The organism is Pantoea endophytica (assembly GCF_002858935.1).
Classification (GTDB): Bacteria; Pseudomonadota; Gammaproteobacteria; order Enterobacterales; family Enterobacteriaceae; genus Pantoea; species Pantoea leporis.
Window position 1 is genome coordinate 171,307 of sequence record NZ_PJRT01000005.1, and the last position, 57,671, is coordinate 228,977.

At 52.1% G+C, this 57,671-nt stretch carries 52 protein-coding genes (2 of these 52 only partly in view); 34 read left to right on the forward strand and 18 right to left on the reverse strand.

What is annotated here, in order from left to right; genetic code table 11:
• Both PZBJ_RS03280 and PZBJ_RS03285 read left to right on the forward strand, forming a co-directional pair.
• Window positions 1-456: the 3' portion of an MFS transporter gene (locus tag PZBJ_RS03280; RefSeq protein WP_101761173.1), read on the forward strand. The gene continues 984 nt to the left of window position 1, outside the view; the window shows 456 of its 1,440 coding nt (coding positions 985-1,440); its start codon lies off the left edge, out of view; its stop codon occupies window positions 454-456.
• Window positions 453-1,667 carry an acyl-CoA dehydrogenase family protein gene (locus PZBJ_RS03285; RefSeq protein WP_101761174.1) on the forward strand — a complete coding sequence of 405 codons (1,215 nt, stop codon included), beginning with the start codon at window positions 453-455 and terminating at the stop codon, window positions 1,665-1,667. The genes PZBJ_RS03280 and PZBJ_RS03285 overlap by 4 nt, the downstream gene beginning before the upstream one ends.
• A 75-nt stretch (window positions 1,668-1,742) precedes the next feature.
• On the opposite strand, the gene PZBJ_RS03290 is transcribed toward PZBJ_RS03285, so the two are convergent.
• The gene (locus tag PZBJ_RS03290; RefSeq protein WP_101761175.1) at window positions 1,743-2,690 is read right to left on the reverse strand and encodes a sulfonate ABC transporter substrate-binding protein; all 948 of its coding nucleotides are present in this window, start codon (window positions 2,688-2,690) and stop codon (window positions 1,743-1,745) included.
• A gap of 254 nt (window positions 2,691-2,944) precedes the next feature.
• Here PZBJ_RS03290 and PZBJ_RS03295 point away from each other — a divergent pair, with 254 nt between their 5' ends.
• Window positions 2,945-4,987 carry an FUSC family protein gene (locus PZBJ_RS03295; RefSeq protein ID WP_101761176.1) on the forward strand — a complete coding sequence of 681 codons (2,043 nt, stop codon included), beginning with the start codon at window positions 2,945-2,947 and terminating at the stop codon, window positions 4,985-4,987.
• A 110-nt stretch (window positions 4,988-5,097) separates the two neighbouring features.
• Window positions 5,098-5,787: an aspartate/glutamate racemase family protein gene (locus tag PZBJ_RS03300; protein ID WP_101761177.1), complete on the forward strand. Its 690-nt coding sequence runs from the start codon at window positions 5,098-5,100 to the stop codon at window positions 5,785-5,787.
• A gap of 38 nt (window positions 5,788-5,825) precedes the next feature.
• Here PZBJ_RS03300 and PZBJ_RS03305 read toward each other — a convergent pair whose 3' ends face one another.
• Complete coding sequence (locus PZBJ_RS03305; RefSeq protein WP_101761178.1) at window positions 5,826-6,893, reverse strand: LacI family DNA-binding transcriptional regulator; 1,068 nt, start codon at window positions 6,891-6,893, stop codon at window positions 5,826-5,828.
• Window positions 6,894-6,992: 99 nt separating this feature from the next.
• Here PZBJ_RS03305 and PZBJ_RS03310 point away from each other — a divergent pair, with 99 nt between their 5' ends.
• Window positions 6,993-7,760 (forward strand): YdcF family protein, encoded by a 768-nt coding sequence (locus PZBJ_RS03310; protein ID WP_101761179.1) that lies wholly within the window; start codon window positions 6,993-6,995, stop codon window positions 7,758-7,760.
• 30 nt (window positions 7,761-7,790) lie between these two features.
• Here PZBJ_RS03310 and PZBJ_RS03315 read toward each other — a convergent pair whose 3' ends face one another.
• A complete protein-coding gene (locus PZBJ_RS03315) occupies window positions 7,791-8,702 on the reverse strand; it encodes a ketopantoate reductase family protein (RefSeq protein ID WP_101761180.1) in 912 nt (303 codons plus the stop codon).
• 368 nt (window positions 8,703-9,070) lie between these two features.
• Between PZBJ_RS03315 and PZBJ_RS03320 the strand changes: the two genes are divergently transcribed.
• From PZBJ_RS03320 to PZBJ_RS03345, 6 genes are all read left to right on the forward strand, one after another.
• A complete protein-coding gene (locus tag PZBJ_RS03320) occupies window positions 9,071-10,069 on the forward strand; it encodes a ComEC/Rec2 family competence protein (RefSeq protein WP_101761181.1) in 999 nt (332 codons plus the stop codon).
• The gene (locus PZBJ_RS03325) at window positions 10,066-11,190 is read left to right on the forward strand and encodes a hypothetical protein (RefSeq protein WP_101761182.1); all 1,125 of its coding nucleotides are present in this window, start codon (window positions 10,066-10,068) and stop codon (window positions 11,188-11,190) included. Before PZBJ_RS03320 ends, PZBJ_RS03325 begins: the two co-directional genes overlap by 4 nt.
• Before the next feature lie 8 nt (window positions 11,191-11,198).
• Window positions 11,199-11,630: a hypothetical protein gene (locus tag PZBJ_RS03330; protein ID WP_101761183.1), complete on the forward strand. Its 432-nt coding sequence runs from the start codon at window positions 11,199-11,201 to the stop codon at window positions 11,628-11,630.
• A gap of 6 nt (window positions 11,631-11,636) precedes the next feature.
• Window positions 11,637-13,694 carry a hypothetical protein gene (locus PZBJ_RS03335; protein WP_101761184.1) on the forward strand — a complete coding sequence of 686 codons (2,058 nt, stop codon included), beginning with the start codon at window positions 11,637-11,639 and terminating at the stop codon, window positions 13,692-13,694.
• 116 nt (window positions 13,695-13,810) lie between these two features.
• Window positions 13,811-15,907, forward strand: a complete 2,097-nt coding sequence (fusA, locus tag PZBJ_RS03340) for an elongation factor G (protein WP_101761185.1) — start codon at window positions 13,811-13,813, stop codon at window positions 15,905-15,907.
• Window positions 15,908-16,075: 168 nt separating this feature from the next.
• Window positions 16,076-16,669 carry a LuxR C-terminal-related transcriptional regulator gene (locus tag PZBJ_RS03345; RefSeq protein WP_101761186.1) on the forward strand — a complete coding sequence of 198 codons (594 nt, stop codon included), beginning with the start codon at window positions 16,076-16,078 and terminating at the stop codon, window positions 16,667-16,669.
• A gap of 151 nt (window positions 16,670-16,820) precedes the next feature.
• Here the strand turns inward: PZBJ_RS03345 and PZBJ_RS03350 are convergent, their stop codons facing one another.
• From PZBJ_RS03350 to PZBJ_RS03365, 4 genes are all read right to left on the reverse strand, one after another.
• Window positions 16,821-17,987 carry a CblD like pilus biogenesis initiator family protein gene (locus PZBJ_RS03350; RefSeq protein ID WP_101761187.1) on the reverse strand — a complete coding sequence of 389 codons (1,167 nt, stop codon included), beginning with the start codon at window positions 17,985-17,987 and terminating at the stop codon, window positions 16,821-16,823.
• Between the two features lie 9 nt (window positions 17,988-17,996).
• Window positions 17,997-20,735, reverse strand: coding sequence for a TcfC E-set like domain-containing protein (locus tag PZBJ_RS03355; RefSeq protein WP_101761188.1), 2,739 nt, complete (start codon window positions 20,733-20,735; stop codon window positions 17,997-17,999).
• Between the two features lie 76 nt (window positions 20,736-20,811).
• The gene (locus PZBJ_RS03360; RefSeq protein WP_101761189.1) at window positions 20,812-21,315 is read right to left on the reverse strand and encodes a CS1 type fimbrial major subunit; all 504 of its coding nucleotides are present in this window, start codon (window positions 21,313-21,315) and stop codon (window positions 20,812-20,814) included.
• Between the two features lie 102 nt (window positions 21,316-21,417).
• Window positions 21,418-22,215 carry a fimbrial protein gene (locus tag PZBJ_RS03365; RefSeq protein ID WP_101761190.1) on the reverse strand — a complete coding sequence of 266 codons (798 nt, stop codon included), beginning with the start codon at window positions 22,213-22,215 and terminating at the stop codon, window positions 21,418-21,420.
• Window positions 22,216-22,703: 488 nt separating this feature from the next.
• On the opposite strand from PZBJ_RS03365, the gene PZBJ_RS03370 reads away from it, so the two are divergent.
• From PZBJ_RS03370 to PZBJ_RS03405, 8 genes are all read left to right on the forward strand, one after another.
• Entirely contained in the window at window positions 22,704-23,576 is an 873-nt protein-coding gene (locus tag PZBJ_RS03370; RefSeq protein ID WP_101761191.1) for a hypothetical protein, read from the forward strand.
• A gap of 159 nt (window positions 23,577-23,735) precedes the next feature.
• Window positions 23,736-25,349 (forward strand): ABC transporter substrate-binding protein, encoded by a 1,614-nt coding sequence (locus tag PZBJ_RS03375; RefSeq protein ID WP_101761192.1) that lies wholly within the window; start codon window positions 23,736-23,738, stop codon window positions 25,347-25,349.
• 231 nt (window positions 25,350-25,580) lie between these two features.
• On the forward strand, window positions 25,581-26,105 hold the full coding sequence (locus PZBJ_RS03380) for a GNAT family N-acetyltransferase (RefSeq protein WP_101761768.1): 525 nt from the start codon (window positions 25,581-25,583) through the stop codon (window positions 26,103-26,105).
• A 36-nt stretch (window positions 26,106-26,141) separates the two neighbouring features.
• Complete coding sequence (locus tag PZBJ_RS03385) at window positions 26,142-27,755, forward strand: ABC transporter substrate-binding protein (protein ID WP_101761193.1); 1,614 nt, start codon at window positions 26,142-26,144, stop codon at window positions 27,753-27,755.
• A gap of 13 nt (window positions 27,756-27,768) precedes the next feature.
• Window positions 27,769-28,761 carry an ABC transporter permease gene (locus PZBJ_RS03390; RefSeq protein WP_061717675.1) on the forward strand — a complete coding sequence of 331 codons (993 nt, stop codon included), beginning with the start codon at window positions 27,769-27,771 and terminating at the stop codon, window positions 28,759-28,761.
• Window positions 28,758-29,591, forward strand: coding sequence for an ABC transporter permease (locus PZBJ_RS03395; RefSeq protein WP_101761194.1), 834 nt, complete (start codon window positions 28,758-28,760; stop codon window positions 29,589-29,591). Before PZBJ_RS03390 ends, PZBJ_RS03395 begins: the two co-directional genes overlap by 4 nt.
• Window positions 29,588-31,195 (forward strand): dipeptide ABC transporter ATP-binding protein, encoded by a 1,608-nt coding sequence (locus PZBJ_RS03400; protein WP_101761195.1) that lies wholly within the window; start codon window positions 29,588-29,590, stop codon window positions 31,193-31,195. Before PZBJ_RS03395 ends, PZBJ_RS03400 begins: the two co-directional genes overlap by 4 nt.
• 10 nt (window positions 31,196-31,205) lie before the next feature.
• The gene (locus tag PZBJ_RS03405) at window positions 31,206-32,546 is read left to right on the forward strand and encodes an LLM class flavin-dependent oxidoreductase (protein WP_101761196.1); all 1,341 of its coding nucleotides are present in this window, start codon (window positions 31,206-31,208) and stop codon (window positions 32,544-32,546) included.
• Between the two features lie 112 nt (window positions 32,547-32,658).
• Here PZBJ_RS03405 and PZBJ_RS03410 read toward each other — a convergent pair whose 3' ends face one another.
• Complete coding sequence (locus tag PZBJ_RS03410; protein WP_420818493.1) at window positions 32,659-33,444, reverse strand: phosphate/phosphite/phosphonate ABC transporter substrate-binding protein; 786 nt, start codon at window positions 33,442-33,444, stop codon at window positions 32,659-32,661.
• Window positions 33,341-34,408: a fatty acid desaturase gene (locus tag PZBJ_RS03415; RefSeq protein ID WP_101761198.1), complete on the reverse strand. Its 1,068-nt coding sequence runs from the start codon at window positions 34,406-34,408 to the stop codon at window positions 33,341-33,343. The genes PZBJ_RS03410 and PZBJ_RS03415 overlap by 104 nt, the downstream gene beginning before the upstream one ends.
• Window positions 34,409-34,612: 204 nt before the next feature.
• Between PZBJ_RS03415 and PZBJ_RS03420 the strand changes: the two genes are divergently transcribed.
• On the forward strand, window positions 34,613-35,635 hold the full coding sequence (locus tag PZBJ_RS03420; RefSeq protein WP_101761199.1) for an LLM class flavin-dependent oxidoreductase: 1,023 nt from the start codon (window positions 34,613-34,615) through the stop codon (window positions 35,633-35,635).
• Between the two features lie 98 nt (window positions 35,636-35,733).
• On the opposite strand, the gene PZBJ_RS03425 is transcribed toward PZBJ_RS03420, so the two are convergent.
• The 6 genes from PZBJ_RS03425 to PZBJ_RS03450 all read right to left on the reverse strand — a co-directional run bounded on the left by PZBJ_RS03425 (window position 35,734) and on the right by PZBJ_RS03450 (window position 40,551).
• Window positions 35,734-37,005 carry an alanine racemase gene (locus tag PZBJ_RS03425; protein WP_101761200.1) on the reverse strand — a complete coding sequence of 424 codons (1,272 nt, stop codon included), beginning with the start codon at window positions 37,003-37,005 and terminating at the stop codon, window positions 35,734-35,736.
• 11 nt (window positions 37,006-37,016) lie between these two features.
• Complete coding sequence (locus PZBJ_RS03430) at window positions 37,017-37,754, reverse strand: amino acid ABC transporter ATP-binding protein (protein WP_008109157.1); 738 nt, start codon at window positions 37,752-37,754, stop codon at window positions 37,017-37,019.
• Window positions 37,751-38,395: an amino acid ABC transporter permease gene (locus PZBJ_RS03435; RefSeq protein ID WP_101761201.1), complete on the reverse strand. Its 645-nt coding sequence runs from the start codon at window positions 38,393-38,395 to the stop codon at window positions 37,751-37,753. Before PZBJ_RS03435 ends, PZBJ_RS03430 begins: the two co-directional genes overlap by 4 nt.
• Window positions 38,392-39,129, reverse strand: a complete 738-nt coding sequence (locus tag PZBJ_RS03440) for an amino acid ABC transporter permease (protein ID WP_101761202.1) — start codon at window positions 39,127-39,129, stop codon at window positions 38,392-38,394. Before PZBJ_RS03440 ends, PZBJ_RS03435 begins: the two co-directional genes overlap by 4 nt.
• Window positions 39,130-39,179: 50 nt before the next feature.
• On the reverse strand, window positions 39,180-40,016 hold the full coding sequence (locus tag PZBJ_RS03445; RefSeq protein ID WP_008109152.1) for an ABC transporter substrate-binding protein: 837 nt from the start codon (window positions 40,014-40,016) through the stop codon (window positions 39,180-39,182).
• A 142-nt stretch (window positions 40,017-40,158) separates the two neighbouring features.
• Entirely contained in the window at window positions 40,159-40,551 is a 393-nt protein-coding gene (locus PZBJ_RS03450) for a RidA family protein (protein ID WP_008109150.1), read from the reverse strand.
• 390 nt (window positions 40,552-40,941) lie between these two features.
• Between PZBJ_RS03450 and PZBJ_RS03455 the strand changes: the two genes are divergently transcribed.
• The 3 genes from PZBJ_RS03455 to zigA all read left to right on the forward strand — a co-directional run bounded on the left by PZBJ_RS03455 (window position 40,942) and on the right by zigA (window position 44,303).
• On the forward strand, window positions 40,942-41,694 hold the full coding sequence (locus PZBJ_RS03455) for an IclR family transcriptional regulator (protein WP_101761203.1): 753 nt from the start codon (window positions 40,942-40,944) through the stop codon (window positions 41,692-41,694).
• Window positions 41,695-41,810: 116 nt separating this feature from the next.
• The gene (locus PZBJ_RS03460; RefSeq protein WP_101761204.1) at window positions 41,811-42,917 is read left to right on the forward strand and encodes an ABC transporter substrate-binding protein; all 1,107 of its coding nucleotides are present in this window, start codon (window positions 41,811-41,813) and stop codon (window positions 42,915-42,917) included.
• Window positions 42,918-43,082: 165 nt separating this feature from the next.
• On the forward strand, window positions 43,083-44,303 hold the full coding sequence (gene zigA / locus PZBJ_RS03465) for a zinc metallochaperone GTPase ZigA (RefSeq protein WP_101761205.1): 1,221 nt from the start codon (window positions 43,083-43,085) through the stop codon (window positions 44,301-44,303).
• Window positions 44,304-44,337: 34 nt separating this feature from the next.
• On the opposite strand, the gene PZBJ_RS03470 is transcribed toward zigA, so the two are convergent.
• Window positions 44,338-45,006, reverse strand: coding sequence for an O-methyltransferase (locus PZBJ_RS03470; protein ID WP_101761206.1), 669 nt, complete (start codon window positions 45,004-45,006; stop codon window positions 44,338-44,340).
• A gap of 90 nt (window positions 45,007-45,096) precedes the next feature.
• Between PZBJ_RS03470 and PZBJ_RS03475 the strand changes: the two genes are divergently transcribed.
• The 7 genes from PZBJ_RS03475 (at window position 45,097) to PZBJ_RS23985 (ending at window position 51,193) form a co-directional block, all read left to right on the forward strand.
• The gene (locus PZBJ_RS03475) at window positions 45,097-45,735 is read left to right on the forward strand and encodes a TetR/AcrR family transcriptional regulator (RefSeq protein WP_206098191.1); all 639 of its coding nucleotides are present in this window, start codon (window positions 45,097-45,099) and stop codon (window positions 45,733-45,735) included.
• A gap of 122 nt (window positions 45,736-45,857) precedes the next feature.
• The gene (locus PZBJ_RS03480) at window positions 45,858-46,679 is read left to right on the forward strand and encodes a Cof-type HAD-IIB family hydrolase (protein ID WP_101761208.1); all 822 of its coding nucleotides are present in this window, start codon (window positions 45,858-45,860) and stop codon (window positions 46,677-46,679) included.
• 590 nt (window positions 46,680-47,269) lie between these two features.
• Window positions 47,270-48,217 carry a DMT family transporter gene (locus tag PZBJ_RS03485; RefSeq protein ID WP_101761209.1) on the forward strand — a complete coding sequence of 316 codons (948 nt, stop codon included), beginning with the start codon at window positions 47,270-47,272 and terminating at the stop codon, window positions 48,215-48,217.
• Window positions 48,174-49,424, forward strand: coding sequence for an ATP-grasp domain-containing protein (locus PZBJ_RS03490; protein ID WP_101761210.1), 1,251 nt, complete (start codon window positions 48,174-48,176; stop codon window positions 49,422-49,424). Before PZBJ_RS03485 ends, PZBJ_RS03490 begins: the two co-directional genes overlap by 44 nt.
• Window positions 49,425-49,447: 23 nt before the next feature.
• Window positions 49,448-49,975, forward strand: coding sequence for a type 2 periplasmic-binding domain-containing protein (locus PZBJ_RS03495; protein ID WP_101761211.1), 528 nt, complete (start codon window positions 49,448-49,450; stop codon window positions 49,973-49,975).
• 11 nt (window positions 49,976-49,986) lie between these two features.
• A complete protein-coding gene (locus PZBJ_RS03500; protein ID WP_101761212.1) occupies window positions 49,987-50,502 on the forward strand; it encodes a hypothetical protein in 516 nt (171 codons plus the stop codon).
• 22 nt (window positions 50,503-50,524) lie between these two features.
• On the forward strand, window positions 50,525-51,193 hold the full coding sequence (locus PZBJ_RS23985; protein WP_146001282.1) for a DUF6421 family protein: 669 nt from the start codon (window positions 50,525-50,527) through the stop codon (window positions 51,191-51,193).
• An 82-nt stretch (window positions 51,194-51,275) separates the two neighbouring features.
• Here PZBJ_RS23985 and PZBJ_RS03510 read toward each other — a convergent pair whose 3' ends face one another.
• Window positions 51,276-52,163, reverse strand: coding sequence for an SDR family oxidoreductase (locus PZBJ_RS03510; protein WP_101761214.1), 888 nt, complete (start codon window positions 52,161-52,163; stop codon window positions 51,276-51,278).
• Window positions 52,164-52,266: 103 nt separating this feature from the next.
• Between PZBJ_RS03510 and PZBJ_RS03515 the strand changes: the two genes are divergently transcribed.
• Complete coding sequence (locus PZBJ_RS03515) at window positions 52,267-53,091, forward strand: helix-turn-helix transcriptional regulator (RefSeq protein WP_101761215.1); 825 nt, start codon at window positions 52,267-52,269, stop codon at window positions 53,089-53,091.
• Here PZBJ_RS03515 and PZBJ_RS03520 read toward each other — a convergent pair.
• A complete protein-coding gene (locus tag PZBJ_RS03520) occupies window positions 53,033-53,464 on the reverse strand; it encodes a winged helix-turn-helix transcriptional regulator (RefSeq protein WP_101761216.1) in 432 nt (143 codons plus the stop codon). The two genes, PZBJ_RS03515 and PZBJ_RS03520, sit on opposite strands and share 59 nt — an antisense overlap.
• Before the next feature lie 111 nt (window positions 53,465-53,575).
• Between PZBJ_RS03520 and PZBJ_RS03525 the strand changes: the two genes are divergently transcribed.
• The 3 genes from PZBJ_RS03525 to PZBJ_RS03535 form a co-directional block, all read left to right on the forward strand.
• Window positions 53,576-54,625, forward strand: a complete 1,050-nt coding sequence (locus PZBJ_RS03525; RefSeq protein ID WP_101761217.1) for an NAD(P)-dependent alcohol dehydrogenase — start codon at window positions 53,576-53,578, stop codon at window positions 54,623-54,625.
• 430 nt (window positions 54,626-55,055) lie between these two features.
• On the forward strand, window positions 55,056-56,891 hold the full coding sequence (locus tag PZBJ_RS03530) for a methyl-accepting chemotaxis protein (RefSeq protein WP_101761218.1): 1,836 nt from the start codon (window positions 55,056-55,058) through the stop codon (window positions 56,889-56,891).
• 172 nt (window positions 56,892-57,063) lie between these two features.
• On the forward strand, window positions 57,064-57,671 hold the 5' portion of the coding sequence (locus PZBJ_RS03535; RefSeq protein WP_101761219.1) for a diguanylate cyclase. 469 nt of this gene lie beyond the right edge of the window; 608 of the gene's 1,077 nt are visible here — the first part of the coding sequence; it begins with the start codon at window positions 57,064-57,066; its stop codon lies beyond the right edge, outside the window.

A 57,671-nucleotide genomic window follows, 5' to 3' on the forward strand; every position in this document is an offset into this window, starting at 1 on the left:
GCCTTTACCGGCGGCCTGCTTGGCATGCGTCTGGCGTGGAAATATCCGTCGCGCCACGTCGCGATTGCTGGCTTTGCCCTGCAATTCTTTACGCTGATCGCGCTGGCGTTAATTGGTCATCCGCAAGCCATCGCCGGAATCGTCTTTGCAGTTTTGATGCTCGGCTTGTGGCTGTTTGCCGAGGGCTTCGGGCCGGGCGCGCAGCTGATGGTCTATCCAGCGCTTTCCTATCCAACCTCAATTCGCGCCACCGGCGTGGGCTTCAGCCGCGCGCTTTCCGGCATCGGTAGCGCGTTAGCGCTGTTCATCCTGCCGCTTCTGCAAGCCGTGCTCGGCACCAATATGTTTTGGGTGGTATCGCTGGCAGCGATCATCCCGATCTTCTTCCTGCTGGCGGTGCGCCACGAGCCCACGCTGCATGACATCGACGATCTTTCACCTCAGGAGTCACCATGAGCTTACTGGCAACAGGCACCGATTATGAGGCGCTGACGGCGCACTTCCGGCCGATTTTCGCGCGCATCGCTGAAGGAACGGTAGCACGCGAGCGGGAACGTACTTTGCCGCATCAACCGATTAGCTGGCTGAAAGAGGCGGGATTCGGCACGGTGCGCATTCCGCAAGAGAAGGGCGGTTGGGGCGCATCGCTGCCGCAGCTGTTCCAGCTGTTAACCGAGCTGGCAGAAGCCGACTCGAATCTGCCGCAGGCGCTGCGCGCGCATTTCGCTTTTGTCGAAGATCGATTGAATCAGCCGGATAGCGCGGAACGCGATCGCTGGTTTGGCCGTTTTATTGATGGCGAGCTGGTGGGCAGCGGCTGGACGGAAATTGGCACGGTAAAACTTGGCGATGTCATCACGCGCGTCACGCCAGGCGAAAGCGGCTGGACGCTGAGCGGCGAGAAGTTTTACAGCACCGGCACGCTGTTCGCCGACTGGATTGATGTCTATGCGCGCCGCAATGACAATCAGGGCGACGTTATCGCTCTGGTGAACACTCACCAACCCGGGGTGATGCGTGAGGACGACTGGGACGGCTTTGGCCAGCGCTTAACCGGCAGCGGCACCACGCGTTTCGCTAACGCCCATGTCGAGCAGGAACACGTCTACGATTTCGCCACCCGCTTCCGTTATCAAACCGCCTTTTATCAGCATGTCTTGCTGGCAACGCTGGCGGGAATTGGCCGTGCGGTGGCGCGCGACGGTGCGCAGGCGGTGGCGGCGCGAAATCGGGTTTACAGTCACGGCAACGGCGGTGTTGCGCGTCAGGATGCGCAGATTCTGCAGGTGATCGGGCAAATCACCAGCCTGGCGTTTGCGGTGGAAGCCACGGTGATCCGCGCGACACATTCACTGCAATCAGCATATGTTGCCCACGTCAGCAACGATGAAGCGCAAATTGCCGCCGCGAATGTGCTGGCCGAAGCCGAAGCGGGGCAGGCGCAGGTGATTGCCAGCGAATGGGTGACGCGCGCCGCCACCGAGCTGTTTAACGCACTGGGCGCATCGGATACGCGCGTCAGCAAAGCGCTGGATCGTCACTGGCGCAACGCGCGAACTCTGTCATCACATAATCCGGTGGTGTACAAAGCGCGTGATATCGGCGACTGGAAAGTGAATGGCACCGCACCGACGGGGATTTGGCAGATTGGCAGGGGCGAGGGCTGATAAAACCCGGTGCGCGTAAATGCGCACCGGGCATGTAAGGTCGCTATTCATGACGACCTGGTTGTTGGTAATGACTTACTTCTTATCCAGCGACCAGGTCGCGCTGCGCACATCCACTTTCACCGGCAACAGTCCCACGCGCGTAAAGGTATCCGCTAACGCCTGCTGCTCATCAAACACCTGCGGCGACATGCGTGACGCGCCGTAAGGCAGGCGCTTAATGGTGGTTTGCCAGATGGCTTTATCCAGGCCGGTTGATTTCGACAGAATCGCTGCCGCGTCATCCGGGTTCTTGTTGGCCCAATCGCTGAGTTTGCTCAACTCATCGACAACCTGTTTCGCAGTATCAGGATGACCTTCCGCGAAAGGACGGCTGGCGAGATAGAAAGTGTAATGTGGCACTAATCCTTCCGCATTGCGGATTTCACGCGCACCGGCATTGGCTTCCACTTCGGCAAGGTACGGATCCCAAATCACCCATGCATCAATCGCGCCTTTCTGGAAAGCCGCGCGTGCATCGGCGGGCGGCAGATACACCGGCGTCACGTCTTTGTAGTTAAGCCCCGCATCTTCCAGCGCTTTCACCAGCAGATAGTTAACGTCAGAGCCTTTGTTCAGACCGACACGTTTACCTTTCAAATCCGCCACGCTCTTAATGGCAGAATCTTTTGGCACCACGATGGCTTCGGTTTTTGGGTTAGCCGGTGAATGCCCAAGATAGATCAAATCGGCTTTCGCTGCCTGGGCGAAGGCCGGTGGCGCATCGCCGGTTGCCGCCAAATCAATGCTGCCAACGTTTAAGCCTTCCAGCATCTGCGGGCCCGCCGGGAACTCCACCCAGCGGATAGCGATACCTTCCTTCTTGAAGGTTTCATCCAGCGTGCCGCGATATTTCAGCAGGGCAAAGATGTTGGCTTTTTGATAGCCGATGGTGACGGTTTCTGGGTTAGCGGCAAAAGCGTGCGTGGAGAGCAGGCCAAAGCTGAGAGCTAAAGCGCTCAGGACAGGAAGTTTTGCTTTCATGATGATTCTCGAGTGGTTTTTTTGCCACCTTAGCAAAGCCCTTATATAACCAATAAATAACTAATTTCGATCGCTTATAACTATTATCTATGTGATCTGGATCATTCACTGTAATCAGCAAACGCGTCCGCCATTTCCATAGATGCCCATATAATTAGCACGTTAATAATTTGTATAACAAATCAAAATGCCATTGCCAAATGCTTCTGTCAGGATAAGCCATTCCGCTGCCTGCATAAGGTTTTACCCGTTCTATGAAGTGGTTTTCACGAAGCGCAATGCTGTTCTCTGCCAAAACCTGTCTTGCTGCCTTTCTGGCTTTTTACATTGCTCTGGAACTCAATCTCGATAAACCGGCCTGGTCACTGACTACAGTGTACGTTGCCTCGCAGCTCTATTCGGGATCGACGGTATCGAAATCGGTTTTCCGTTTCTTCGGCACCCTGCTGGGCGGCTTGTTTACGCTACTGATCTACCCCGCCACGGTGCAAGATCCGCTGCTGTTCAGCCTGTGCATTTCGCTTTGGGTGGCGGTTTGCCTCTATCTTTCGCTGCATGACCGCACGCCGAAGAGCTATGTGTTTATGCTGGCGGGCTACAGCGCGGCGATCATGGGTTTTCCCGATGTGGTGTCGCCATCGGCCATCACCTACACGGTGATCTCGCGTGTTGAGGAGATCACCGTCGCCATCGTCTGCAGCAGCCTGGTGCATCGCGTGCTGTGGCCGGTCTCGATGCGCAATCTGTTAGAGCAGAGCGTGAACCTGTGGTATCAGAACGCGCGCAAGCTGTGCAGCGAACTGGTCACGGCGATGCCCGCTGAGAAGTCGGTGGAGCGCGAAGATATCCTGATTCAGATGGCCAACTATCCGCTTAACGTCGAAACGCTCATCACGCACTGCGTGTATGAAGGCGATGACGCGCGGCGTCTGGTGCGCTTAGTCAGCGTGCAGTATCAGCATCTCTCCTATTTCATCCCCACGCTGACGGCAATTGAATCGCGCCTCAATTTGCTGGCGCAGCAGCAAATCCGTTTTCCCGACTTTATCGCCGAGGTGTTTCACCAATTTTTGCTGTGGCTAAATGGTGAAGATCAGCTGCCGGTGCGCGACCAGCTCAGCCACGCGCAAGATCAGCTGAAACGGGCGTGGCAACAGGGCAGGCTCAACAGTGAAGAGAGCATTTTGCTGAGCGGATTGCTGGAGCGCCTACTCAACTTTGTGCGCATCGTTGATGCCTACCTAAGCGTGAGCGAGCGCGTCAGTGAATGGACGCCCGCGGTTAAAGCCGGAAAAATGGCGCGCGCGCACAAACACGTCGATAAGGGTTTGTTGCTGCTGTCGTCGTTTACCGCATTTATTGCCACCTTCGTTACCTGCGTATTTTGGATCGGCAGCGGCTGGGTAGATGGTGCCACCGCACCGATGATGGCGGCGGTGCTGTGCTCCTTCTTTGCTGGCATGGACAGCCCGATTGCGCCGATGAAACTGTTCCTGAAAGGGGTGCTGATTTCTGTGGTGATCAGCCTGCTATATATCACTTTGCTGATTCCGCAGGCGGTGACCTTCGAAGCGCTGGTGATTTGCCTTGCGCCGGGCTTGCTGGCGCTGGGATTGGTTATCGCCAATCCGTCAACCAACCTGATTGGTCTGATTGTCGCCACGCAGATTCCCGGGCTGATTGGCATGAGCCACAACTTCAAGCCCGATCTACAGCTTATAGTGAACGCTATTCTTTCGACGCTGGTGGGCATTACCTTCGCGGTGGTAATCAAGGCGCTGATCCGCAACAAGCGCCCGTCGTGGACCGCCAAACGCGCGGTGCGCAAAGGTATCCGCGAGCTGCTGCAGTTTATCGCCACGGTGCGGCTCAACAGCGTCACGCTGACCGCGCGTCAGCAGTTTGTTTCGCGCACGCTGGATAAGGTCAACATTATTCTGCCGCGTAAGCGTGTCGATCCGGTGCCAGAGTTGGTCTCCGGCGGCAATCTGATTGCCGAAGCCTGGCTGGGCGCAAACTGCTACGACTATTACACGCGTCATCGTGAACTGCTGCTGGCGCATCACATCGAAAGCGCGGCGATGTTCCATGAGCTGAGCCAGTTTCTTAAGCGTCGGTTAAAATCGCTGCAAACCACGCCGCAGCCGGAATTGTTAGCGGAATTGAATACGTTGTTGCTGCGGCTGGAAGCGGCAGCGTTGCAGGAGAACACGCTGTTTGCGCCAATGTTCCACCTGTTCAATATTCGCTTATCGTTGTTTCCTGCAGCGCGCTGGCCGGAAAAGTTTGCGCAATAAATTGCGCCGCTACACGAACATTGCGCGTTTCGGTAGCGGCGCGATTTATCGCGCAGTTTGTCTTTTTCGCTTACAGTGCTGAGCAGCATGTTTAAAACGGAGTTAAGCAGATGAAAATGATCGGTTTGATTGGCGGGATGAGCTGGGAATCCACCGCGCTCTATTACCGTATTATCAATGAGCAGGTGAAGCAGCAGCTGGGCGGTTTGCACTCCGCGCGCAGCCTGATGTACAGCGTCGATTTCCATGAAATCGAAAAGCTACAGGCCGCTGGCGAGTGGCAAAAAGCGGGCGAGATCCTGGCAGAAGCGGCGCTCAGTCTGGAAAAGGGCGGCGCGGATTTTATTGTGCTCTGCACCAACACCATGCACAAAGTCGCGCAGCAGATCACTGATGCGGTCCGCATTCCGCTGCTGCATATTGCCGATGCCACCGCACAACGCATTCGTCAGGCGGGCGTAAAAAAAATCGGCTTGCTAGCAACGGCGTTCACCATGGAACAGGAATTCTACAAAGGCCGACTTAATCAGTCGGAGATCGACGTTTTGGTTCCCGATGCAGCCGGTCGTAAAGTGGTGCACGACATCATTTATCAGGAACTCTGTCTTGGCGTGATCCGCGATGAATCTCGCGCGCAATACCGCAAGATTATTGCTGAGCTGGTGGAGCAGGGCGCAGAGGCGATCATTCTCGGCTGCACCGAAATCACCTTGCTGGTAAAAGCGGAAGATGCCAGCGTGCCGCTGTTCGATACCACCTTGATTCACGCAGAAGACGCCGTAAAACTCGCACTCGGGTAATTACGACCAGGTGCGCAAATTCGCGCACCTAAACTTATTTATGAGGTGCGCTTTAACTTGCGCGCCAACACCTGCAACTGCTGCGCAATCTCCGCCACATCCACCTCATCTTGCTGCGGCGTCGCGGTGGTTTCCCGCAACACTAACTCGGTTTCCAGCGTCTCCTCTGCCATATCGCCACCTTCCAGCTGCGCCAGCAAGCGATCCACGCTTACCGCGCCCAACTGCTGCAAATCCTGACGCACGGTGGTTAATGGCGGCTGATACCACGCGCTTTCCGCGGTATCGTCGTAGCCAATCAGCGAAATCTCCGCCGGGATCTTCACGCCGTGCTGATGCAGCGCGCGCATCGCGCCGAGCGCCATTTGATCGTTAGCCACCAGCAGCGCTTGCGGCAGAGTGTTGGGCAACCGCGCCAGCAGCGCCTGATAACCCGATGCCGCGCTCCAGTCACCGCTCAGCACGCAGAATGGCTTGAGCTGATGCGCCGCCAGCGCCTGTTGCCACGCGGCGAAACGCGCGCGCGCCGAGGCAGAACTTTCCGGTCCATTTAACACGCCAATCTGGCGATGGCCGAGCGCCACCAGATGATCGACCGCCTGCTGCGCACCGGATTCGCTCTGATACTGGCATTGCGCCACTTCAGCGCTGCGCTCCACATCGAGAAACAGCACCGGCTTGTTGTCGCACTGTTGCTGAATCTGCGCAGCCTGCGCCGCATCGAGCGGCAGGTTAATGAGCAGCGCATCCACGCGCTGCGCCAGCAGTTCATTCACTGTATCCTGCGGCGCATTATCGGGATTCGCCATGGCGATAACCAGATGATAACCCTGCGCCGCCGCCCGTTGCTGAATCGCCGAAGCGATCTGCGCGGGCGCCATCAAGGCTAAATCGCTGGTGGCGAGACCCAGCGTGCGGGTGTTTTTGCCCGCCAGCTGCTGCGCCACGCGATTCGGCACATAGTTGAGCTGCTGCATCGCGGCTACTACTTTGGCGCGGGTGCGCGGCGAAACCTGCTCGGAATGGTTGAGGACGCGGGAAACGGTTTGATAAGAAACCCCAGCCAGATGAGCAACATCATCGAGGGTTACGGAGCGCGCAGTCATGAATCTCTCCTGAAGATTAAGCTGCGAGTGTAGCAAATTTTTCCCTGCCGACACGCACTTAAGCCGCTACACTGCCAAAGGTAAAAAGAGGAGAACCGGATGCAGCTCAATAACCATCAGATTCAGGATATCAACACCCTGGCGGCCTGGCTGGCGCTGGATCAGATGCCACAAGATGGCACGCTCGACATCGATTTAGCCATTCTCGCTGGTCACGCGGTCCTGCCGAACGTGGAAGCGGTGATTGCCGTGGCGAAAAAGTATCAGCTACCGTTATTGATCAGCGGCGGCACCGGTCACTCAACCTCGCTGCTGGTGGAGATGCTCGCCGCACATCCGCTGTATCGCCAAATCGACAGCAAAGGCAAAAGCGAAGCCGAGTTGCTGGGCGATGTCGCCCGCGTATTTGCCGCGCTGCCGGACGATTTGCTGCTGCTGGAAACCGCCTCACGCAACTGCGGGGAAAACGCCGCCTTCAGCCAAAAGCTGCTGGATGAGCACAGCTGGCAGCCGCAGCGTGTGCTGCTGGTGCAGGATCCGCTGATGCAGCGTCGCACCTGGGAAACCTTCCGCTATCAATGGCGCGATCGTGCGGATGCACCGGAATTTATCAGCTGGCCGGTATTTATGCCGCAGGTGATGATGGACGCGGGCATGCTGCGCATCATCGGCGCGCCGCCGCAAGGATTGTGGTCGATGGAGCGTTTTCTGTCGCTGCTGATGGGTGAAATCCAGCGCCTGCGCGACGATGAAAACGGCTACGGGCCGCGCGGAAAAGGTTTTCTTGGCCACGTCGAGGTGCCAGAAGCGGTGGAAGCCGGTTGGCAACGCCTGAAGCAGTTGCCCGGCGTGCAGTCACGGTTGTGATGTTTCGGTCGCCATGAATGGCGACCAACGTTATCGGTTCTGCACATACACCTGCAAATTGACATACACCGCGTTCAGCAACGGCGTCACTACGCCGCTGCGTGCCCCGCGCACCAGCAGATCGCCAATCACCTGATCGGATTCAATCTCAAAGCCCTGGGTTAAATCGCGGTACATCGACGAGGTCATCGCCGCTTGAGGATTGTTCAGCGTCTCATAAATCTTCGCCGTCACCGCCGGACGCTGCTGATAACCGTCCGCACTTAGCACCGCCAACACTTCACCAAAAACGCCTTGCAGCAGCGCTTCGCCACCTTGTGACGTCAGCACCTGTTGCGTATTGCCACGCGCGATACAACACACCGCACCCAGCGTGCTGAGCAGCAACCATTTTTCCCACAGCTCGCTGATGATGTTGTCGGCAAACACCGTATCAAACTGCGCCGCACGCAGCGCTTCATCCACGCGCTGCAAACGCGCATCGTTGTGACCGTCCAGCGCGCCGTAATAGAGAATATGCAGCGGTGTCATCTGCATCACTTCGCCATTTTCTCCCAGCGTGGCGTTGATTTTGCACAAGCCGCCAATCACCTTGTCCCCGAAGCGCGCGCGCAGCGTATCGAAATGCCGCATGCCGTTGAGGATCGGCATGATCAGCGTGTCCGGACCGACGGCGGGCGCGATGTCATTCATCGCCTGATCCAGCGCGAAGCTTTTCACCGTCAAAATAATCAGATCGTAATGGCCATCAAGCGAACCGGCCTGCGCCAGCTGCGGCTGAATCACTTCGCTGCCGCCGGGCGTTTTCAGCACCAGACCGGTTTGCTGCAACTGTTGAAAACGGCGCTCGCGCACCAGAAAAGTCACATCACGTCCTGCTTGCGCCAGACGTGCACCAAAATAGCCGCCGGTGGCGCCGGCGCCCACTACCAGAATACGCATGGTCAATTTTCCCGTTGAGAGTGAAAGTCTTACCTTAAAGTGCAAGAAGTTCTCGCGCAATTAAGAATCATATGAAGTTATAGATTTTAACTCTATTTAGCTTTTTATTGGCGAGATGAAAATCTTCTATGGAACATTTATTTGGTAATAAGACAATTAATTTGATTCAAGCTCGAATTGAGCAAGTTTTTACAATTAGTGAGACAATCAAAGGTCATGATGACCACTTGATGTGATTGATATCATATTCAGAAGGCTAAATAGAATTACAGGGTAGTGATTATATGTACAGTGTTTTTTTGAACAGTACTAATTGAACATACTTAATGATAAGATTTATAGTCCTTATTATTTCATGGATGACAAATATGAAGATTACCATTTTTAAAGCTGGAAAAGGAGATTCGCTGCTCGTAGAGTGGAATAATAATAAAATGCTTGTTGACAGTGGTACCCCATCAACAATAAATAAAAAGAAGAATCACAACTTTCCCTCTACAGAATGTTTAGATTTTTGTATTTTCACACATATTGATTATGATCATATCGGCGGATTTTTGAAAATAATTTCCAAATCGGAAGTTAATCCTTTCAAAAAGGAGATGGTCATATATGGAAATTGCTTTCAAAATATCTCGATCGATAATGACGAGTTTGTAGGGTTTAAACATGGAGTGCTACTTCAGGATGAGCTTATTAGACTCGGATTAGACAGTAATAGAATGATTAGTGGTAATTTTTTCGAACTAAATGGAGCATTATTAACGGTTCTCTCGCCTGAAAGACAACATTTAGATTTGTTATTGGAAAAGTGGGATGGTCATATAAAATCCAATGAATCTTTTAAAATAGAAAATGAATACGTTTCTGTTAACGATAAAGAGTTTTATGTTGAACTAGTAAATGAGAGTTTAACGCCAATGCTTGATTTAGAAAATGATATAATTAACGTTACATCAATTGCATTTTTATTTGAACATGAAAGAAAAAGAGTAATGTTCTTAGCTGACTCACATCCAAAAATTGTTTATGATAACGTCAAAAAATTACTCGATTGTAGAGGCGAAAAATTTTTAGATGTGGATCTAATAAAGTTATCGCATCATGGTAGTAGATATAACACTTCTAATGAGTTGCTTTCAGTATTAAAGTGCAATAGATTCATAATCTCAACTGATGGTAGTGAACCATATAATCACCCGCATCATCAAACATTATCAATGTTAATAGCTTCAGCGATAGATCAGGGTTTTGAAGATTTGTATTTATATTTTAATTATGAAAGAGCTTCTGATTTTATCATATTAAATGAAGATAATTTAAACATTAAAATTTATAAAATTGTATGTGTAGAGGTGATATTATGATAGGGACTTCAATCAATATAATGAAAGATGTATGTGCCCATGTTTACTTAAACGGAATTTTTTCTGGGTGTGCCATAATTTTTTCTAATAATAATATTATTTATTTGGTTACAGCTTTCCATGTGGTAAAGCCTATCATCATGCACGAACCTATAAATTTAGAATGTATAGCAATCCAAGATGAAAACGGAAGGTTTTTTTCTATCTCAAGCATTAGATCAGATAAATCAAGCTGGGAAAAAACAGATATTGTAATGTGTATTTTGAATGGTCCTATTGATGGTTTACGGGATCTGTTTTTTTTGTCAGAATCACCAAAACCACATTTCAAATTAATGTCTAGGGTTAAAAGTAATAGTATTAAACAACCTTCCGCTATCTTTTCCTTACATCAAAATGAAAATGTCAACAATGATTTTTTTCTTTTTACAACTGACAAAGCACTCATGGAAAATTCTAGTGGAGATGTTGGTGCTACAGCCTTAAAAGGTATCTCAGGTTCAGGCGTGTTTTTAATGGAACATAACTCTCTTGTTTTAGTCGGTATTATTTCATCAATTCCAGATGAAGCTATGCTGGGTAAAATAAAGTGTTGCTGTACATCAGCTTTGATAAAATTAGAACCTAATCTGAAAAAACATGATGATCAATCAGGTTATGGAATCAATAATTTGTTATTCAACATAGAATTAATTCGGAGAGAAACAATGGAGAAAACAATTTCATCATGGGAGTCTAATCCTGAAAATGTTATTTTCTCCAATAATATTGATCGTAAAATAAATGAATTATTGCCTGATTATAAAGTCACCGCTGAAAAAATAAAAATAGTATGCAATTTGCTTAATGGAAATAGTTTGTTAAATGAAATTTCAAAGGTTAATTTTCTTAAATCTGCCTATGAACAAGCAAATGTCATTTTCGATGGAAGAGATCTGAATGTTTTCTTTAGTGACGCAAGTAGCGCACATGCAGAATATAAAAAAATACATAATGATTATATGAATATATTGGCAGATAAATTGATTCCATTAGGAATGAGTCGTGATGAAATCCTTCTTTTGAGTAGTAAAGATATAGCGACTTGGCTTGGGAATTGTGATCTAGATTTTATCAAGTAGGACTAAATATGATTAATATGAAAATAAGTAAAAGACGTGTGGTTTCAGATAGCCATAATACTACAGATATTTTTGTTGTGATAATCATGTTTTGTGTATTCCATGCGCTTAAGGGCAAAAGGAAATCGGTGAATTTAGATTATCTATATTTTTGTTTTGAAAGTGTTATTAATTCAGATGTGCTAGATGATGTCAAATTCGTCAAGCCATGGGGTATAAATAAATCATTAAAGCCAATTTTAATAATGATGGTAAAGCAAGGTTTATTGAATTTTCAAGTTAAAAACTACAATTTAGAAATACTTATATCCGAATACGGAATTCTATATCTTAATGAAATAATGCAAAATTCCTTGTTTACAGAAATAAATGAAAGTGCCGCCTCCGTGACTCAAAAAATAAGTGCGGTTAAGTTGAATAAGCAAAAGTTTATTTGGTGAATAAAAATGGAAATAGTAAAGGTCAGTGCGAGATTAGACGTTAAAAATGATATAAGACAATTTGGTTTTGATGTGAATTTCAAATCAGGATTGAATATTATATCGGGTCACAATTCAAGTGGTAAATCGACAATTATCTCAAGTATTTATTATTGCCTGGGTATGGAGCAATTATTAGGCGGTAATAGGGCTTCCGTTTTAGATCTAAGTTTACAAAAGAAATTTGAGTTTTCTGGCCGGTCATATGAAGTTCTGCAATCTACTACTGAACTTACTATAAAAAATTTGGATAGAAAGGCGACTTTAAAAAGATATATAAAATCATTTGATGATGAATCTAAGAATAAAATAATAATTACAGAAAGTGGAATTAAAAAAAGCTTTTATTTGCACTCTCAAGGAGATCATGAACGTGACGAGGGATTTTATAAGTGGTTGTGCGAATTTATTGGAATTGTACTCCCAAAAGTTGAAGATATAGATAATGGCATCGTAAAAACAATTTACTTACAGAATATTTTTCCATGCGCATTAATTGAACAAACTAAAGGTTGGTCTGATTTCTTTGCACAAATGCCTAATTTTGGGATTAAAGATTCCAAGCAGAAACTTGTGGAATTTCTTCTTGACCTTGAGAGTTTGAAAAATGAATTCCAATACGACGTGCTAAAGCAAAAAGAAACAAAAGTTAAGCAAGAGTGGGTTGATCGCTATTCTAACATTGAAAAAATATGTAATTCAAATGGTCTAATAATTAGGGGTATTGATCCGGATATATCATCTAATACTTTAAGAAAAATATTTTCAGCGAAACTGAGACAGGCAGTTAGTGATGATGCTTTATCATTAGATTCTTATATTGAAAAGTTAATAGAAGAGAAAAATGTCTTAGTGGTGGAGTCAAAAAATATAACTTCTCATGAATTATCTTCTGAAGTTAAAAAAAATGTTGGCAGAGTGAGGTATGAGCTATCTCAATTTAATAGGCAATTAGGGATTATCAATAAGGAAATAGCAAATGAAAAGTTGAAATTTATTTCGTATAAAGATTCATTGCAAAAAATAAATATAGAAATTCAGAGAATCGATAGTGCTATAAAATTGGAGGATTTCTACTCATTGTCTGAAAATATTGAAAATTGTCCACTATGCGATAATGAACTTGCATTAGATCAAAGATTGAATATAGCTGATTCTAAAATTGATCTTAAAGAATCATTAGTGTTTTTGAAGTCGCAAAGAAATTTGTACGAATCATATTTTGTTAAATACAATAAACTTATTGAGGATTTCGAAGGTATAAACGAATTTATAAGTTCTAAGATTGCCGATAAAAAAGATGAACTTAAATATATTATGAAAGATGTGAACTCAGTTGACCATTCACTTGTAAGACTTAATGTGTATAAAACAATCTCTATTGAAAATGATATTAAAAATCATTTGAAGATAAAGAAAGATTTTGAAAAAATAAAATCAGACCTAAAGTGTCTTTTAATTGAATTAGATGAAATTAATGATAAAAAAGATGAACTTAAAATTTCCGATAAAAGTGATAACATTAAAATAAACGTTTTCAAAGAGGAGATGAAAAGATTACTTTATAAAGATTATTTTTACTACACTAGCAATGAAGTTGAAAATATAACAATCAAGAATAAATCTCCTTCAAGGTTACTGCCAGTAGTAGAGATTAAAGGTGATGTACAAAACGTTCGCCTTAGTTCTTCTGCAAGTGATTTTATTAGAGTACAATGGGCATTTTATTTAACTTTACTTAAGATCTCCAAAAATCATCCAGGATTTGTTGTGTTTGATGAGCCCGGACAACATGCAATGAATTTAGAAAGTATGATTTCTCTTTTAAAATACTCCTCAAAAATTAACAAGCAAGTAATCATGTGTATTTCAAAAGAGACAAGAAATGATAGTGACACAAAGAATTATAATAGATTGTTGAGTAGTTTGGATGAACTCTACCCTTGTCATTTAATTGATATCGATTCAAATAAAAATGCTAATAAATGTATATCCCCACTTGAATCTATAGGTTTAGAACAGTAAAGCTCAAAAAAAAGGCTCAAACTGTTCGTATTTACTCGTACAATAGGTTTAGGCTGTTGCGCAGCGGCGGGCAATGGTGCGCGCCGCAGAACGAGTCGAATGACTAAGGACGCATCATGCCCCGAACCCTCCCCATCGAACGTTATCGCAACATTGGCATCTCCGCGCACATCGATGCCGGTAAAACCACCACCACCGAGCGCATCCTGTTTTACACCGGAATGAGCCATAAGTTAGGTGAAGTGCACGATGGCGCGGCAACCACTGACTGGATGGCGCAGGAGCAGGAGCGTGGGATCACCATTACCTCGGCGGCGGTGAGCTGCTTCTGGCCAGGCATGGACGGCAGCTTTACGCCGCACCGTATCAACATCATCGATACGCCCGGACACGTCGATTTCACCATTGAAGTTGAGCGCTCAATGCGCGTACTTGATGGCGCGGTGATGGTGTATGACGCGGTTGGCGGCGTGCAGCCGCAGTCTGAAACCGTGTGGCGCCAGGCCAACAAATATCATGTGCCGCGCATCGCCTTCGTCAATAAAATGGACCGTCAAGGCGCGGACTTCTTCCGCGTAGTGCAGATGATGAAAGATCGCCTGCACGCCAATCCGGTGCCGATTGTCATTCCCATCGGCGCGGAAGAGCACTTTAGCGGCGTGGTCGATCTCAACAAAATGCGCGCTATTTACTGGGACGACGCCAGCCAGGGCATGAGTTTCAGTTATGCGCCGATTCCTGCTGAGTTGCAGGCACTCGCTGCTGAGTGGCGCGAGAACATGGTGGCAGCGGCGGCAGAAGCCAGCGAAGCACTGATGGATCGCTATCTGGAGCAGGGCGATCTCAGTAAAGAGGAGGTGGTTGCCGGATTGCGTCAGCGCACCTTGCTCGGTGAAATCCAGCCGATGCTGTGCGGCAGCGCGTTCAAAAACAAAGGCGTGCAGCGCATGCTCGACGCGGTGATTGAGCTGATGCCTTCGCCGCTCGACGTACCGGCGGTGAGCGGCGTCAACGAGCAGGGCGAACACGATGAACGTCATGCGGATGACAGCGAACCGTTCTCGGCGCTGGCGTTCAAGCTGATGAGCGATCCTTACGTGGGCCAGCTGACTTTTGTGCGCGTCTATTCCGGCGTGCTGCGTAAAGGCGACAGCGTGTGGAACGCGGTGAAAGGGCGCAAAGAGCGTATCGGTCGCATCGTCCAGATGCAGGCCAATGACCGTATTGAGATCGAAGAGATTCGTGCCGGCGATATCGCCGCCTGCGTGGGTATGAAAGAGGTCACCACCGGCGAAACGCTGTGCGATCCCCATGCGGTGATCACGCTGGAGCGAATGGCGTTTCCCGATCCGGTGATTTCGCTGTCGATTGAGCCGAAAACCAAGAGCGATCAGGAGAAAATGGGCCTGGCGCTGCAGCGGCTGGCGGCCGAAGATCCGTCGTTCCGTCTGCACACCGATGAGGAATCGGGCCAGACGATTATTTCCGGCATGGGCGAGCTGCATCTGGAGATTATCGTGGATCGCATGAAGCGCGAGTTTGGCGTGGAAGCCAACATAGGTCGGCCGCAGGTTACCTATCGCGAAACCATCCGCAAAACGGTGCGCGAGGTGGAAGGTAAGTTTGTGCGCCAGTCTGGCGGTAAAGGTCAGTACGGCCATGTGGTGCTGACGCTGGAACCGCAGCAGGCGGGGGCCGGATTTGCCTTTGAAGACGCCACCAAAGGCGGCGTGGTGCCGCGCGAGTTCATTCCTTCGGTGGAGAAGGGGATTCGTGAAGCGCTGAACAGCGGCGTGCTGGCTGGTTATCCGGTGGTGGACATCAAAGCCACGCTGACGTTTGGTTCGTACCACGATGTCGATTCATCGGAAATGGCATTCCGTATGGCGGCGATCTTTGGTTTCAAAGCCGCCGCGAAACTGGCCGATCCGGTGATCCTCGAACCGCTGATGCAGGTGGAAGTGGAAACGCCGGAAGAGTATGCCGGTGGCGTGATGGGCGATTTATCGGCGCGGCGCGGTACGCTGCAAGGCATGGATGAACGCTTTGGTGCACGCATTATTCGCGCCGAAGTGCCGCTGTCCGAGATGTTTGGCTACGCCACCACGCTACGATCGATGTCGCAAGGCCGCGCCACTTACAGCATGGAGTTTGCGCACTATGCGGAAGCACCCCGCAACGTGGCTGAGAGCATCATCGCCGCGCGCGCCTAAGCTTTAGTGTGAAATCAGACCGGGCACAGAGGTAACACTTTGTACCCGGCCTACTTTTAAATCGACCTGTCGATCGCGTGAGTCATTTAGCACCAAAAATGGACAGTTAATTTCCGCCAGGAAGCCGATAGTATTCGCAGAATCAGGGATATTTATCGGAAATTAATCATGGATGTCATTTATCTGGATCAGTCTTGCTATCACCAGCAGGGCTTAATTGCGCTGCTGGAACATTCAAATATCACGTGCTGTAATACGCTTCGAGAAATGAAGGCGCTGATGCGTGACAGGGAAAAAACCGCCACTCTTTCGCCAATCATTATTTTTGATCTGCCAGAAAACTTCCGCGCGGCGCTGGCTCAGATAGATTATCTGACCAGACTAAAAATCACCTTGAACGCGACGCTGATTTTCTTTTCAGATTCAGTGAAAAACAAGATTAACTATAGCAGCCATGCCATCGCAGCCGATTGTTTTATCGATAAAAAATCTTCAACCGGTACCATTAGTACTAAGCTGGCAATGATGCTGTGCCAGCACAAAAGCGACCAGCTAATGACGGCTCCCGGATTAAATAATCATTTAACCAGGAAAGAGTTTAACTTTCTGCGATGCTTATTCATTTATGAATCGATTGAAGATGTGGCGAAAATAACCGGGATAAATAAAAAAACGCTCTATAGCCATCAGAATAAAATCGTTAAAAAACTCAATCTGAAAAACAGCCTGCACCTCTATCAGCGTTTCACCAATAATTTTTAAATCACTAATCTAATGCATAATGTCGATAATTTGATAACTGCGTCTAATCATCGCACATTCCGTAGCGGCGCGATTTATCGCGCAATAAATTGCGCCGCTACAGTGTGTGCGCTCGGTAATTGCAGTTTTTATGACATCACCGCCCGCGCCATTATTGCGTCGTCGGGGTATAAATAATTCTCAACGTCCCCTGATAACGGCCCGCTGTTTTTGACGATAACGTGAAGGCGGGTGTAACAAGCTGCATCGGCGCAGGAACGCACAGCACGGAATTGCTCTGTCCCGGTAACACCACCCGTCGCAACACACCTCTGTTGGTGCCGCTCCAGATAACTTCACTGCCGTTCTCAACCACCTGGCGCGCTTTGGTCAGCGGGTTGATTACTTCAATCGCATAATCGAGGCGATTTTGCGCCAGAGTTTTATCCGCGCCTGTGCGATATAGCGAAAACAACCCCGTTCCCCGGCCGGGCGCGGCTGCACCTTCGTCCTGAAACAACAGGCTAACCCGGTTGCTGTCAGAATTATTGCCGTCGTACAGGCACATATCCAGCGAACGGCTGCCGCTAACGGTGGTAGTGGCGCGCCCACCGGGGAAGGTTTTTAAACCGAGATCCACAGTGGCGGCTGCATTGCCGAACTCCGGCAGATAGATCTGCTGGTTGCCGTAATCTGTCACCTTAAAGGTCATGTTGGCGATCCAGTCACCCATTTTCGTCACGTTGGTACAACCCACGTTTACGTTTTGCGAATTTCCGGTGCAGGACGTCACTGGCCACTGCATCAGCGACATTTTCAGCGTTGCGCTCCAGGTGCCCGCCGACGGGAATTTACTCAGCTCGGAAGAGGGAAGATAGGCCGAATAATCGGTGCCATCGCCACGCGGCGTGACGGCACCGCCAAACGCATTCATTGGTACCAGATTGGTCGCCACCACCACATTATTCAGCGAGCGTCTTTTGGTGAGATAGACATTCAGTACCAACGTCTGTTTGGTGCTGCTTTCGGTAAACAACAGTGGAACGGGGTAGGGTGACGGCGACGCTTCAAGCCAGACAGGTAATGTCAGGCAGGCACCATATTGATTGCTGGTGCGCGACTGGCAAACCAGCGTATTGCGGCCCCATTTTGGTGCGTCATTGGTATCGTAACCGCCATTTTCATTGGTCCAGATCGGCAATTGCGCCGGTACTGACATGCGGTCAAAGGTTACGGCAACGTTGGTATTGCGCCCTGAAGGCGTGAGCATGGCGGCCTGCACCTGCATGCCCGCGACGAGGGCCAATAGCGTCAACGCGCGAATAACTCTACTTTTCATTTAAAATCCCTATTGTTGTTCCGGCGAAGACGACGTGGTACGCGCCAGCGGAACCTCATCCGCCTGGCGGGTGACAATCAGCATTTTTGCTCGTTGCTGCACATCCTGCGGCACTGAAGCCAGCTCGATGGGTTTGCAGTCGCTGTCGCCGACATAGCGCACTACGTCATGGGTGCTTTTCACCTTCATTTCACAGCGGTACATCTGCATGCCGCGCACCATGTACAGATTTTTTATGCGGTGATCGGTCTCAGCGCTGAATCCGCCCTGGCCTAAACCGGACCAGCTGGCGACATTCAGCGGCGTGGCGCCTTCCAGTGGAAGCTGTTGGTTGATCATCAGCCTGCCAAGCCAGGTGTAGCGCGAAACAATATTCACTTTGCTCACCAGCATGCGGCCCGGCGCGATAAACAGCGTGCGTCGTCCGGCACCCTGGGTGATTTCACTGCGCATACCGTCGGTGGATTCGATGGAATCGTTGATGCTGATCGCGCTCTGGGTGTAAGCCGGTACGCTGAATAAAGTGCGGCCGGTGCCATGCAGGCTGGCGCTGCCCGCGCCATCAACGGAGACATCCACGCGTGTGTCGCGGCTTTCATCGCTGCTTGCCACATGCACGCCCACCGCCGCCCCGGGCAGGCCGTTGCCCCATTTGCCCCAATAGAGGCCGGAACGCGCTACCGCCAATGAGGAGTTGTAGCTGCCGCTGCTGCTGAAGCGCTGAGCGGATGAACCGGACGACGCAGAGCTGAATGCCAGGCTGCCGCTGCCGTATTCGCCCGCAGTTTTGCCGTAAACGGAAGCATTCAAAGTATTTTCCTGATTACCGTTAAGGTTCACGCCGATCTCCTGCTGATTCTGCGCATCGAAATACCAGTTTTGCGCCACGTTATAGCCAACCTGATCCTTGTTGTTGCGATCGGTTTGGTAGGTCATGCCGAGCGAACTGTAGCTCGAACGTGAATTGATGGTTGGCGTGCTGACGCGCGAGAGTGAGACGGAGAGGAAGCCACCGTTGTCGCGCTGAGTTCCGCTGCTGCTGGTGCGGGTGAAGAGATTGGCGCTGGTATTAATATTGAGTCCGTTGACGCTGAAGCCGCGCCCCAGGCCAGCCTGCCAGGTGGTGGTCTGCGTTTTACTGTAGATGTTGCGGCGCGTCCACTGCGGCACGACGGCGTTATCATCCCACTGCACCGGAAGCACATTGCGGCCCTCGTTTTTGCTGGCGCTGTAACCGGCATTCAGATACCAGCTTTTCACCGGCACGCTGAACATTAGGCTGCTGCTCTGGTAGCACCCGCTAAAACCGTATTGCCCACCGTTGTTGCTGTAGCAATCCTGCGCATACAGGGCGCTGCGGTAGAAACTGAGGGAGAATCCGTCGTTATAAGCGACCTGCTGGATATTGCCGCGCGAACCTTCGCTGCCTTTCAGGTAGCTAAAGCGGGTGGTGAGGATGCCGTCGAGCAGCGGATTATCAAATCCGTGGCTCCAGTCGAGTGCGCTTTCGATAAAGCGGTTGCGGTTGGTCACGGCGACACCGCCGGTCAGCGCAGCGTCTTGCATCACAGGCACTTTGATGCCCGCCTGCATCACACGGCGATCGGCACCCGATTGCGATGCAGCGCCGTTGCCCTGCATCTCGCGATCGGGAATGGAGCCGCCTTGCACAAACCATTCAATGTTCTGGCTGGTGGCATTACCGGTGCGGCTAAAAGGAACCTGTTGGGTACGCGACAACTGATTATCTTCATAGATACGTAGCGTCACGCTGTAGCTACCATTGGGAAAGGCGCTGGTATCAAGATTTTGCGTGCCGGCATTGAGGTAAAAGGTGCCAAGCAGTTGCTGCCCGCGATAAGCATCAATACGCGACGGGCGCGTAACAAAGACAGTGACCGGCGTGCCTTGCGCCGCCTGTGCGCGGTTCATCCAGGCGAGCGTCGAACCGACGCGCGCACCTTCGATGGTGCTGAGCGGCAGTTGGCTTAAGGTAATGTTGCCGCCGGCGTTGCTGAAGATATCGCGCGAATCCATGCGTCCGGCCAGCACATAATAGCGCTTGCCGAGATCGCGGCGCAGAAACACGTTGTTAAAACGCACTTCCTGATGACTTTGCTGCCGGTATTTTTGCGCCAGATAGTCCCAGTCAATTCCGGCATAGCTGTTTTCAGTGAATCCTAGCGCGCCCGCCCCCTGCAGCGATAACGTCTGGTCATCGCGGTTGGTGACGAAGTTAATATTCTGCTGATGAATAAACGCCGCTTCCGTTTCGGCGGTCTGCTGGTAATAGGGCGATGAGTTGTCAGCCGCAAGCGGCACAAATTCCGGGCCGAGAAACAGCGCCACTTTGGCATTATTTTCGTCATAGATCAGCGCGAGGGAATCGGTCTCCAGATAGTCACAGCCCGCTGCGCCGCCGTTGCTGCTGCATGCCTTATTACCGTTGCGTGCTAAAGGTTCACTGATGAGATGGTCTAAGCGCTTTTCCTGCTGCGGATCCTTTTGATAATGCTGCATCACCGCCCGCGCAACCTGATGCGGTTTCAAGAACCTGACGCTATCCAGCGAAACAGAAGCTTTAAACAAGCCAAGCGATTGCCCGTAAACAGAAAGGTTGACCCACAGCGTCTGGCCGGTGACCAGCGATTCAAAACCAGGCGGAACCTGCGTGGCAGCACGAGGAGCAAGAGAAGGGATCAGGGTAATGAAAGAGGCTATTAAAGCGACGTGAATATTGACCTTCATTACAGCATCCTGCTGAAAAAGAATAATAAGGGGGCCGAGCGGCCCCCGAAATAATTGATCAGTCAATGCCGACAAATTAGCTCTGCGTGGTGGCCTGCGTAATTAACAGGCTCACAACGCCGGAATAGGTGCCGGTTGCCAGCACGCCCGGCGTGGTCTGCGAAATTTTCAGTGGCAATACTGACGAACCGTTTGCGGTGCCCGCCGGGAACAGCGAGGCGTAAGTCAGGGCCGTGTTCGTGGTGGTGATCGGTTTTAAATCCGCACCCAGCGTGACGGTCAAAGGTACCGCTGTACCGGTAACGGTATTGTTAAGCTGAGCGGCACTCACCAGCGCAACGTTGATATTGGCAGTTTGCGAGTTCGACCAGATTTTGGTGTCCAGAGAATAGGTAGATAAACCACGGCCCGGAATATATTGCATATTAATGGTGCCGGGTAATGCGGTTCCGTCCGCCTGCGTCATATCCACCGTCGAATCAACATTCGCATTCACCGTAATATCTTTCTGCACCGCCTGTGCATTAAATACAGCCGTTAACGCAGCAGCGATGACTAGTGGTTTGATTAATTTTTGCATTTGTAGCTCCGTGAAAATCCTTGTACTGGCCGTAAATGACCGTCTCATGGGTAATGAACTGCTTTATAACAAACAGGTTGTTATTCCTTTAATACGTGTTGATCAGTGTCCGATAACGTACTCGGCGATATTCCGCGTATTGAGATCAACATGTTTTATTCTGACTTCCTGGGCAGCGGCTAATTCTGCCGAACTCCAGGCTTTAAAACGCAATGTCTCATCCGGATAAACCGTGGCGTGTTCTTTTTTCCACTGACAGCTGCTGCTGCTATGTTGTTTTGAGCAAACCGCGACCTCACGAATCACTACGCGAACCGTGCCAGCGTTTTTGACTTCGCCTGATGCTGATTGCGTGAGCGATAATCTGGCATTACGCGGCGGAATATGTACCAGCACGCCCCAGACTAAATTGATGCCGACCTGGTTGCTGATGTTATTATTCTGCGGCGATTTATCTTTCAATTCATCCGGGGCAGCCACGGCCTCGAAGTAAACGCGCCAGGCAGTCTCTTTTTCTGGCGGTTGTAATGAAATCAGCCGAATAATGCGTTGTGAACCGGAAGCCAGCGCGAATTTATCCGGAGTGGCGATAAGCGATGGCGAAACGGCATCTTCAACCAATATTTCTTTTTCAAACGGTGTTGCAGGGCGCTCAATTCGCTTGATGCTGACGCGAATAAACTGCGCTTCACCGCTTTGCGATAATGTCTGCACCTGTGCCGCACCCTGATTATTTAGGGTGACTTCCATCGGATAGACACTCATATTCGCCCATGCCGCTGGCATGGAAATAAAAACCATTAAAATCAGTGGGTAAGCGAGTTTTTTCACCAGAGTGTTATGGCTTAAAATAGCCATTGAAAGGCCGTGACGCAGTGTCTTATGCGGTGAGTCGTCCATGATAAATCCTTATAAATTCCATCAAAAATCTGTCGGAAATTCCCTGTGTGAATCGGCTTAGCTATAAACCAGTCTCACTTAACCAAGTGGAATAACCGTGCGTTAAGAAAGTTCTCATAGGGGCTTTGTTAAGTCACTGTCCATTTTTGTGGTTAATTTTTTTAAGCCGTGCTACAAAGGGAATACATGAGGAAATATCGCGACCTAATTTAATGAAATAATTGTAAAAACAAAGATCAATTTTCAGGCTTAGAAATGGGCATGTCAGCTCAGAATAAATCAAGCTTTACATAAAATAGTCCATTGATGGTAAGATCGTGCCCAGAAGGGCAAAAAGACCCATGTTAATCTTAAAATATTAACCTCAGAAATAATACCTCCATAAAGCATCATCAACCGCCTCTCAACAGGATTTAAATAAATCCAGGAGCATGAGAGTGATTTTCTAAAAATTTTATAATTGATAACCAGGCACACCACACAGCAATATGAAAAGCAAACAGCAACTCACAGCATTAATTCACCAACGCGCAGCCGAGATTAAGTCAAATGACAACATCTCGTTAGTTATGCAGAAGCATTACAAACTGTTGTTCAGACTGTATCTGACTAAGCCGCTCTATTTTAAAGTCATTTTCAAAGCTAATCGCTTTATTATTGGCTCGGCCATCATGGCGTACGCCTTCACCTCAGCAAACCCAACGCTGCGTGATGTTAAAGACTTTTGTAAAAAAACCGGTCTGATTAGCGACAACACTATTGATTCCTTTCTGCTCTTTATTCGGGTAGGGGGGCGTATGGAAGTTAAAAAGGACGCGCAGGATAAACGAAAATTAACCTACACGGTGACCCGCAAAGCGCTGGATGAAACGCGGGCTTTAATTAATACCATGATGATTCCTTACGGTATGTTGTACGACGATTTCGATGTTTCGGCTTGCCTGAAAATGGAAAACTTTCATGCGGAATACTTCAAAAAATACGCTGAAATCACGCTCAAGCATGTTTACTTGTTCGATATGGTGCCAGAGAGTAAAGCCTTCATTTTCAGGGATGCCGGGCACATGCTGTTGATGGATCTGTACATCGAGAGTCTGCAACAAAAAACCACTGTTATTGAGTACAACTACCTGAAAGCGTCAGTGAAATGTGGTGTTTCGCGCTCGCACATTAAACGCTGCCTGCAGGACGCTGAAGCAGCCGGGTTGCTGACGCTGAATAAAACCAGTAATACGCTCATTTTGCATCTCTCCTTTATGCACATGGCGCTGGATTATTTTGCGGTCTATATGGCGATGGTCGAGTACGGGTTGCGCGGTTTAACTGGCGTGCCTCAGCTACCGGCGAGCCTGTCACGATAATCTGCTTTTTCGCTGACTGGTGAATTGCCAAATCCAACAAATCGATTGCCACTATTGTCGTTTTACATTTATTTGTCCGGGTTTTAATAATTCAGCGGGAATTAATACAGGCCAGATTAAGGCCTTACATAATATTTACCTGCAATTACCAAGGACACTATGAAATTAACTTCAATAGCTTTGGCATTAGGTTTTAGCCTCCTGGGAAGCACGATTAACGCGGTAGCCGCCGACCAACCGGTAAGCGGCGGCAGCCTGACGGTCGGTGTTGAAACCGAGCCGACCACTTTTAACCCGCAGCTTAACGGTCAGGACAAAGCGGAAATCACGCTGCGTAACTTCTGGGAATCACTGCTGGCGCGCCGCCCGGATGGCAGCTTTGTGCCGTGGCTGGCGCAGAGTTATGAAGCCAGCCAGGATGGTAAAGTGATCCGCTTTAATCTGCGTCAGGACGTCACCTTCTCTAACGGCGAGAAGTTTGATGCCAACGCGGTGGCAGATAACTTCCGTCAAACTCAGGTCGCGCAATACTGCGCCGGCACCAGTTTGTGCCTGATGGGTTCGCATATTGAGAAGATTGAAACGCCGGACGATCACACGGTGGTGATCACCCTGAAAGAGGTCTACTCACCGTTTCTGTCCTTCGCTGCGGGCTTGCAGATTCTGGCGCCGGCCAGCTGGAAATCTCCACAGCTGAAATCGGGCGGCAAAGATCTGGCGGGCACCGGGCCGTTTATTCTCGAAAGCTATGAGAAAGGCCAGCAGGTGACCTACGTTAAAAATCCAAAATACAACTGGGCGCCAGCCACCGCGCAGCATCAGGGACCGGCGTATCTCGATCGCGTGACCTATCGCTTCCTGCCGGAATCTTCGGTGCGCACCGGCGCGCTGCTATCTGGTCAGGTTGATGCCATTGAAGGCATTTCCGGTAACGATGCCGGTGAGTTCAAAGCCAATCCCGACTTTATCTATCAGCATGCGTTGAACACCGGTACGCCATATTCTCTGTTCCTCAACGTGGAATATGGCCCGACGCAGGATGTGAAAGTGCGTCAGGCATTACTACAAGGGCTGGATATCGATCCGCTGCTGAAGTCGGTGTATCGCGGCGAACGCACCCGCGCGTGGGGCATCACGTCACCCATCGATCCGCTTTACAACAAAGAGCTAGAGGGCAAATACGGCAACAATCCGGATGCGGCCAACAAGCTGCTGGATGAAGCGGGCTGGAAAACCCGTGATGGTGAAGGCTTCCGCACCAAAGATGGCCAGCGTCTGCGCATTGAGCTGATTCAGGCACAGGCAACGGTGCGCGACCAGCGCGATGTGCTGCTGCAGGCGATTCAGGCGCAGGCGCGTCAGCGTCTTGGCGTGGATCTCAAGCTGAACTACGTTGATTCTGGTACTTATGCCGATGTGCGTAAAAGCGGTAAGTTCGGCACCATCGCTAACTCCAACACGCCAACCGATGGCGTGGATATCGAAAACCACTATCGTCCGATCGCTCAGGGCGGCGCAATTAACTACAGCCGCGTCAACGATGAGAAGATCAATGGCTTGCTGGATAAAGCCGCCAGCACGCTGGATCTTAAGAAACGCCGCGATTTCTACAGCCAACTGCAGCAGGTCGCATTACCGCAACTGGCATTGGCAGTGCCGCTCTACGAACCGGAAGATCAGTTAGCCACCGCCAGCTACGTGCACGGCTACGGTTTCCGCAGCTATAAGCAGATGCCAGAAAGCGTTTACGATGTGTGGGTGAGCAAGCACTAAAAAAACCGCATATATTCGTAGCGGCGCGATTTATCGTGCTCAGTTGATTTTTAAAAGTCAAAACAGCGTAATTAATTGTGCCGCTACGATATGTGCATTAATTAAATAGTTTCATCTGCCGCTAAATTATTGCATTGCCATATTCAACAAATCGATTGCCGTTATTCTCGGTTTACTTTAATCCGCCGGATTTTAATACTTTCGGCAGGATTGAATAAGGAAATGGTCACCATGAGTCAGCTAATTGAAGTTGCCAAGCCCGACGATGCGGAAGAAATATTTGCGCTATTGCAACGCGCCTATGCTGCGCTGGTGGCGCTGGATGTGCATTTCACCATTTCACAGGGCAACGTCGAGCAGGTGCGCCGCGTCATCGAGCAGGAAACCGTGCTGGTGCTACGCAAATGGAAACGCGCGGTGGCAACCGTCACGGTGCGTTTTCCGTGGCAGCAGGATGAACATGCGCCTTCGTCGCTGCCGTTTATCCACTGGTTCGCCGTCGACCCTGATTACAAAGGGCAGGGCTACGGCCGCGACATCATTACCTACGCCGAAGAAACCCTGCTGAAAGAGACGCTGAAAGCGCCGGGCGTCTATCTCGCCACCGCCATCAAGCATCCATGGCTGAGCGAGCTCTATCTGCGTCGCGGTTATCAACCGTTCCATCACCGTACCAATCCATTAGGCGAAGCGCTGGTGTTTCTGAAAAAGGAATTCAACCCGCCAGCCGATCAACCCATCGCCAAAATCGCCTGAATAACTAAAAAAGCACCTGCAACCACCAAGGATCTTATGAAAGCGAATTCAATCACTCTCGCGCTGGGTGTGACCTGCCTGCTGGGAAGCGCATCTCTTTTTGCCGCTGAGCAACCGCGCAGCGGCGGCAGCTTCACCTTCGGCGTCGAAACTGAACCCGTGCCGTTTAACCCGCAGCTAAATGGGCAATCCAAAGCGGAAGTGACGCTGCGTAACGTGTGGGAATCGCTGCTGGCGCGTCGAACCGACGGCAGTTTCGTACCCTGGCTGGCAGAAAGTTATGAGGTCAGTCCGGACGGCAAAGCGTATCGCTTTAGCCTGCGCCGCGACGTCACCTTTTCCAACGGCGAGAAGCTGGATGCCAACGCGGTGGCCGAGAATTTCCGCCATGTGCAGGATGCAAAGTATTGCGCCGGCAGCAGCATCTGCGCGTTGGGCGCGAGAATTGCCAGCGTGGCGACGCCGGACGATCACACCGTCACCATCACGCTGAAGCAGGGCTATTCGCCGTTCCTGTCGTTCGCCGCCAGATTGCAGATTCTGGCACCGGCCAGCTGGAACTCGCCGCAGCTGAAAGCCGGTGGCAAAGAGATTGCGGGCACCGGGCCGTTCATTATCGAGAGCTACGAAAAAGGCCAACAGGTGACATTGGTACGCAACCCGCACTACAACTGGGCGCCCGCCACCGCTAAGCATCAAGGCCCGGCCTATCTGGAACGCGTGACCTATCGCTTCCTGCCGGAATCCTCAGTGCGTACCGGCGCGCTGCTGTCCGGGCAGCTGGATGCGATTGAAGGGATTTCCGGCAATGACGCCGGTGAATTCAAAGACAATCACGACTTCACTTATCAGCACGCGCTGAATACCGGCACGCCATATTCACTGTTCCTTAATATGGAATACGGCCCGACGCAGGATGTGAACGTGCGTCAGGCATTACTACAAGGGCTGGATATCGATCCGCTGCTGAAGTCGGTGTATCGCGGCGAACGCACTCGCGCGTGGGGGATTACTTCGCCGGTCGATCCGCTCTACAACAACGATCTCGAAGGTCAGTATGGTAACAATCCCGCTGCCGCCAACCAGCTGCTGGATGAAGCGGGCTGGCAAACGCGCGACAGCGACGGTTTCCGCACCAAAGACGGCCAGCGCCTGAGCATTGAAGTGATTCAGGCGCAGGCAACGGTGCGCGATCAACGCGATGTGCTGCTGCAGGCGATTCAGGCGCAGGCGCGCCAGCGTCTCGGCGTGGAGATCAAACTGCGCTACGTCGATTCTGGCACCTACACCGAGGTGCGCAACACCGGCCACTTCGGCTCGATTGCTAACTCGAATACCGAAACCGACGGCATCGATATCGAAAACCACTATCGCCCGGTGAAAGCTGGCGGGCCGATTAACTACAGCCGCGTCAACAGCCCGCAAATCAACGGCTGGCTCGATCAGGCGGCAGCGACGCTGGATATTAATCAGCGCCGTAAATTCTACAGCCAGCTGCAGCAATACGCGCTGCTACAGCAGGCGCTGGCGATCCCGCTGTATGAACCAGAAGACCAGATCGCCACCGCCAGCTACGTGCACGGTGCCGGTTTCCGCAGTTTTAAACAGATGCCGGAGAACGCGTACGACATCTGGCTCAGCGACCACTAATCAGGAGGCGAAGATGAGTCTGGAAAGCATTGTCACCCGCACGCCACGCGCGCGTCGGCCATCGGTGTGGCGCAGCGACCTGACGCGCCGCATCGTCAGCCGCCTGCTGGGCGGCGTTCTGGTGCTGTGGGCGGCGGTTTCGCTGGCCTTTCTCGGCGTGCATCTGGCGCCGGGCGATATCGTCAGCCTGCTGATCGGTGAGCAGCTGCGTACGCCAGCCATTGAGGCGGCGATCCGCGCCGAATGGGGCCTGAACGAACCGCTGTGGTGGCAATATCTGCACTATATGTGGCGCGTGCTGCACGGCGATTTTGGCCGTTCTTACATGCTCAACACTGAAGTCAGCCATCTGCTGGCCACGCAGCTGTGGCCCACCATCAAACTGACGCTGGCGGCGCTGCTGGTCAGCATTATTTTTGCGGTGGTGATTGCCGTCGGCACCGCGCATCGTCGCATTGGTCGCCGCGTGGCTAACGGTGTCGAGCTGCTGCTGGCCTCCACGCCCTCTTTCTGGATGGGCATCGTGCTGCTGTTTATTTTCAGCTTCACGCTGCGCTGGTTCCCGGTGGCGGGCGATCGCTCGCTGTCGTCGCTGGTGCTACCGGCGCTGGCGCTCGGTCTGGCGCAGGGCGCGGTGATCGCTCAACTGCTGCGCCGCGAGCTGGAGCGCGCGCTGGATGCGCCATTCACCCTCACGCTGCGCGCATGGGGCGTGGGGGAAACCACTATTCGTCTGCGCCACGCGCTGCGTCATGCGGCGCTGCCTGCCGTCACGTTAACCGGCTGGCTGGTAGGCGGATTGCTGAGCGGCGCGGTGATTACTGAACAGGTATTTGGTCGTCCCGGCCTTGGCAAACTGACCGTCGATGCGGTGCTGGCGCAGGATCTGCCGGTGGTGCTGGCGGTAGCCATTCTCTCTGCGCTGATCTATGTGGTGATGAGCACCTTGGTTGACATCCTGTCGCTGTGGATTGATCCGCGTCTGCGCGGGGAGAGCAAATCATGATTGCCGTGCTGCAACGTCTTCCGGTTGCGCTGCCCGCCGCGGTGTGGGCAGCGATTCTGTTTCTCATTGTATTGGCTATGGCGGTGATCGCGCCGCAATGGCTAGCGCACAGCGATCCGCTGCTGGCCGATCCGGTTAACGCGCAGCTGCCGCCGTCGGCGCAGCACTGGCTGGGCACCGATCAGCTGGGGCGCGATCTGCTGACGCGCGTGATCTACGGCAGCCGCTATTCGCTGCTGATCAGCGTGGCGGCGATGGCGCTGGCGGTGGTGTTTGGCACCTTGCTGGGATTGGTGGCGGCGCTGGCGCGTGGCGTGGTTGATGAGCTGTTGAGCCGTGCGGTGGATGTGATCTCCGCCTTTCCCGATCTGCTACTGGCGCTGATGCTGATCGCCTTTACCGGGCCCGGCACCAACAACCTGATTATCGCGCTCGGCGTTGCGTCGGTGCCGCGTTTTGCCCGCGTGGTGCGGGCACAAACCTACAGCGTGATGACCTCCGGGTATGTTGAACAGGCGCGCACCTTTGGCCTGTCACGATTCACGCTGATCACGCGCCACATTTTGCCGCACGCCATTGCGCAGGTGCCGGCGCTGGCCACGCTGGGGCTCGGCACCGCGATTATCGGTACCGCCGGACTGAGTTTCCTCGGCATGGGGCCGCAGCCACCGACCGCCGAATGGGGCCTGATGCTGGCGGAAGGACGCAATTATCTGCGTAACGCATGGTGGATCGCCGTGTGGCCGGGCGTGTTTATCACGCTGACGGTGATTGCGGTGAATACGCTGGGTCGTTACTGGCAGGCACGTTTTGAAGGACGATCCGCATGAGCCAGCCGTTTATTGATATCCAGAATCTCTCGATCCGTTTCGGGCCGCAACAGGTGGTGAAAAACCTTGACCTGCAGGTCGCGGCGGGCGAATCGGTGGCGCTGGTCGGGGAATCTGGTTCCGGTAAAACCCTGACCGCGCGCAGCCTGCTTGGCCTGCTGCCGGAAGGCGCGGTGTTAACCGCTGACCGTTTCACCATCGACGGTCGCGATATGCGCCACGCCAGCCGCAGCGACTGGCGCGCGCTGCGCGGTCGCCGCATTGGCTATGTGTTGCAGGACGCGTTGGTTTCGCTCGATCCGCTGCGCCGCATTGGTCAGCAGCTGAGTGATGCCCTAAGCGCCGCCGGTCATCGCAACAATTTGCAGGACAAAAGCCTCGCACTGCTGAAGGCGGCGGGCATTCACGATGCCGAAAGCCGCCTCGAACGCTATCCGCATCAGCTCTCGGGCGGCCAGCGCCAGCGTGCGTTAATTGCTACCGCGCTGGCCGGTACGCCAACCTTATTGATCGCCGATGAACCGACCACCGCGCTGGATATGACGGTGCAGCGCCAGATTCTACAACTGCTGGCGCAGCGCCGCCGCGACGGCCACGGCCTGCTTCTGATCAGCCACGATTTGGCGGTGGTGGCGGAACTGGCGGATCGCGTGCTGGTGATGCGCGATGGCGAAGTGGTGGAGCAGGGCAACAGCGGTCCGCTGCTCCATCGTCCGCAACACGCCTGGACGCAGCGCCTGCTGCGCGCGGTGCCAACGCCCGCCACGCGCGGTCTGCGCCTGAGCGCGGCTGAGCCGACGCCGCTGCCGCCGCGCCCGACATGCAGCAGCGCACCGTTGCTGGAAGGCATCGGCCTGCATAAAGCCTATGGCGATCGCCTGGTGCTCAACGACATCAACTTCACGCTGCACGCCGGAGAGACGCTTGGCGTGGTCGGCGAATCCGGCTCCGGCAAAACCTCGCTGGTGAAAGTGGTGATGGGCTTAACCGAACCGGACAGCGGCACCCTCCTGCTGGAAGGTGAGCGCTGGGATCGTCTGCCGGAGAAAGCGCGCCGCGCCCGGCGTGCGCGGCTGCAACTGATCGCGCAGGACCCGTTCAGCTCATTCGACCCGCGCTACACGGTAGAGAAAATTATCGGCGAAAGCCTCGATAGTGCCGGGATTTTCGGCGATGCGCGGCGTCAGCGGGTGCGTCAACTGCTCGATGAAGTGCAGCTCGGCGACCGCTTCCTGCAGCGTTATCCGCAACAGCTTTCCGGCGGTCAGCGCCAGCGCGTGACGATTGCGCGCGCTTTTGCACCGAATCCGGCGCTGCTGGTGGCCGATGAACCGGTCAGCGCGCTCGATGTTTCGGTACAGGCGCAGGTGCTGGATCTGCTGGCCGATATGCAGGCTGAACACGGCACCGCACTGCTGTTTATCTCTCACGATCTTGGCGTGATACAGCATCTGGCGGATCGCGTGCTGGTGATGCAGAACGGACAAGTGGTGGAGAGCGGGGCGCTACAGCAGGTGTTCGCCGCGCCGCAGCATCCGTGGACGCAAAAACTGTTACAGGCGCTGCCGGTCATTCCTGACTGGCAGCCCGCGAACGCATATTAAGGAGAGCAGAATGAGTCAGACACAACGCCAGCTGCGGCTGGGCGCGATTATTCAGGGCGTATCCGGCAACATGTCGGCATGGCGTCATCCCGATGCGGTGGCGGATGCCAGCATTAACATCGATTACGTGCTGGATCTGGCGCGCAAAGCTGAGCAGGCGAAGATCGATTTCCTGTTTGTCGCCGATGGCTTGTACATCACGCCGCAGTCGATTCCGCACTTCCTCAACCGTTTTGAGCCGATCACCTTGCTGTCGGCGCTGTCGCTGGTGACCCAAAAAATCGGTCTGGTCGCTACGCTTTCCACCTCCTACAGCGAGCCGTTTACCGTGGCGCGCCAGTTCGCCAGCCTCGATCATCTGAGCGGCGGTCGCGTCGGCTGGAACGTGGTGACTTCGCCGCTGGAAGGATCGGCGAAAAACTTCTCGCGCAGCACCCATCCAGAACACGACGAGCGTTACCGCGTTGCCAGCGAATATTTGCAGGTGGTGAAAGGGCTGTGGGATTCGTGGGAAGGCGATGCCTTTGTGCGCGACAAACAGAGCGGAGAATTCTTCGCCGCCGACAAGCTGCATACGCTAAATCATAAAGGACATTACTTCTCGGTGCAGGGACCGCTCAACGTCGGTCGCTCGCCGCAGGGCCGCCCGATTGTGTTCCAGGCGGGCGCGTCGGAAGCGGGCAAAGCCTTTGCCGCCGAAGCCGCCGATGCCATTTATACGCGCCAGGAAACGCTGGAGCAGGCGCGCGAATTTCGTGAAGACGTGCGCCGCCGGCTGGTGGCACGCGGGCGCGATGCCGATGATATCCGTGTGTTCCAGGGCATCAGCGTGATTATTGGCGAAACGGAACAGGATGCCGAGCGCCGCTATCAGCAAACCGCCGAGCTGGTGACCATCGATAAAGCGCTGGAGTATCTTGGTCGCTACTTCGAGCATCACGATTTCAGCCAGTACGCGCTGGATGAAGCTTTCCCGGACATTGGCGAGCTGGGCAGCAACAGCTTCCGCAGCACCACCGACAAGATCAAACAGAACGCGCGCGAACGTGGCTTAACGCTGCGCCAGGCGGCACTGGAAGAAGCGACGCCGCGTCCGACTTTCCTGGGTACGGCGCAGCAGGTTGCCGAAGGGCTGGCAAACTGGTTCCTGCAGGGCGCAACCGACGGTTTTATCGTGCGTGGCGGTACGCCAACGGCGTTTGATGATTTTGTGGCGCAGGTGATTCCGCTGTTGCAGGCGCGGGGTATTTATCGCAAAGAGTATGAAGGCGAGACGCTGCGTGAAAATCTCGGCTTGCCCGAACCCGAGAATCAGTTTGCGGCGCAGCGGCACAGGGTCGAAGTGGCTTAAAGGTCAAATGAACGCGATGAATCGCGCCGCTACGAATATGTGCGCTTTATGTGTACGGTAATCAATCACCGCACATTCCGTAGCGGCGCAATTTATCGCGCAATGTTGAACATCACAACGCCGTCACGCCCAGCGCGGTGGCGCGATCTTTCCACTCCCGCACTTCGTCATAAAACGCCCGATCGCTCACGCTGAATCCACTAATCAAACTTTCCGCTAACAGATCCTGATAACGCTTATCGCTGGTCAGTTCGCTCAACGCACTGCGCAATTTCTCAAGGGTTGCTGCATCGGTTTTGGCTGACGTAATCAGCGGCAGCGCGGCGCACAGCGGTGTTTCGCCGATGATCTCCAGCCCCGCCAGCTCCTGCGGGAAATTGCGGCGCAGCAGCGCCCAGGTGATGCAATCAATCGCCGCGATATCCGCCTCGCCCGCGCGCAACGCCGCCAGCGACTGACGATGGCTGCCGCTGAAGCGGGTTGCGCTGAAGAATTTCCCGTCCTGCGCCAGCGGCGCAATCACGTAGCGCAGCGAGTTGAAACCGGAGTGGGAATCGTTGCTGTTGCACACCGCGCGCCGTCCACGGAAATCGCTCAGCGTCAGGTTCTCATCTGCGCTGCGCACTACCAGCCAGCTGCGATAGCGCTGGCCGTCGCAGCCCTGGGCGCTGGAGAGGAAGGTGCCAACCAGCTGCACATCGGGCAGCAGCTCCACCAACGGATAACCACAGGTTTGGCTCAGCAGCAGCTGGTCATCGCGCCAGTGCGGCAGTAAATCCTGCGGCCAGCTAACTTCAGTTGGCACGCCGCGTTGTTGCAGCAGCGTTGTTAGCGCTGAGGTCAGGCCGAGAGTCGCCTGATGGTTGATGTCGTACATCGGTAACGAAAGAGTGGGCATCCTGTGCATCCTTTTGCGTACCCGGATGGGCATTAACCTCGACCGATTTGCGCCAGAAGCGGGTTATCCATTCGCCATAACCGGCGACGCGAAAACCGTGGTTACGCTGGTGATAACCATCGCGATACAGCAAATAGACTTTGCGTAATCCGTACCACGGCAAACCGGGTAGATCGTGATGTACAGAATGATAGTTGAGATTGAGGAACAGCAAACGCCATGGCAACGCGGCTTCGTTATTGACCGAGCGCGCCAGCGGCTCCTCGTCGGCACGATGCTCGTAGAAGGATCGTACTTTGGTCAGCATCAGCGCCGGATAACTCACCGTCAGCACCAACCACAGCGGCGAGAAGCCATGCAGCGTCATCCAGTAAAACAGCACGCTCAGTAAGGTGAGATGAATAATCCACATCGCCATCGCTGGTTTATCGCGCTGGATAAAGGCATACACCAATGTTTTGAGGGTCGCGCCCATATCCAGCAGCGGACCGATCAGTAAACGTCCGGGAAAGGTGTTGCGCAGATGAATCACCTGCTGCTGCCACGGCTTGAGTTGCGCCCAGCGCGCCGGCGAAAGGTAGTAGGTTTCCGGATCTTCATCGGGATCGGTCAGCGTGTGGTTGCGGTGATGCGCCAGATGCGAGTCGCGGTATAAGCCATACGGATACCACACCGCCAGCGGCAGCGTGCCGAACAGCTGGTTGAGACGGGGAAAACGCGTCGGGTGGCCGTGAATCAACTCGTGCTGCAGCGACATATACCAGGTGGTAAACAGGACCAGCAGCAGCGTGCTCAGCGTTAACCCCAACGTTCGCCAATAGACAACGCTGGCGAACCAACCGCCGTACACCGCCACCATCAATAGCCACGTTGGCAATTCGCTACGCCACAGCCAGCTGCGCGCCAGTTGATGCACCACGTCACGCTGTTGCGCACTGAGATAGGCGGATGTCCCTTTACTCATGGTGAAGCCGAACCTGTAAACAGTGATTAGGCTTTTGACGATGATTGATCACCGTGATGAACACAAAGAATCTCTTTTTCTTAGTTATGCAAAAAAGTTGATGAAGCGCGCGAAATCTATTGGCTATCAGTCACCTCGTCTGTGGCGTAACCTTGCTGCATTGGAAACGTTCGAGCCGGCGCGGCTCACGAGGAGAATTTCAGCATGAAAAAGATTGGCTTCTTATCTTTTGGTCACTGGACCCCATCATCACAATCCGCCACCCGTTCGGCGCAGGACGTGCTGCTGCAATCGATTGATTTAGCAGTCGCCGCTGAAGAGTTGGGTGCCGATGGCGCTTACTTCCGCGTGCACCACTTTGCGCGTCAGTTAAGCTCGCCGTTCCCGCTGTTGGCGGCGGTCGGTGCGCGCACCAAAAAGATTGAAATTGGTACCGGCGTGATCGACATGCGCTACGAAAACCCGCTGTATATGGCGGAAGATGCCGGTGCGGCGGATCTGATTTCCAACGGTCGTCTGCAGCTCGGCCTGAGCCGTGGCTCGCCGGAGCAGGTTATCGAAGGCTATCGCTACTTTGGCTTTGATCCGCAAAACGGTGAGAGCGATGCCGATATGGGCCGTCGCCATACCGATGAACTGTTGGAAGTGCTGCGCGGTGAAGGTTTTGCTAAACCCAATCCGCAGCCGATGTTCCCCAATCCACCGGGCTTGTTACGTCTTGAGCCGTTCTCGGCCGGTTTGCGTGAGCGTATCTGGTGGGGTTCTGGCTCCAACGCGACATCTATCTGGGCGGCGCAGCAGGGCATGAACCTGCAAAGCTCTACACTGAAAGATGATGAAACCGGCGAACCGTTCCACGTGCAGCAGGCGAAGCAGATTCGTGCCTATCGTCAGGCGTGGGAAGCGGCGGGCCATCAGCGTACGCCGCGTGTTTCGGTGAGCCGCAGCATTTTTGCGCTGACCAACGACACCGACCGCGCCTACTTTGGTCGCAGTGGACAGGATCGGGATTCGGTGGGTTTCCTCGACGAGAAAACCCGCGCCATCTTTGGTCGCAGTTATGCCGCCGAGCCGGATCAGTTGATCAAACAGCTGGCGCAGGACGAAGGGATTGCCGAAGCGGATACGCTGTTGCTGACTATCCCGAATCAGTTAGGCGTGGATTACTGTGCGCACGTGATTGAGAGCATTTTGACCCACGTTGCACCGGAGTTGGGTTGGCGTTGATGTAATAAATTGCGTTGCTACAACAGATGCACCATTCCGTAGCGGCGCGATTTATCGCGCAATAAATTGCCCCGCTACGAACACCGACTAATTACCCATCAAAACGCTGTTTCCAGTGAATCTGTGACGCAATAATCATCATCCACCAGCGGCAGATAGCGCCATTTATCAAAGGCGGTACAAGGATGCGAAATACCGCAGCCGACCCAATCGCCTACCTGCAGCGGCTCATCCTCCGGCAATAACAGATAAGCATGCTGATCGTTCACATCACTGATACGCAAATGCGTCGCCGCGCGTGGCGCGCTGCCATCGGCGTTGCGGATCCACAGCGGATTGGGCAGATCCTGATCGAACGGGACATCGCGGCGGCCAAAATCGACGAATGCCAGGCCCGGCTCCGGACGCGACAACACGCGGCCCCAAATCTCCAGCGAGGCAGCAAAATGATGCGTTGCGCCCGGCTGAGAAAAGGGCGCGATGCGTGCATAGAGTCCGCTGTCGTGCGCCATATAGGCGCCGGACCGGATCAGCGGCGTCATCGGCAGCGGCAGTTTCGCCGCGGTGAAGCACGCTGTCACCACATCAAACCAGGCGCCGCCACCGGCGCTGAGGATGATGTGATCGCTGGCAAACAGCTGCTTTTCCGCCAGCAATTCAGCGGTAGCGATCATCATCTGGCAGTAATCTTTCACGCGCTGAATGCCGCTTTCATCGCGGCCTGCACCGAGCGCGCCTTCATAACCGGCCACGCCCACCAGCTTGAGCGCCGGGCAGGCGGCGATCGCTTCGGCAATCGCCAGCGCATCTTGCTGAGAACGACAACCGGTGCGGCCGCCGCTGACAGACATCTCCAGCAGCACCGAAATCTGGCTGTCGCCGAGGTTCTGCGCCAACAGCTTCACGCCTTGCAGCGAATCGACGTAGCACAGGAAGCCATGATCGGGATGCTGCTGCTGCCATTGCGCAATCCAGCGAATACCCGCCGGATCGACCAACTCGTTGGCGAGAAACACATTGCGGATACCGAACTGACGCAGCGCGCGCACCTGCGCGGGCGTGGCGGCACCCAAACCCCAGGCGCCGCCTTCGCTAATCGCGCGGCGCAAAACGGCAGGCGACATCGAGGTTTTCCCGTGCGCGGCCAGTATCACGCCGTTTTCGCGGCAGAAGTCTGCCAGCTGGCGCAGATTGTTCTCCAGCGCCGACTGTTTCATGATCATCAGCGGCGAAAACACCTGATCGCTGCTCAGCACCGCCGTGCCGAGAGCCAGCGGCGACTCGCCGGCTCCGGCAACCGATTTAAAACGTGGCGCGGTTTGCTGCGCATCCAGTAATCCATCCGCCTGCAGCGGAAAGCGAATCGACATAGATCCTCCTGTTAGTGCTCAAGTACGCGCGATAAAAACTGCTGCGTGCGCGGGTTCTGTGGATTGACGAAAATCTGCTCGGGCGAACCTTGCTCGGCAATCACGCCCTGATCCATAAACACCACACGGTCAGCGGTTTTGCGCGCGAAGCCCATTTCGTGTGTCACCACCACCATCGTCATGCCTTCACGCGCCAGGCTGCGCATCACTTCCATGACTTCGCCTACCAGTTCTGGGTCCAGCGCCGAGGTAGCTTCATCGAAGAACATGATTTTCGGTTCTACCGCCAGCGCACGGGCAATCGCCACGCGCTGCTGCTGACCACCGGAAAGCTGCGCCGGATAGTGATGCGCGCGCTCGGCCAGTCCGACGCGCGTCAGCGCCGCCATGCCGCGTTTATTGGCTTCGGCTTCCGACAGCTTTTGCGCTTTGATCAGCGCCAGCGTGACGTTGCCGAGCGCGGTTTTGTGCGGGAACAGGTTGAACTGCTGGAACACCATGCCAACGTGACCGCAGATTTCGCTGGCGCGCTTGCGTTGGTGCAGCGGCACGTCGTTGACCCACACTTCACCGCCGTCGGCCACTTCCAGCCCGCTCATGATGCGCAGCACGGTACTTTTGCCAGAGCCGGATGCGCCAATCAGCACCAGCACTTCGCCCGGTGAAACATCCAGGCTGATCTCTTTCAGCACCTGGGTTGCGCCAAACGATTTGGTTATCCGGCTTAAGGTAATCGCGGATTTGCTCATGAGATTTGGCTCCTGGTTTGATGATGTTGAACCCAACGGGAAAGCGGGAAGCAGACGGCGAAGTAGAGCAGGGCGACCAGACTGTAAACTACCACCGGCTGACCGATGCGATCGACAATCGCCTGGCCCTGATGCATCAGTTCGGACATGCCGATCATGCTGACGATCGAGGTGTCTTTGATCAGCGAAAGATACTGGCCCGCCAGCGGCGGCAGCACGATGCCGCGCGTTTGCGGCAGGATCACGCTCATAAAGGTCTGACGCTTCGACAGGCCCAAAATCCATGACACTTCCCACTGGCCTTTTGGCACCGCTTCGATGCCGGCGCGGAACACTTCCGCGATATACGCGCCCTGATAGATGCTCAGACCAAGAATACCGGCGGCAAACAGGTTGATGTCATAGCCGAAATAGGCGACGCCGAAGTAAATGAACATCAGCGTGATCAGTACCGGCGTGCCGCGAAACAGCTCGGTGTAGATCACCGCAATCTGCTTCAGAACGGGCAAGCGGCTGGTGCGCAACACCGCCGCCAGCAAGCCCAGCAGCGTGCTGCCAATGATCGCGGCCACCGACAGCAGCAGTGTGATACCGAGCCCTTTTAGCAGAATCGGTAACGAACTAATGATTAACTCGTTCATAGCGCGTTCTCCCGTTTCACTGGATTAGTCAGCCATTTTCTTGCCCACCACCAGGCGGACTTTTTTACCGGGGTCACCAGCGGCGGGTGGAACATGCGCCGTCCTGCCATCGTTCCCAGCCAGGAGAACAGGTTGCTCAGCACCAGATAGACCAGGGCAACGACGCTAAATGTCTGGATATAAAGAAGCGTGCGCGCATTAATCACTGTGGCGGTGCCGGTCAGTTCAGGCAGCGCAATCGCTGACAGCAAAGAGGTGCCGAGCAGCAGCTGAATCAGGTTGTTGATAATGGCGGGCCACACCGCGCGCGCCGCCTGCGGCAGCACCACGGTGAGAAACACCTGACGACGGGGAATGCCCAGCACCCATGCGGCTTCTAGCTGGCCTTTCGGCACCGATTGAATGCCTGCGCGGAAGGTTTCGGACAGGTAGGCACCGACGTTAATCCCCAGCGCCAGCACGCCAGCGGTAAAGGCGCTCATGGTGATGCCGAGCGACGGCAGACCAAAAAAGATGATGAAGATCTGCAGCAGCACCGGCGTGTTGCGGATGAACTCAACGTAGCAGTGACTGATCCAGCGCAGCGGGGCCAGCGGCGACGCTTTCGCCAGCGCCGAGAGCAAACCGAGCGCCACTGCCAGCGCAAACGCCAGCAATGTCACTTGCAAGGTGAGCCACGCGGCGGCAAGAAAAGTGTCGGCGTAGCGCCACAGGGTTAGCCATTGATAACTCATGGTTCTGCTCCTTCGGGCGGCGCAGCAGCAGTTGCCGCGCCGCGTGGGGATCAATATTGCGGATTCAGCGGATAACGCGGTTTGTTGCCGAACCATTTCTGATACAGCTGGGCGTTTTCACCGGAGGCGTTAATTTCAAACAGGAATTCGTTGAGATAGTTGGTCCAGACCTGATCGCCCTGCTTCACGCCAAAGGCGTTGTATTCCAGCGGCACCAGCGCTTCATTGGTCACGGTTAACGTTGGGTCGAGCTTGGCCTGATAGGCGAGGAAGTTGTTATCCTCGATCATCGCATCAGCCTGGCCCTGTTTCACCGCGAGGATGGCAGCCTGCGATGAGTCGTACTCCTGAATCTTCACGTCAATGCCCAGGTTGCGCACTTCGTCACCGTTGGTCGAGCCTTTCACCGTGGCGATGGTTTTGCCGCCCATATCGTGTGCGGACTGGATGCCGCTGTTCTTGCGCACCAGCATCGCTTCACTTGCCACCACATACGGGTTGGTGAAGCCGATCTCTTTGGCGCGTTCCAGATTGCGGGTGAAGTTGCAGAACACCACATCCACTTTATTGGTTTGCAGATTAGGAATGCGGTTGGCGCTGGTGGTGTTGACCATTTCCAGTTTCACGCCCATCTCTTTGGCCAGCGCTTTGGCGAGATCAACATCGTAGCCGTCCGGGTTGCCGTCTTTATCGTAAAAGCCGAACGGGGCGAAACTCAGGCAGTCGCCGACGCGCAGCGTGCCACGTTGCAACACGGTTTGCAGCGCTGATTGCGGCGCGGCGCCCGCTTCTTTTTTCTCTTCAGTTGGCGTACAGCCCGCCAGCGTCAGTAATACCAGCGCGCCGGCTAGCGCGTTGAGGCTCACTTTTAGCGATGTTGTCTTCATTGTTATGCTCTCTTTAGAAATTTTGACGAGACGGTGTAATACCGTTATTTCACAGCAAAATAGAAAGGCATCAATTAATAACAGGCTGTCCTGGTGTGGGCGGAGAAAGTAAACATTCACCAGCCTGTTTTAACCGTAATATTTATTTACGATCGGCGCGGAAGCATTTCATATCGACTTCGACTTTGCAGTCGACGACTAAATCCTGCACGCTACAAATACGCGCCGGGGGATTTCCGCTAAATATCTCACTGAATACTTTATTAAATGAACTGAAATAACGCGCATCAGTTAATACCGCAGTGACATGCACCACATCCTCGACGCGATAACCGGCTTCGCGCATGATGGTGAGACAGTTTTCGAACGCCAGCTGCGTCTGTTCGATGATGCCACCTTCCACCACTTCACCGTCGCGCATCGGCGTTTGGCCGGAGATGTAGAGCCAGCCATCGGCTTCCACCGCGCGGGCAAACGGCAGTTTCTGCCCGCCGGTACCGGTTCCGCCTTCTACGCCATAACGTTTAATCGTCATCCCTTTCTGCTCCTGTTGCAGCAAAATCTGCTTACTGTGTTGTCTGATATACCAGACTGCTATCTGCAATACTGGATAGGGCAAGATTTGCACAGGAAATTTTCTTTTGCAATATGTGCACAGCGATTTAATTTTTTGTGATGTCGTCGGGATCGCAAAATAAAATTAACTTTTGTCTGTGTTTATATTGGAGTGTGATCGTTATCGTAGTTTTATAAACGTTGAGTGAGCGTATTGCGCCATAATGAGGCACCAAAATTGATCGTGCTAATTAATGGCAGGTAATTAATATTTATTTAATCCGGGATGGGTAAAAGCCGATGCGCGGTGTATCATGCCCTTCTTTCATTGCCTTTAGCTGTTGTACCCATGCCATCAAGGAGTGAGTTTATGCCGGACGAAAAACCCTCGCGGGCGCGCGGAGTTGACCGGGTTATTGAAATCTTTCGGCAGTTGCACAGCGCACGTCAGCCGATGTCGATGCGCGCGTTGATCGACGCCACCGGCGCACCCCGTTCCAGCATCTATGAATTAGTCAGCCTGCTAAGTGAAGCCGGTTTGGTGGAGCTGGATGCCGAAGGCGCAGTGTTCTTTGGCCGTGAGATGCACTATTACGGTGCGGATTATATGGCGCATAACGATCTGATCCGTCGGGCGCATCAACTCATGGTGGAGATTGTGGCGCGCCATGGCGAAACCGTGCAGCTCTGTATGTTGGAAGGTAATAAATACACCGTGGTGCTTTCTGAAAGTAATGCGCATCCTTTCAAAATCACTTCGGATATCGGCGTGCGTGTGCCGATTACCTGGACCGCGACCGGGCGTTTGCTGCTGAGTAACTGGTCGGACAGCGCGATTCTGGATCTAATCCCGGAGGAGGATTATCGCCTCGCCAGCGGCCAAATCCTCGATAAGCAGGCGTTTCTTGATGAAATCCATCACGCCGGAAAACTCGGTTATTGCATGACCGAAGGATTATCGGAAAGCTTCACCTGCTGTATGGCGGCGCCGATCCGTTCGCGCAGCGGTCAGGCGGTGGCGGCAATCTGTTTTATGGTCAGCCGCGATACGCCGCAGGAGCGTCGCCAGATGCTGCTGCAGGAACTGATCACTTCCGGACAAAAACTCTCTGATTTCACCTAACAGCATCCGCATAAAACTCTGTTACAACTGATTGAAGTGGCGTTTATTCTCGCCACTTAAGGTTGTGTTAAGGTAATTGATAATAATAACTATTCTTTTTACCTCGGAGTTTTGGCATGAAAACGCGCCTGCTTTTGGCAATGGGATTACTGGCTTCAACGGCGGCGACTGCCTCCACGTATCCGCTGACCGTCACCGACATGGACGGCAACACGCAAACCATCAACAAAGAGCCGCAGCACATCATATTGCAGGATGGGCGCGACATTCTGACGCTGGCGCTGCTGGATCGCGACGATCCGTTTAAGCGCGTGGTGGCGTGGAACAATCTGCCGAAAAAACAGGACACGCAAACCTGGGATGTACTGAAAGGGCGCTGGCCGAAAGCGACGAAAATCGTCGATATGGGTTTTAACGATCAGGGCCAGGTCAATCTCGAAAGCGTGCTGGCGCAGAAACCTGATTTGATGATTGCGCAACTGCGAGCCAAACCGGCGTTACAGCAATCGGGCGTGCTCGGCACCTTGCAGAATCTGCATATTCCGGTGGTGTTCCTGGATTATGAACTGCATCCCGCGCAGAACACCGCGCCGAGCGTGACGCTGCTCGGTAAAGTGCTGAACCGCGAAAGCCAGGCCAGGGCTTATACCGATTTCTATCAGCAGAAATTCGCGCGCATCACCCAAGGCGTGGCGCAAGTAAAAGAGAAGCCAACGGTATTTATCGAGCCGATAGCCGGGAATAGCGACAACTGCTGCTTTACGCACAGCCACAATGGCTGGGGCGGATTGGTGGAAGCGGTGGGCGGCAAAAATATCGGCTCTGAACTGCTGCCGGGCAATGCCGGATTTGTGGCGCTGGAAAAAATCATCGCCATGAAACCGGATGTCTACATCATGACCGGATCGAAACGTCCAAACGCCAATGTGTTGCCGTTTGGTTATGGCGTGCAGCCGGAAGAAGTGAAAGCCACCTTCCAGACGCTGCTGAAGCGCACCGGCCTGGCGCAGATCGAGCCGGTGAAACAGGGCCGCGTATATGGCGTGTACCACCACTTCTATAATCATCCGTACAACATCATCGGCATGGAAATTCTAACGAAAGATCTCTATCCGCAACAGTTTGCCGATCTCAAACCGAACGCGGATTTCCGCACCATCGTTAAAAATTTCACCACGTTGCCGGATAACGCCATCGATTTGAGTTATCCCGACAACCAGTAATCGCAGGTTTTCCCCGTTCGCCGTAAGGTCGCCATTTATGGCGACCAATCCGCTCCATCAACATTCCTCAATGACAACGTTAATTGTTATGTTATAACATAACTAAAAACACCATTGCGCGTATGCCTATACGTCTTGTGAACCTTGTCATTTAGAGGAGTTGCTATGTCAGCATTAACCCAAAATCAGGATGGTTTCAAAAAACTTCCCGTCACCGTGCTTTCCGGCTTTCTTGGCGCAGGTAAAACCACGCTGCTTAATCATATTCTCAATAACCGCGAAGGCCGTCGTGTGGCGGTGATCGTCAATGATATGTCGGAAGTGAATATCGATGCCGCGCTGGTGCGCGAGGGCGGGGCAGAGCTGTCGCGCACCGACGAAAAGCTGGTGGAAATGAGTAACGGCTGCATCTGCTGCACATTGCGTGAAGATTTGCTGCTGGAGGTCAATCGTCTGGCGAAAGATGGCCGCTTCGATAATTTGGTGATCGAATCGACCGGCATTTCTGAACCGTTGCCAGTGGCGGGGACTTTCACCTTCGCCGATGAAGAGGGGCAAAGTCTGTCTGAAGTTGCCTCGCTCGACACCATGGTGACGGTGGTCGATGGCTTTAACTTCCTGCGTGACTATGAATCGAATGAGAGCATTCAGTCGCGCGGAGAATCATTGGGCGCTGAGGATGAGCGCACGGTGGTGGATTTATTGGTCGATCAAATCGAGTTCTGTGATGTACTGATTCTTAACAAAACCGACCTGATTAACGAGACGGAAAAAGCGCGGCTGATGGCGATCCTGACGTCGCTCAATCCGCGCGCCAACATTATCACCTCTGAATTCGGCAAAGTGGGATTGGATCAGGTGCTCAACACCGGTTTGTTTGATTTTGATGCCGCCGCGCAGGCGCCGGGCTGGCTGCAGGAGTTGCGTGGAGAACACACGCCCGAGACCGAAGAGTACGGCATTCGTAACTTCGTGTTCCGCGCGCGTCGTCCGTTCCATCCGATGCGCTTTGCTCACTTGATTGAAAATGAGATGCACGGAGTGGTGCGTTCCAAAGGCTACTTCTGGCTTGCCAGCCGTCCGCGTCATGCCGGTTCATGGTCGCAGGCAGGCGGCGTATCGCGTCAGGGTTTAGCCGGCCTGTGGTGGGCCAGCGTGCCAAAAGATCGCTGGCCGGAAGATGCGGAAAACCTTGGCTACATCTTAGAGAACTGGGTTGACGGCAGCGGCGACGCGCGACAGGAACTGGTGTTTATCGGCATAGAAATGGATGAAAACGCGCTGCGTAGCAAACTGGAACAGGCGCTGTTAACCGATGAGGAAATGGCGCTCGGACCCGATAACTGGGTGGAATTCCCCGACCCGTTCCAGCCATGGTTTAACTGATTAGTCAGGTCGCCATTCCTGGCGACCTTCATAATTACACATTCCCAACCCACATCGACACCTCAACCCCATCGTTAAACCGCAGCGACATAAAACCACGATTACTGTGCACCAGCTCCAGATACTCCGGGCTGAAGTCGGCATCGTCGGCAACAATCAGCGCGCCGGGACGCAAAAACGGCTGCACCAACGTTACAATCTCCGGGTAAATCGCTTTTGCACCGTCCAGCACCAGCATATCGATGGTGGCCGGTAGATCGCGGCTCAATGTCTGCAACGCATCGCCCACGCGCACCTCAATCAAATCGCTGACGCCGGCATCGGCGAAATGGTTACGAGCTAACGCCACTTTCCCCGGTTCAAACTCGCAGGTGATGATGTTACCGCCGCCGTTATCGCGCAGCGCCGCCGCCAGATGCAGCGTGGAAATGCCGAATGAGGTGCCAAATTCAACGATGGTTTGGGCATTGCTGCTGCGCGCCAGCATATACAGCAACTTGCCGGTTTCACGTGATACCGCTAACGGCACCTCTTTTAGATGTCCATAAAGTTCCAGGTAATCGGTTTTGCTGTGTAGCAGGCGATGTTGTTCGGCGTCAGTCATGGTTCTGAAGGCGTTATTGGTTGGATGCGCCATATTATCGGCCAGTTCAAACAGGTAATTCAGCAGCGGCGCTAGTGGCGCAGAGGTTAAGGTATTCATGTTGTTCTCCGTGCAGACAAATGGATTTTGCTGTGCCAACAGAATACGATGAATTATTCGCATTTCACTATTCGTGTTCAGGAGATGATAGTGACTGAACCACGTAACATTAAGATTTCACAGAGAAAAAGACCCAGGCAGGCGCGTTCCAGCGAGCTGGTTTCCGCCATTTTGCAGGCGGCTACTCAGGTTTTGGAGCTGGAAGGCGCCGCGCGTTTCACCACGGCGCGGGTGGCGGAACGCGCGGGCGTCAGTATTGGATCGCTGTATCAATATTTTCCCAATAAGGCAGCTATTCTTTTCCGATTACAAAGCGAAGAATGGCTACGCACTAGCGATTTGTTAGGTGCGATTCTGCGCAATACCGCCAACACGCCGCGTCAACGACTGCACGATCTCACACTGGCGTTTTTGCATTCGGAATGTGAAGAGGCGGCGATGCGCACCGCGCTGAATGACGCCGCACCTTTGTATCGTGATGCGCCGGAAGTGCAGGAAGCGCGCGCGGCGGGTGAAAATGTCATCAGCGATTTTCTGCGTGAAGTATTACCGCTCTCGGAGGAAAGTGAACGATCGCGCGCCGCAGATTTATTGAACAGTACGCTGGGCAATGTTGGGAAACATTTTTCCGAATCGCCGCGCACGCCAGCTGAGATTCAGGCTTACGCGCAAGAGATGGCGGCGATGTTTTGTGCCTGGATCAGGGAAAAAGGCGCCGATTTACAGTAAAAGATGGACTGGAAATCTCTGAAAGCGGTTAACAAACTCATTATTCACATTCTCAATAATCCACACCGCGAGTAAGCTTAACAAAACCTTTATAGAGCCGAATGAGCAAACGGGAGAGCAAAATGGCAGTGAAGATGATTGCGGTGGATATGGATGGCACTTTTCTCGATGACAACAAACAATACAATGCGCAGCGCTTTGCGCGTCAGTATGCGTTGCTGAAAGAGAAGGGCATTCGTTTCGTGGTCGCCAGCGGCAATCAGTATTATCAGTTGCTGCGCTACTTTCCTGATATCAAAGACGAGATCGCTTTTGTTGCGGAAAACGGCGCCTGGGTTTCTGACAGCAATGAAGAGATCTTCTGCGGCGAACTGGCGCAGGAGCGCGTGCATCAAATCCTCGACATCCTCGCTAAAGAGCCGGACATCAGCACCGTGGTCTGTGGCCGCAACGGCGCGTACGTGCACACCTCAATGTCCGACGAAGTGATTGCCATGTTGGCGAATCACTATCATCGTCTGGAAAAGCGCGACAATCTTTACGATATCGACGACACCATCTTTAAGTTCTCGCTGAATCTGGCGCACGAAGGCGTTGATGCCTTGATGGAACGTCTGCACGCTGAGTTGGGCGCGATTGAAAACATCATGCATCCGGTTTCCAGCGGTTTTGGGTTTGTGGATTTGATCATTCCCGGCTGCCACAAAGCGCATGGCATCGCGCTGCTGCAGGAAAAATGGGGCATTGATGATTGTGAAGTGGTGGCGATAGGCGACAGCGCCAATGACATCGAAATGTTGCGTCAGGCGTGCTACAGCTTCTCAATGGCGAACGCCGCCGCGCCAGTCAGCGCCGTGTCGCGTTACAGAACCGAAAGCAACAATGACGAAGGCGCGCTTAACGTGATCGCCCGCATTTTGGCGCGCGAAGTGCCGTTTGGCTGATGTTATTGATGCGGAGCGTCATTGCAGGCAATGACGCTCAAGCAGAATGCTAGTTGTTAATTCATCTCACTTACTAGTACCCGTCATATACCTCATTGAGAAAGGGTTATAACGCATAAACCCGCCTGATTTGTCAAAAGTGACCAATGTTGTCGCTCTAATCTTTCCTTTATATATAAGACAATAAAGTATTATTGGAATTGAATCCGAAATTTACTGATAAAATAAAAGCATTATAATGCAATGGTTTGAGGGCTTTTTTACCTTCAACACATCTCGCGATAACTTCACTTGTCTTATAAATGGGTAGGAAAATTCCCTCGAATTAACTTATTACTCTGTTTTTATAAGTTCATCCAGTTGAAAAAATAATGATTACAATTGAAAGGCAATTTAATACTCGATGCTGACTCGATTAACTGAGTGTTTTTTTCTTTTAATTTAAAAGTAATTAAATAATGGTTACAGCTTTAATTATGCTTTGATAAGCTGAGGTTAACTTTTAGATCGTAGAGGATTGATTTTAATCTTAAGAGGATATCTTTATTCAATCTTATGCATTAATATTCAACGCAAGGAGTGCTCGAGTTATGTCATCTCCATTTAACTTTATAATAAGAATTCGTGTTTATATGTTTTTCATCCTTCTTTGCTTTATTGGAGGCACAACATGGGCACTGCAAAAGCTTGGGCTAAATAATAGCCTTCCATTGTGGTCAGCAGGGATGCGGTTTTTGATTGCAAGTGTAATTGTTATTTTTTATTTAATTTTAAGTAAAAGAATTTATATTAATTACGCCGTTTTCAGTCTTGCTGCAGCTAACGGCCTGTTTTATTTTTCGATTCCATTTGGAACAGTTTATTGGGCATCAACATATATACCTAGTGGATTGGTAGCTGTTTTAGCTTCTGGAATTAGCGTATATGCACTACTTCTAAACCATTTCTTACGCGGAAAGCCAGCAACTGGAAGGCAATTATCAGGTGTTTTCTTTGCCATCATAGGTGTATGTGTGGTTTTTGGTGAAGGAGCATCTTTACCGGGCAATGAAAAAAGTATAATTGCTATGTTAGCAGTGTTAGGAGCCATGGGCAGTTCAGCCGCTATAACGCTCAAAGTTCAAAAGCATATTAAAACTCTTCCACTTCTTAGTTTTGTTGCATTTTCCATGCTGAGTGGTGGTTTTTTACTCTTGATTACGAGCTTAATAATTGAAAGTGGTAACCGTTTCTTTTATGGGGAGAGCTTAGGAGCGCTCCTTTATTTAGCAGTAATAGGATCAGTATTAGGATTTACGCTTAATATTACTTTGCTTAAACATTGGCATATTTCTAAAGCTACATCTCATTTATTCATCTCCCCAGTTATTGCATTGTATATGGGCTTCATACTTCTTGATGAAAATATTACCACGACTGTGATTATAGGCACCGCGGTTGTTGTTCTCGGAGTAATGTTAATCGTTTTGCCAAAACGCGAAAAGGAAACTCTTAATGTCAACTCTACAAAAAAACCTGGCCATAATCTGTCAGAATAGAAAGCTACCATTTGTGTTTGAAGAAGCTAAGGCAATGGGTGTCGAAATTACATTTTTTTATAACGATAATGAGTCTCCACCGCCGGAAATTCCCGGTGTTGTGAGAAGCATTGCTTTGCCATTGTTTGAAGATGAAGATAAAGCACTAGATATAGTCATGTTAGAAAATAAAGCGCGCCGAATTGATGGTGTTTTAACACTATTTGAACCGGCGTTAGATTTCGCCGCTAAAATTGCTAACAGGTTGGGATTACCTTTCTTACCTGAATTCGTAGTAGAACAATGTAGAAACAAAAATATGACTCGGCGCGTTCTGCATGATAACGGCCTAAACACACCCTCCTTTATTGAGATTAAAGAAGGAGAATACCCAGACATTGATCAAATAAAATTTCCGCTTGTAGTGAAGCCTACTAATGGATTTTCCAGTCAAGGTGTTACACGAGCTAACAACCCTGATGAATTGAGAAATGCTATTGATAAAGTATGGGAAATTAACCGCACGCAATTGAAAAATTTCATCTATGACAAGGGTGGTGTTTTACTTGAGTCATTTATCGATGGGCCGGAGTTCGCAATCGAAACATTTTCGCATCGTGGTGAGGTAACAGTGCTCTCAATCGGCGATAAAGGTAATGGCAAAGGTCCATACTTTGAAGAAGGTGTTTATATTGCACCTGCTGATATTGATGAGAAACTGCGAGATGAAATCGTAGATGAAGTTAGACGTGCAGTTAAGGCGTTAGGAATTAATGAGGGACCAGCACATGTGGAACTGCGTATTAACCAAAAGCAAATGCCTTTTGTTATAGAAGTCGCACCACGCGTGGGTGGATCCGGAATATCACATTATATTGTGAAAGCAAGCACGGATATAAACTTCCTGCAGTTGGTTATTTGCCACGCTTTAGGTATGGAATTTTCCCAAAAAATGGGGGCATTAGTAAAACCGATATCTACTGCCGGAAATTATATTATTCCTGTGCAGGGGGATGGAATCTTTGTCGAGATTGATGGATTAGCAAATGCCCGTGAGAAATCTGAGGTGGAATATGTTTTTGAATTTATGGAGCCTGGGCATAAAGTTCTTCCATACCCTCATTTTTCAGGTTACCCAGGATTTATTTTAACACGTCATACTGACCATGAAGCTTGTGAATCTTTTTATAACGATTTGCAAAAAAATCTAAAAATAAAATATTCATAGATTCCATAGTTAAGGAGAATGATATGGATCGTAAAATAATAATCCACACTTTAGGGCCAGAAGGAACTAATTGTGAGAAAGCAGGTTATCTTTGGCTGGAAAGTAAGAAGGTTTATGGTGATGTTAAGCTTTATTCAACTCTTGAGGATGCTCTCATTGAAGTCAGGAAGAATACACATGATCTATTATTAGGATGTGCCGTCTATCCAGACTTACATAAAATTGTATTTGAGAACTTAGACTTTTTAGAAATTCAGGATAGTTTTGTAATGCCAACATGGAACATGGTATTAGCAAAAAATCATCGTAGTTCGTCAAATATGGAACAATTTACAATTGTTTGTCATCCAGCGCCATCCCATCTCGCGTATACATACAGCCAGGATGTTCGTTTTGTATCAAGTAATGTACAGGCAGCGCTGGAGTGTGTTAGTGGAAAGGCTTCCGCGTGTATAACAACATTAAAAGCTGCACAAGATAATAATTTAAAGGTCATTCAAGACTTTGGTGAAGTGCCAATGTGTTTCACTCTTCATGGTCATAGACGCTAAGGAGAATTTTTATGGAATGGGTTAAGGATAAGGTTATTATTGAATTATGTCCTCGAATACATGAGTTCAATAAATTGCAAAGTGCTACAGGCGCGGTAGTATGTAACATAGATAAAGCTGAGTATTTGCTGGATGAAATTATAGGTTTGGCTGATGAGATATTGTCTGCTCTGAAACAATCCGATTATGCCCTACAATTGAATACCGACCTTCGTGAATGGAAAAGAGCTGGATTAAATACTGTACCATGTTTTAAACGGTCATTAGATAGCTATGAACCACCTGTAGATGGCGGCAAAACTTTTTACCTGGCTACAATCATTACACCTAATAGTCATAAAGAAAAAGGATATTGGCTGGAGTGCTTTTTGGCTCAACGAAAACAACCCGATGTCTTGCTGCCAATTATGTCTGATTTACCACATCCACAAAATGTCAGCCAAACAATGCACCTGATTGCTTCGTCTTCTGGTTTCAGTGTTGGACACTGCTTAGTCTTCTTTCCAGAAAACGTTAAAAAAAAATAGGGTTGTTAAACAACATTTTGCGATGTTCTTTTTTAATAAATTTCATGCTATCTATCAAAAAGACACATTGCGTAGAGTAGAATCATTATTGGAGTTTGAAGGGAAATCATCTCATTTACTAAGCGCAGAGAATTGCTATGCAGCGCGCTCGGTATGGGGATACTTGCACGACTATTATCACCACTGCGGACCCCGTCCTTTTAATAAAAATATTCACGTTAAAATGAATTTTTGGGTAGGTGTTTTAGAAGAAATAAAAGTTGATTGCCAAACCATTATTAGAGTGCAACAGCAGCATTATCCTTGGTGGCGAGAAGTGACCGAGTTTATTTTATTTGAGAGGTTGGTCCGTTACCCTGCTCAACACGATGCGACGAGTAATTTTGATGCGGCAACTGGGGTTTTATTGTTCTCCTGGCTTAAACGCCGAGGGCATGGTATTAGCATTTGCGATTCTTCTGGCAAAGCTATAATGGATTTTGAAAAGTGTTTGACTGGCTTGCATGCCCTTATTAAGGAAATAGAAGGGCTTGAAGAGATCGAGGATGATGCAACTTATAAGCAAGAAGTTGAAAGTTTTGTAATGAAAGAACTTGAGCCAGGTAATCTGAATGATCGATATATTATCCCTGATGATTATCATATTCATGATATGAATATGAAAGTTAACATACCAATTCTCTTTTTTTAACTGCGCCATATTTTTGAAATTTATGATAATGAAAGTAGACATAAGCGCACCAATCAAGGTGCGCTACTCATTCTTTTAAACCTTATGCAAAGTACCCGCCTTCACGCATATCCTGCAATAACCCCGGCCCGCTCGGCTGCCAGTTAAACGTCTGACGCGTCCACGCGCTGGATGACGGATTATCAGTAGACGCGAAAAATGCCATCCAGCCTAACCACGCTTTTGCTTCTTCCAGCGTCAGGCTTTTCACCGGCAGTGATAATCCGGTGCCGATGGTTTCGGCAATCTGCCGGAATGGCACCCCTTCTTCCTGTACTGCATGCAGAATCGCGCCCGGCTCAGCTTTTTCAGCCGCGAGGCAAAACAGTTCAGCGGCATCATCGCGATGCACCGCGGGCCAGCGATTCTCACCCTCGCCGACATACACCGCTGCACCTTTTTCCTTCGCCATATTGATGATCATCGGAATAAATCCGTGATCGCCTGCGCCATGTACGGTTGGCGGTAAACGCACCAGCGCCACGCGCACACCGCTGTCGGCCAGCGCCAGCGCGGCGACGTTGGAGTTGGAACGTGGATGCGCGCCCGCTGCTGGTTGAATCTGTTCGGTGGCGAGACGTCCCTGCGACACCAGCGCGGTGCCGGTGGTGACAATCAGCGGGCGATCTGAACCTGCCAATACGTCACCCATCGCAAGAATCGCGCGTTGGTCGACCTCGGCGGCATGATCCATGCGGCTGAAATCATGAATATATCCTGCGTGGATCACGCCATCGCTCTGTTCGACCGCCTTACGCAGGCCGTCGAGATCTTGCAGATCGCCGCGAATTACCTGCACACGTTGCTGCTGAAGTTTTTCTGCGGAAACTTCGCTGCGCGCCAGACCTTGCACCTGATAACCGCGTGCCTGCAGTTTTTTCACAATGGCGGAACCGATAAAGCCGCTCGCCCCGGTCACAAAAATTCGCATATTGGTGCTCCACTTTTTCAAAGTTGAAGCACTATCATAAAAGTCTGCAACGCGACGAAAAGTCGTGAGCTTATACAGGTATACGCACTAACAGGATAAAGGCATGACTCCCCAAGATGACAACCTGCTCGGCAACTATCTGCGTGAACGTCGCCAGCGGCTGGATGCGGCGAAACTTGGTTACACCCTACTTCGTCGCCGCACGCCGGGCCTGCGCCGGGAAGAAGTGGCGGTGCGCGCGTGTGTCAGCACTACCTGGTATACGTGGCTGGAGCAGGGCAGAGGCGGCGCGCCATCGGAAGAAGTATTGGAACGCTTAGCCCGCGCATTAGAGCTGAGCGCCGCCGAACGCGATCATCTGTTTTTGCTGGCGCAAAATCGTCTGCCTGGCGTGACATGGCAGGCGGGTGTGGATGTTTCGCCATCGCTGCAGCGCGTGCTCGACAGCATGGAGAACACGCCAGCGCTGGTCAAAACCGCAGAGTGGCAAGTGGTGGCGTGGAACCGTGCGGCAACCAAAGTGTTTGTCGATTACGCTGAACTGCCGCCTGCCCAGCGCAATATCCTGCTGATGATGTTTCGCAACGAGGAGATGAAAAAGCGTCTGCCGGACTGGCATAAAGTGACACGCGGTATGGTGGCCAACTTCCGCGCAGATGTGGCGCGCACCGGCGCCAGCGAGCATGTGCGCGCGCTGGTGGAGGAGCTGTGCGAGATGAGCGACACCTTCCGCCAGCTGTGGCAATCACAGGAAGTGAGTCAGCATGGCGAAGGTATTAAACAGCTGTGGCTGCCGGACGAAGGCGTGCTTGAGATGGAATACAGCACCTTTGCGGTTGAAGGTAAACCGGGTTTAAGCCTGGTGGTGTTTAATCCGCGTCACCAGCACGATCGGGAATGTGTGGCGCGGCTGATGGCACGTCCGTAGCGGCGCGAAAGTGGGCTTCCATCTCATCCAGCGCCGCCTGATTCTCCAGCCCCCATTGATACATCTGCTCGATCGGTGTCGCGAACGTCATGCCGAGCGGTGTTAGGCGATAATCGACTTTCGGCGGCACCACATCATAAACGTGACGCGCAATCAGCCCGCGCTGCTCCAGCTCTTTCAACGTCTGAAACAGCATCTTCTTCGAAATTCCTTGCAGACTGCGCTGGAGCTCGCCGGTGCGCGCGCGATGGTTAGGCCAATGATAGAGCGCATGCAGAACCATGCTGCTCCATTTCACCGAAAACAGATCCATTAACCGTCGCGGCGGCGAATCCGCATAAAAAAACAGTTTACCGTCTACCATCGCGGGCATAGTTCTCGTCTCCTGAATGGTTACCAAAAGGTAACTACTATCAATTTTGCACCATGTTCACTATAGTCTGCCGCCTTCAGCTAGCCAAAGCCAACTCATTTCGGAGGCCCTTTGAAAATCAATGCATTAGTCGCGCACGACGCGGTCCAACCGCTCTCTTCAGGCCAGATTGCATTGCGACCGCTGCAACAGCAGGATGTCAAAATTGAAATTCTGTATTGCGGTGTGTGCCATTCGGATCTGCACATGGCCCGTAACGAATGGGCGGTCAGCCGCTATCCGCTGGTGCCGGGACATGAAATTGTCGGACGCGTTGTTGAAACCGGCGCGGACGTAACGAATTTCAAAGCCGGTGATGTAGTTGGCGTCGGCGTAATGGTCGATTCCTGCCGCGAATGCCATTTCTGTCAGCAGCAAGAAGAGCAATATTGTGAATCCGGCTTTGTGGCGACCTATAACGGCATCGACAAATACACCGGCGACAGCACGTGGGGCGGCTATGCGCAGAATGTGGTGGTCGATCAGCACTTTGTGGTGTCCGTACCGCAAACCTTGCCACTGTCTGGCGTTGCACCGCTGCTGTGTGCGGGCGTTACCGTGTGGTCGCCGCTGCGTCACTTTAACGTAAAAGCCGGCGATAAAGTTGGCGTAGTCGGTTTGGGCGGATTAGGGCATATGGCAGTTAAGCTGGCGAGCGCAATGGGCGCGGAAGTCACGCTTTTCACCACTTCACCCGGCAAAGGTGAAGATGCGCTGCGCTTGGGTGCGACGCGCGTGGTGGTTTCACGTGACGCCGGGCAGATGGCCGCCGCGCAAACTTCACTGGATTTCATCGTAGACTGCGTCTCGGCTCCGCACGATCTCGATCCTTACCTTGCCACGCTGAAAACCAACGGTCGCCTGGTGCTGGTGGGTATCCCGGAGCAACCGCACCAGTCTCCAAATGTGACGCCGATGGTAAATCGTCGTTTGAGCATTAGCGGCTCATCGATTGGCAGCATTCAGGAAATTCAGGAGATGCTGGATTTCTGCGGCAAGCACAATATCACTGCTGATATTGAAGTGATTGCCGGTCAAGAGATCGAAACAGCCTTCGCGCGCATGTTGAAGGGCGATGTTAAGTATCGTTTCGTTATCGATATGCAAGCGACACGCTGGTAAAAATATTAACGCCTGCGCTTTTCCGCAGGCGAGTTCATCCTGAAATCGCCATCTTTGCAGAGACACAAACTGCTGATAGCATTGAATTTTAAAGCAAGCCAGACCAATATTTTCGACAAACGTAGATTTTAGCTCATATAGTTACAACATACTTTAATGTGAAATGCTAACCAATAGAGCAAACTTTTGCTGACGAGCTGGTTTGGGTTAGTCAGGAAAAAAAGAAAAGTCGTGGGTGATGGGGTTACCACCCCGTTTAGGTTTTAGCCAGTTAGCGCAACAGGTTTGCCCCTAAATTTTGCGCACTGCTCTCAATAGCGCGTCACATCCTGCAATCACTTTTTGCACCATCCTGAATAAACATTTCCCGCAACGCTCCGATAACTCCCTTACAAACCATACAAAAATAATTAACGCAGGAGCAGGGAAGATGGGGCTGGTATCCCGATTACGTAACGTGCGCATCACGCGTAAGCTGTCGGCAGGATTCGGCATCGTGTTGTTGTTAGTGGCGCTGGCAACCGGATTAAGCGTGCAGCGCTTTAACGCCATTCATGACATCTATCAGAAAACCAACCTGATTTATGACATCAACATTGAAGTGTTCCAGGCCAAAATTAACCGCCTCAAATATCTGTATGGCGATGACAAATCCGGCCAGGTGATGGCAAATTACGTCACGCATGCGCAGCAACTCACCAGCGATGCGAAGCAGCTTTCATGGTCGGAAGGTGCCAGAGCGCGGGTGGATGAACTGGGAACGCACCTCGCCAGTTTCCAGAACAGCATTGGCGCGATGACTCAAGCCACGCAGCAACTCAATAGCCTGCGCTCGCAACTTGACGCTTTAAGCCGGCAAGATATGACTTCGCGCTACACCCAACTGATTCGCACACCGGTTACTAATCCTGAACTTACCAATCAAATTTACCAGCAGCTGTTCGCTATCAGCAATGTGCGCGAAGAAGCCTGGGCGCTGCGTTTTAACGTCAGCGATGCGCTGCGTAAAACGCTGGAGAATCATTTCCAGCAGGCGGATCAAGGCATGAAAGCGCTGCTGGCGCAGTTGCCGCCGGAACAGCAGGGCGAATTCACCGCACTGTGGCAGGACACCGAGAAATTCAAAAGCCTGAGTCTGCAAGCGGCGGATGCCTATGGCCAGCTGCGTGCGGCGGAAGACACCGTCAAAGTGGCGGGCGACAAGAGCAGTGCAGCGATCAAACAGATCATTACCATCGTCAAAGCGCGTAACGATGAACTGGCCAACGGCTCGGCGGCAATTTCGCTGCTGATTGGTGGTCTGGCGATTTTGTTCGGCGTGCTGGTGGCGTGGTACATCATTCGTCAGATCACGCGTCCGGTATTCCATAACCTCGAACTGGCGGAGCGCATTGCCAATGGCGATCTCAGCTCGCAGTTTGCCACCGATCGGCATGATGAACTCGGCAAGCTGACTTCGGCGATGGGACGCATGAACGAACGGCTGCGCAGCATGATCGGCGATGTGCTGAGCAGCGTTAGCAGTGTATCGCAGGCGGCCAGCGCCATTAATCAGGGCAACCTCGATTTGTCTTCACGCACCGAACAACAAGCGGCGGCGGTGGTGGAAACCGCTGCCAGCATGGAGCAACTCACCGCCACGGTGAAAAACAACGCCGCCAATGCGCGACAGGCGAGTCAGATTGCGGCGGAAGCCTCGTACAACGCCAATAAAGGCGGCATCGCGGTGCGTGATGTGGTGAACACCATGGGCGAAATCTCTGACAGCTCGAAGAAGATTGCCGATATCACCGCCGTGATTAACAGCATCGCGTTCCAGACCAACATCCTCGCGTTGAACGCGGCGGTAGAAGCCGCGCGTGCCGGCGAGCAGGGACGCGGTTTTGCCGTGGTCGCCAGCGAAGTGCGCAATCTGGCACAGCGCAGCGCCGGGGCGGCGAAAGACATCGAACAGTTGATCAATGAATCGGTCGGACGCATCAGCAATGGCCACCAGCAGGTGGCGCGTGCCGGTGAAACCATGGATCAGATTCTCGGCAGCATTGCGCGCGTGAATCAAATCATGGAAGAGATTTCCGCCGCGTCGGATGAACAGAGCCGCGGCATCGAGCAAATAGCCCATGCGGTCGGCGAGCTGGATACCACCACGCAGCAGAACGCCACGCTGGTGAGCGCCTCTTCGCACTCGGCGAACTCCCTGGAAGAGCAGGCGCTGATGCTGGAGCGATTGGTGTCGCAGTTCCGCCTGCAAGGTGCTGCACGTTAGAAAAACAGCGTGGAAGTAGCTCCAGATTTACTTCCACGGTCTTTCTTTGGGTCAGCTTGCAATACTTTTTTGCGGCCGCAGAAATGCAAGGTAAATATTCTTAAAATAAAGCGATCTGCCGCCGATATTTCCCGTTAAACTGCAATTCTTGTCGTCCTGATACTTTCCCTGCATGAACTATTACTCACCTGACGATAGCCATTTGAAGCGGCGCTCCCAACGCTTCGTCCGCCGCATGTTTATCATGCGTCAGCTCGGCACGATGTTATGTTTTTTCCCGATTCTCTCAGTACTGATGGAGCGGGATCGTGGCCTGGCGTTTAGCGCCCTGTTATTTGTGAATGCGTTTCTCTGGCCGTGGCTGGCTTATCAGCGCGCGCTGCGGGCCGAAGATTCCACCGCTACCGAGCGGCACAACTTAACCCTTGATGCCGCCTTTGGTGGCATTTGGGTAGCGCTGATGGCGCTGAGTCCGCTACCTTCCTTTGTCATCATGGCGGTGCTAGCCTCGGACCGCTATGCTGCGGGCGGTGCTGCCCAGTTGATTGCAGCGATGCAGGCATTTCTCTGCGCCTTTGTGCTGGTATGGCTGGTGGATGGCGCAGGCGTTGATTTGGCGTTCAGCACGCGAACCGTCTGGCTGAGCCTGCCGCTGGCAACCTGCTACATGTTGGTACTCAGCGTCACCTCGTACAATCTCACCTGGCAACTGCGCAAACGCAACCGCGAGCTGGAGCGCATTGCGCTGATGGATCCCGGTCTGGGGATTCCCAATCGTCG

Bases quoted from the DNA above. Each gene is read 5' to 3' on its own strand.
- PZBJ_RS03285 (WP_101761174.1), top strand. From the start codon at position 453: ATGAGCTTACTGGCAACAGGCACCGATTATGAGGCGCTGACGGCGCAC.
- PZBJ_RS03290 (WP_101761175.1), bottom strand. From the start codon at position 2,690: ATGAAAGCAAAACTTCCTGTCCTGAGCGCTTTAGCTCTCAGCTTTGGC.
- PZBJ_RS03295 (WP_101761176.1), top strand. From the start codon at position 2,945: ATGAAGTGGTTTTCACGAAGCGCAATGCTGTTCTCTGCCAAAACCTGT.
- PZBJ_RS03300 (WP_101761177.1), top strand. From the start codon at position 5,098: ATGAAAATGATCGGTTTGATTGGCGGGATGAGCTGGGAATCCACCGCG.
- PZBJ_RS03305 (WP_101761178.1), bottom strand. From the start codon at position 6,893: ATGACTGCGCGCTCCGTAACCCTCGATGATGTTGCTCATCTGGCTGGG.
- PZBJ_RS03310 (WP_101761179.1), top strand. From the start codon at position 6,993: ATGCAGCTCAATAACCATCAGATTCAGGATATCAACACCCTGGCGGCC.
- PZBJ_RS03315 (WP_101761180.1), bottom strand. From the start codon at position 8,702: ATGCGTATTCTGGTAGTGGGCGCCGGCGCCACCGGCGGCTATTTTGGT.
- PZBJ_RS03320 (WP_101761181.1), top strand. From the start codon at position 9,071: ATGAAGATTACCATTTTTAAAGCTGGAAAAGGAGATTCGCTGCTCGTA.
- PZBJ_RS03325 (WP_101761182.1), top strand. From the start codon at position 10,066: ATGATAGGGACTTCAATCAATATAATGAAAGATGTATGTGCCCATGTT.
- PZBJ_RS03330 (WP_101761183.1), top strand. From the start codon at position 11,199: ATGATTAATATGAAAATAAGTAAAAGACGTGTGGTTTCAGATAGCCAT.
- PZBJ_RS03335 (WP_101761184.1), top strand. From the start codon at position 11,637: ATGGAAATAGTAAAGGTCAGTGCGAGATTAGACGTTAAAAATGATATA.
- fusA (WP_101761185.1), top strand. From the start codon at position 13,811: ATGCCCCGAACCCTCCCCATCGAACGTTATCGCAACATTGGCATCTCC.
- PZBJ_RS03345 (WP_101761186.1), top strand. From the start codon at position 16,076: ATGGATGTCATTTATCTGGATCAGTCTTGCTATCACCAGCAGGGCTTA.
- PZBJ_RS03350 (WP_101761187.1), bottom strand. From the start codon at position 17,987: ATGAAAAGTAGAGTTATTCGCGCGTTGACGCTATTGGCCCTCGTCGCG.
- PZBJ_RS03355 (WP_101761188.1), bottom strand. From the start codon at position 20,735: ATGAAGGTCAATATTCACGTCGCTTTAATAGCCTCTTTCATTACCCTG.
- PZBJ_RS03360 (WP_101761189.1), bottom strand. From the start codon at position 21,315: ATGCAAAAATTAATCAAACCACTAGTCATCGCTGCTGCGTTAACGGCT.
- PZBJ_RS03365 (WP_101761190.1), bottom strand. From the start codon at position 22,215: ATGGACGACTCACCGCATAAGACACTGCGTCACGGCCTTTCAATGGCT.
- PZBJ_RS03370 (WP_101761191.1), top strand. From the start codon at position 22,704: ATGAAAAGCAAACAGCAACTCACAGCATTAATTCACCAACGCGCAGCC.
- PZBJ_RS03375 (WP_101761192.1), top strand. From the start codon at position 23,736: ATGAAATTAACTTCAATAGCTTTGGCATTAGGTTTTAGCCTCCTGGGA.
- PZBJ_RS03380 (WP_101761768.1), top strand. From the start codon at position 25,581: ATGAGTCAGCTAATTGAAGTTGCCAAGCCCGACGATGCGGAAGAAATA.
- PZBJ_RS03385 (WP_101761193.1), top strand. From the start codon at position 26,142: ATGAAAGCGAATTCAATCACTCTCGCGCTGGGTGTGACCTGCCTGCTG.
- PZBJ_RS03390 (WP_061717675.1), top strand. From the start codon at position 27,769: ATGAGTCTGGAAAGCATTGTCACCCGCACGCCACGCGCGCGTCGGCCA.
- PZBJ_RS03395 (WP_101761194.1), top strand. From the start codon at position 28,758: ATGATTGCCGTGCTGCAACGTCTTCCGGTTGCGCTGCCCGCCGCGGTG.
- PZBJ_RS03400 (WP_101761195.1), top strand. From the start codon at position 29,588: ATGAGCCAGCCGTTTATTGATATCCAGAATCTCTCGATCCGTTTCGGG.
- PZBJ_RS03405 (WP_101761196.1), top strand. From the start codon at position 31,206: ATGAGTCAGACACAACGCCAGCTGCGGCTGGGCGCGATTATTCAGGGC.
- PZBJ_RS03410 (WP_420818493.1), bottom strand. From the start codon at position 33,444: ATGCCCACTCTTTCGTTACCGATGTACGACATCAACCATCAGGCGACT.
- PZBJ_RS03415 (WP_101761198.1), bottom strand. From the start codon at position 34,408: ATGAGTAAAGGGACATCCGCCTATCTCAGTGCGCAACAGCGTGACGTG.
- PZBJ_RS03420 (WP_101761199.1), top strand. From the start codon at position 34,613: ATGAAAAAGATTGGCTTCTTATCTTTTGGTCACTGGACCCCATCATCA.
- PZBJ_RS03425 (WP_101761200.1), bottom strand. From the start codon at position 37,005: ATGTCGATTCGCTTTCCGCTGCAGGCGGATGGATTACTGGATGCGCAG.
- PZBJ_RS03430 (WP_008109157.1), bottom strand. From the start codon at position 37,754: ATGAGCAAATCCGCGATTACCTTAAGCCGGATAACCAAATCGTTTGGC.
- PZBJ_RS03435 (WP_101761201.1), bottom strand. From the start codon at position 38,395: ATGAACGAGTTAATCATTAGTTCGTTACCGATTCTGCTAAAAGGGCTC.
- PZBJ_RS03440 (WP_101761202.1), bottom strand. From the start codon at position 39,129: ATGAGTTATCAATGGCTAACCCTGTGGCGCTACGCCGACACTTTTCTT.
- PZBJ_RS03445 (WP_008109152.1), bottom strand. From the start codon at position 40,016: ATGAAGACAACATCGCTAAAAGTGAGCCTCAACGCGCTAGCCGGCGCG.
- PZBJ_RS03450 (WP_008109150.1), bottom strand. From the start codon at position 40,551: ATGACGATTAAACGTTATGGCGTAGAAGGCGGAACCGGTACCGGCGGG.
- PZBJ_RS03455 (WP_101761203.1), top strand. From the start codon at position 40,942: ATGCCGGACGAAAAACCCTCGCGGGCGCGCGGAGTTGACCGGGTTATT.
- PZBJ_RS03460 (WP_101761204.1), top strand. From the start codon at position 41,811: ATGAAAACGCGCCTGCTTTTGGCAATGGGATTACTGGCTTCAACGGCG.
- zigA (WP_101761205.1), top strand. From the start codon at position 43,083: ATGTCAGCATTAACCCAAAATCAGGATGGTTTCAAAAAACTTCCCGTC.
- PZBJ_RS03470 (WP_101761206.1), bottom strand. From the start codon at position 45,006: ATGAATACCTTAACCTCTGCGCCACTAGCGCCGCTGCTGAATTACCTG.
- PZBJ_RS03480 (WP_101761208.1), top strand. From the start codon at position 45,858: ATGGCAGTGAAGATGATTGCGGTGGATATGGATGGCACTTTTCTCGAT.
- PZBJ_RS03485 (WP_101761209.1), top strand. From the start codon at position 47,270: ATGTCATCTCCATTTAACTTTATAATAAGAATTCGTGTTTATATGTTT.
- PZBJ_RS03490 (WP_101761210.1), top strand. From the start codon at position 48,174: ATGTCAACTCTACAAAAAAACCTGGCCATAATCTGTCAGAATAGAAAG.
- PZBJ_RS03495 (WP_101761211.1), top strand. From the start codon at position 49,448: ATGGATCGTAAAATAATAATCCACACTTTAGGGCCAGAAGGAACTAAT.
- PZBJ_RS03500 (WP_101761212.1), top strand. From the start codon at position 49,987: ATGGAATGGGTTAAGGATAAGGTTATTATTGAATTATGTCCTCGAATA.
- PZBJ_RS23985 (WP_146001282.1), top strand. From the start codon at position 50,525: ATGTTCTTTTTTAATAAATTTCATGCTATCTATCAAAAAGACACATTG.
- PZBJ_RS03510 (WP_101761214.1), bottom strand. From the start codon at position 52,163: ATGCGAATTTTTGTGACCGGGGCGAGCGGCTTTATCGGTTCCGCCATT.
- PZBJ_RS03515 (WP_101761215.1), top strand. From the start codon at position 52,267: ATGACTCCCCAAGATGACAACCTGCTCGGCAACTATCTGCGTGAACGT.
- PZBJ_RS03520 (WP_101761216.1), bottom strand. From the start codon at position 53,464: ATGCCCGCGATGGTAGACGGTAAACTGTTTTTTTATGCGGATTCGCCG.
- PZBJ_RS03530 (WP_101761218.1), top strand. From the start codon at position 55,056: ATGGGGCTGGTATCCCGATTACGTAACGTGCGCATCACGCGTAAGCTG.